The organism is Alishewanella tabrizica, assembly GCF_014652375.1.
Classification (GTDB): Bacteria; Pseudomonadota; Gammaproteobacteria; order Enterobacterales; family Alteromonadaceae; genus Alishewanella; species Alishewanella tabrizica.
This window is the reverse complement of the sequence record NZ_BMYR01000003.1, coordinates 1-57,671: the sequence shown is the minus strand read 5'-3', so window position 1 is coordinate 57,671 and position 57,671 is coordinate 1. Positions and strand designations below refer to the sequence as shown.

Sequence of the window (57,671 nt, the reverse complement as noted above, 5' to 3'; positions counted from 1 at the left end):
GGCATAAAATTTTTGTAAATCTAACCAATTAATTCGAGCGGTTTCTGCAATAATTTTGGCGCGAATCAGCTCGGGGCTTTCTGCCTCTTCAGCAAAATGCGCATCAGCTGGCGTAATGCTACTCATCTTATCCTCATTACCTTACACACTAGGTTATTCAAGTTCATCACTTTGTTCTGCAACCTGTGCTGCACTTAGCTCATGTTTCTTCAAGAGCTTATAAAAATCAGTTCTATTGCGGCCCGCTAACTCGGCTGCGCGCGTCACATTGCCTTCTGTCATTTGCAATACCCGAATTAAATACTGCCGCTCAAATTGATCGCGCGCTTCGGTTAAGGTGGGCCAATAGCTACTATTTTGCGACAAGGCCTGCTCAACTAAGGATGCAGAAATAATTGGGCTCTGCGTTAAAGCGACACATTGCTCAACCACATTAACTAATTGCCGCACATTGCCTGGCCATTTAGCCGTTGCCAACATTTGTAGTGCATCATCAGAAAATCGCGTTACTTTCACATGATGCCGATCAGCACTTTGCTGCAGCACATGCCGTGCTAGCAGAGGAATATCTTCTGCGCGCTGTTCTAAACCGGGTAATTGTAAATTGACCACATTGAGTCGATAGTAAAGATCCTCGCGAAAGGTACCTTCGCTCATGGCAAGTTGTAAATCACGGTGTGTTGCTGACAACACCCTTACATTTATAGGAATACTTTTCGCACTGCCTACCGGGCGAATTTGTCGCTCTTGCAGAGCACGTAATAATTTTACTTGGAGTGCAATTGGCATATCGCCAATTTCGTCTAAGAAAAGTGTGCCGCCATCCGCTTCGCGAAATAACCCGCCATGTTCCGTTACCGCGCCAGTAAAAGCACCTTTACTGTGACCAAATAATTCTGACTCTAATAAATGCTCAGGCAAGGCGCCACAGTTTATCGCCACAAAGGGTTTACCGCCGCGCGGGCTCGCTTTATGGATCGCATTGGCTAACAGCTCTTTACCTGTACCACTCGCTCCTGTTATTAGGACACTGACGTCACGCTGTGCCACCCGATAAGCTTGTTCAAGCAAATCTAACATCAATTTACTGCGGGTAATGATAGCTTCGCGCCATTCGGCTTGTTCCGGCAATGATTGATTAAGCGCCCGTTGTAGCACCTCACGTAGCTCGGCTGGATTTAGCGGTTTCGTTAAAAACCCAAAGACGCCGCGCTGTGTGGCAGCAACTGCCTCGGGGATAGAACCGTGTGCGGTCATTAATACCACTGGTAGTCCTTTGTAGCGCTTGGCGATTTCATCAAATAAGCTCATGCCATCTAAACCTGGCATGCGTAAATCGCTTAGTACCACATCTACACTGTGCTTAGTTAATAAGGCCAGCGCGGTCTCTGCACTGTCGGCATTAATAACCTGATAACCCTCACCTTCTAAACGCAATGTTAATAAGCGTAATAAACTCGGATCATCATCTACCAAGAGTAAACGTGGATTATCTCTGGCCATTGTTTACTCCAGTATTATTTTCCGTTGCTGCAGGCGTGTTTAGCTCGGCTTCAATTTGAGTAAGTGCATCAATCTTTTTCTGTAGATCACGATTGGTTTTTTGCATTCGCTCCAGCGCATCTTGCTGTTGCGCATTTAATCGGGTTACCGCAGTAACGGCTGATTCAGCTTCGAGCAGTTTCTGATTGTAGGTTAACGCCCAACTAAACATGGACGCTAGGCGCGGTGGAAAACCTGAAACCATTTCAGCGAATTGAGTTTGGATCCGAAACCGTGTGACATAAGGCATATCGGGGTGCAAACTTAATAACGCTAACTGTAATTGTGCGACTTCATCAAAGACGGTTAAGGCCCTTAACCGAGCGCGCTCTGGATCAGGATCAACTAGAATTTGCTGTTGATAATCAAGCCAAGCCGCTAAGGTATCAACCTCTTCATTAATAGCTAACAGCACTATGGGCTCGGGATCAACGTTGTCAACCACCAGAGGTGGTTCGATAACCGGTTCAACAATTGACTCTGTTACCGGCGGTAGGGGCACTGGCGCCATTTGACAGCCCCATAACAAGGCCAGCGCAGCCACTAACACAACATTTTTCATACCGGTTTTTCTCCTAATAATGGCAATCGAACCCGAATACAAACATCCGCATAAACAACATCGACGATATCTGCATGCCCACCCAGTAAGCGAGCACAGTCGGCGACAATGGATAGTCCTAAGCCAGAACCTTGCACAGAGTCAAAGCGTGGTGTGGTGCCTCGCTGAAACGGTTCAAACAGTTTTTCCCTTAATGATACCGGGATGGGTGTACCGTTATTGGCAACATCTAGCATAATAGCATCCTCTTGCCGATAGAGTTTTACCCATACCGGACTTCCTTCAGCACCATACGCCTGCGCATTATTGATTAAATTGTCTAAAATACGCCTAAATAAGGTAGCATCGGTATATAAAGCATTTAACTGGCAATCAAGTTTTACTTGTTGTTGCCGCTGTTGTAACGACAACGCATGATCACTAAAGCACTCTTGCATCAATTGCTGTGGTATTTGCTGACTCCACTCGGGCTGAGCTTGCTGTAATAAACGGTTATAATCTAAAAGTTGCTCGGTCAACACACTTAATCGATCAGCGCTACCATTTAACAAGGTTACCACTTCAAGCTGTTGCGGTGTTAAAGGCCCAACCAGTTGTTCAGTTAACAACGCGCACCCTTCACGAATACTCGATAACGGTGTTTTTAATTCATGCGAAGCATGCCGAAGTAAAATCAAGCGTAAGGCTTCTAGCTGTTGCAAACGTGAACTAAGCCAGCGTAATTGCTCGCCCAACTCAGTAAGTTCACGCGGACCTTGAAGCTTTTCATCTGGAAATTGATGTTTCGGCTGGGCAATGGCACGGATCATTCTATCCAATTTTTGCACTGGCGCTGTGATACGGTTCGATGCCCATAACACCAATAATAAGGTCAACAAGACCAGACCAAAGGTTTGCCAAGCAAGTTGCTGCTTAGTAGTAGCAACTTGTTGTTGTTGGTTTTGTAATTGTTGCTCTAATAAATCCCATATTTGTTGGGTAATTTGCTGCTGTTGTGTACGAATTTGCTGTAATAACAGCTCCGGAGTTTCCAATACAGGTTCATTAAAGCGTTGCTTTAAGGCTTCGAGCGCTGCGCGTTGTTCATCACACAACGTTAATTGCGGCAATTCAATACACACTTGATTTAATAAGTTGAGCTGATTATCTAAATGGGTTCGGGCAACCCGTTGCAAGGCATCTGTACGTACTACAACGTATTGCCGCACCGCACGCTCGATATCAATGACGATACTTTGCATACTCTCTGATTGTCTCACCGATGATACGGCTTGCTCTGCCGAGGTAATCGCATAGGAGCTTACCCCACTTAACGATTTATTGCTTTGCCATAACAGCACAGCAACGGGGATCAATGCTAAAAAGAAGCTAAGTAATACTAATTGACGCAACGAAGCGGTTTGAATTGAGAAACGCATAGCTCACAGTGTATTGAAGTAAAATACTAGCTTATCAGTTTACGAAAAAAAACGCTGTTTGTATTGAGACAAAATTACGGCTTACGACAGGGGGTACACGACATGACAACGTTAAGAGTAACCGCTAGCAATAAAAAAGGCCAGACTAAGCTGGCCAAGGCAGATTCAGTACAGGAGAACGTGCGTGACTGTACTGACTTAAAAAGTTACTGAGCTAGTTCAGTATTTAAGCCTGGAACATAAGCAGGTTGCGCCACGGTGATTTCAGTTGCTGCTTGTGCTTGTTCCCACGCTTGCACGCTAGCATTGTTTAAGTCGATACGACGTAACAGCGTGAATACGATAGCCATGTTGGCAACCAGAAACAGGGTAACTAAGCTTAAAAACATATCCATGGTACTTCTCCGGTTAAAGCTCCTGAAAATGGAGCGGTCCGTGCTGTCTCAGGAGAATGTCGTAAAAGTAAGATTCGTACTTTTGCGATATTCCCCTGCAGCCGTACCATAAATAATGCATGCTCTGTGCCAACTTTTAAAATCACCTTAATTTCAATAATTTAGGATTAATCTGGACGTTTATCTATAGGAGATGAAGCTGGAAGTGTTGCAAATTAGAGACACATAAAAGCGTGTAAATAAAATATCATTAAAAATCAAAAACTTAGCCTGTATGCCTTTTGCGACACACAGCCTAAATGATTGTTTTAATTAGATAAAACCATAGCGCTGCGCTACCCGATCAAAATATTCCAGACATTGCTTAGCATATTGACGCTTTTCCACATAGCTACCCGGGAAAAAGCTTTTCTTAAAACCGTAAGCCACCATATCTTTTAGACGTTTTAAGGGCACGTCAAAGTTATCCAGTGCCAGCTGGTATTCTTTACTCACGGTGGTATTAGATACCAAACGATTGTCGGTACAAATTACTGTCGCAATACGGTGCTCCAGCATGGCTTTAAATTTATGTTGGCGAATATCGGTAATGGCCGGATTAGTTTGCAGATTACTGGTTAAACAGACTTCAATAGCAATACGCTTATCAGCAATATAGGATGCCAAGTTACTGATATATTTACTTTTATCGACGATAGCCGGATCTTTAATCATCTCTGGCATAAACATCGAGTAGCCGTGACCAATACGATCAGCATAACACTCGGTAATCGCTTCAAATACACTCTCGGCACCGTAGGCTTCACCAGCATGCAAGGTCTTCAGTAAAAAGTGTTGATGGGCATATTCATACACTTCTTTAAATTTGCCCGCCGGGTAACCGGCTTCCTGCCCGGCTAAATCTAAGCCCACGATAGGTATGCCTTCTTCATCCCGCAGCCTTACACTGGCCCGCACCAACTCCATCGCCGCCAGTTTAATCACGTCCATCGGTGCAAAGTCACGCATCAACTGAAATAAATTCGTGTAATAGGGCGAGAAGCCTTTATTGCCAAACATGCGCATCGCACAATTGATAATGCCGTAATAAAACGGCGGCTTTTGGCCGCTTAATACGGCTTCGGTAGCATTATACTGCTGCATGGCACGCTTTAAGCCCTTATTTACCGCATGCATTATTTGGTCAAAATCAATGCCGCGACCTAAATCAATTAGCAGCTGTGGCGCAAAACGCACCTCGATATAATTTACTCCTTCGGCTTGGTTATCGAGCGCCAGCTCATAGGCCGCTTGTTCCAAATTTTCCGGATCGCGCAATACCGCGCAGGTATACTGAAAACAGTGCAGGTATTCACCGAGATTTTGATAACGATCTTTAAATACCAACTCTTTTAAACCGGCAACGCTATCTGATGGCAAGCTAACATTACTGCGCTTGGCCATTTCAATCAAACTGTCGAGCCTGAGGCTACCATCCAGATGCAAGTGCAAATCGGATTTAGGCATATCTTTAATAAATTCGGCTGAATATCTGGGCATAGTCTTTCCTTCTTTTGCTTTATGCAGAATAGCATGAAAGGCGCTTTTCCGAAAAACCTGAGTACAAGGTACTGCGCCAATGCTTAATCTTTGTGGCAGATCAGCTAAAGGTGACTTAAACATTCAACGCCGAAGAATTCTTGCTAAGCTGTTTATATCGAGTCTTTTACCTCTTCTCCATCCTTAGCTATTTTTGAAGCAGCTTCTGGAGGAAATAACTCAACATGGAGCAAAGCAATGCCTATTTGGTTAAAAGCACTACTACCTGTGCTATTGGCGGTGGTAGTTCTGTTACTGCCGGTTCCCGAAGGCTTAGATCCCCATGCTTGGCGTTTCTTTGCTATTTTTATTGCAGTCATTGCAGGGTTAATACTTGAACCGCTGCCGGGTGCAGTTGTGGGTTTATCGGCAGTGGTATTGGTGGCAATTGCTGCCCCGTGGATGTTATTTAGCCCCGCGCAGCTTGCTGCGCCTAATTTTAATAGTGCAGGTACTGCTTTTCGCTGGGCGGTTGCCGGCTTTGGTAATGCTACCGTTTGGCTAATTTTCAGTGCATTTATATTCGCTGCGGGTTATGAGAAAACTCAGTTTGGTAAACGATTAGCCTTATTGTTAGTGAAAAAAATGGGGAAAAATACTCTGGCTCTGGGTTATGCAATCAGCTTTGCTGATTTATTGCTCGCCCCATTTACACCATCGAATACGGCCAGAAGCGGTGGTACTATTTTCCCTATTATTTCTAACCTACCCGCCCTGTATGGTTCTAAACCTAACGATCCTAGCGCCCGACTTATTGGCTCTTATTTGATGTGGGTAGCCATTGCAGCTACCTGTGTCACGAGCTCGATGTTTTTATCAGCATTGGCCCCCAACTTATTGGCCACTGCTCTCGTTAAAAGCCAAATTGATATCAGTATTAGTTGGGGCACTTGGGCTTTGGCTTTTTTGCCGGTAGGGGTAGTGCTGCTGCTACTGACTCCGCTGCTAGCTTATTGGTTTTACCCGCCCACCATCAAGAGCAATGCTGAAGTGCCGCGCTGGGCCGCCGCAGAGCTGAGCAAACTCGGTCCGATGCAACTAAAAGAATGGTTACTGGTGAGCTTTGTTTGCTTGGCACTGGTACTGTGGATCTTTGCCGCTAAATATATCGAACCAGCGCTTGCTGCGCTGTTAGTTATTTGTTTAATGCTGTACACCAAGGTTTTGGATTGGTCAGATATTACTGGCAATAAAGCCGCCTGGAATACACTGGTATGGTTTGCCACCTTGGTAACACTCGCGGGTGGCTTGTCGGATGTCGGCTTTATTCGCTGGCTCGGCATATTAGGTGGCGAATGGTTGGGCGATGTCTCACCAGTGGCCGCAACACTGGTTTTAGTCATTGCTTTTTACCTGCTGCACTATTTATTTGCCAGTAGCACCGCGCACACTACCGCTTTACTGCCGGTAACGCTGGCAATTGGTGCGGCTATCCCCGGCATGAATTTACTGATCTTCAGTTTATTACTGGTCACCTCGCTAGGTTTAATGGGCATACTTACACCATACGGTACTGGACCCAGCCCAATTTACTTTGGCAGCGGTTATTTACCAGCACAGGATTACTGGCGCCTTGGCAGCATGTTTGGGTTATTTTATTTAGCCATCTTGCTCTGTATCGGCTATCCATGGCTACTGCTGCTATTTTAGCAGTAAGCATTTAGTCTAGATGTAAATAAGAGGCTTGCAGCTGGCAAAGTGATGTATCGCCGCTTATGCTAATATAATTATGCGCCTCTATTAGATGTGGTTCTGTCTTAGCCTAAAAGCCAATGTCAAACCTAGATAACAGTGGTCAGGTTTTATATTTTAGTATTCACCGGAGGCACCAGCAACATGCAACTTAATAATATCTCTATAAAAAATAGACTAATATCAATAGCGGCTGTTGCGGTCATCGCACTGAGCTTAATGCTAGTTCTGATGCAATATCAGGCAAAAACGTTGGGCAGTTTGGCCTCTGCCGATAAACTAATCGCTGAACTGAATACCGATATGTTGATGCTGCGACGTCACGAAAAGGACTTTATATTACGCCAGGAATTACGCTATTTACCACGGCACCAGGAAACACAGCAACACCTGGAACAAAAACTTGCTGAACTAAAACAATTATTAACTAAACTGAACTTGCCCGATCCCCACACCACTGAGTTTGCACGCTTGGTAACAAACTACGGTAATGAGTTTGCTGCACTGGTTGCCTTACAACAACAAATAGGTTTAACCGCCACGGATGGATTGCTAGGTGAGCTGCGCAATAGTGCGCATCAGCTGGAGCAGCAACTTAGCAGCTCTTTAGAACAGCAGGTGTCATATTTACAACTGCGCCGCCTAGAAAAAGATTTTTTACTCAGACTAACTCCAGAAGATCTTACTAAACAACTCGCGATTGCTACAAACTTGCAAGCGGAATTGTCAGAATCAGAAGTGCGTATCTTACAAGACTATATGCAAAGTATAAACGCTTTGGGTAAAGCAATGGAGCAGCGAGGCTTAAACCAAAATCAAGGGGTAGAAGGCCGGATGCGCCAACAAATTCAAGCTACCGAAAGCCTGCTGAAACAGATGTCAGAGCAACTTAGCGCCAGTTTTAGCGACGCGGTGCAACAGATCAATCGGTTAAGCCTGGGTATTTTTGCCCTAATCATTATCTTAGTGGTGTTACTGGTCAGCCTGATTGCTCGCAGTATTCAAAAACCCATTCAGCAGGCCTCTGCTGATTTGGCCCGTATTCGAAATGAAAAGGATTTTACCCTAAGGCTTCAGATACTTGGTAAAGATGAAATTGCCTTTTTGGGCGAGAATGTTAATACCCTACTCTCCGATATTCAAACCCTCGTAAAATCGGTTAATCATTCACTAGAAACACTAGACAGCGTCACGGAACAACTGGCCAGCGCCGCAGCAGGCAGCGCCACACTGATGCGTGAGCAACAATCAGAAACTGATATGGTAGCCACCGCAGTTACAGAAATGGGTGCGACTATTCAGGAAATTGCCGCAAACACAGAGATGACCGCGAGCACGGCTAACAGCACCAACTTAAATGCACAACAGGGTCAGCAGCAAGTTAGCGATAGTGTGGACTTTGTGAAAGCACTGGCGACGCGTTTGCAAGATGCCAGTAAGTCCGCCTTAGAACTAGAACAAGACAGTATCAATATCGGCTCTGTACTCGATGTGATACGCGCCATTGCTGAACAAACCAACTTGTTAGCGCTAAATGCGGCAATTGAAGCGGCCAGGGCCGGCGAACAAGGTCGTGGTTTTGCGGTTGTCGCTGATGAAGTTAGAACCTTGGCACAACGCACCCAGCAATCTACACGGCAAATAGAAGCGATTATTCAAACGTTACAACAGCGCACCAAAGGTATTGCTATTACTATGCAAGAATGCCGTGATAACGGCATGCAGAGTGCCGATCAGGCTAGCACCGCAAAAGAGCTGTTGCAGCAAATCACCGCGAATGTCAGCAATATTATGGATATGACCACCCAAATAGCCGCAGCAATAGAAGAACAGAGCCTAGTAGCTGCTGAAGTAAATCGTAATGTGGTCAAAATTAGAGATATGTCAGAAGAAACCGCCGGTACAGCTCGTCAAACTAATCAGTTAAGCGAAATGGTAGCGGGTCAGGCTCGTGAATTGCGAATGGAAGTAGAAAAGTTTCGAGCTTAAAGTATGTAATGACTTTAATAAAAAAGTGGCGCTAAATAGCGCCACTTTTTAACAACGATATGCACAATACGGCTTTAACAGCGCAATGACGTTAAACCTTAAAGCGATTAACCAATTCATTTAACTGAATAGCTAACCGAGATAACTCTGAAGCACTGGCTGATGTTTGGTGCGAACCAGCTGAAGTTTGGTTTGCTAAATCACTAATAGTAATAATATTACGATCTATCTCACGCGCTACCTTAGATTGCTCTTCGGCTGCACTGGCAATAACATGGTTTTGATCGCTAATGCTGGTAATGTTATCGGCGATTCGCGTTAAAGCGCCTGCAGCTTCTTCTGCAACACTTTGCGCATTGTCAGCATTTTGGCTTATTAACTGCATTGCGTTTACTGCTTCTTTTACCGAACCTTGAACCTGACTAATCATTTGTTCAATTTCGCCGGTCGACGTTTGAGTACGGTACGCTAAACTACGAACTTCATCCGCCACCACCGCAAATCCTCGACCTGCATCACCCGCACGTGCGGCCTCAATCGCCGCATTTAAAGCCAGTAAATTGGTTTGCTCGGCCACATTGCGGATCACTTCAAGCACTTGGTTAATCGATGACACCTTGTCAGCCAGTACGTTAATTACATTGGTACTTTGCTGCACGTCGGCGTTCATTTTGCCAATCACTGTGCGAGTTTGTAGCACTTTTTGGCTACCATCTTTCGCTAATGCCGCCGATTGAACAGACGCTTCCGACGTTTGCATCGCCGTTGACGCGACTTCATCTACCGCAGAGCTCATTTCGGTAATTGCTGTTGCCGCTTGCTGCACTTCATCATTTTGTAACTGAATAGCGCGGGCCGATTCATCGGTAACCGCATTCAATTCTTCCGCAGCAGAAGCAAGTTGGCTGGCTGAACTGGCAATATGACTAATGGCATCACGCAACTTCTGTTGCATTTGCAACAAGGCATTGGTGAGCAGTGTCAATTCATCCTGACCGTCACTTTCAATGCGCTGCGTTAAATCACCACTGGCTACGGTTTGCGCCGAACGAACCGCCTGCGCCAAAGGCTGATTAATACTGGCTGAAATAAACAATGCGATTGCAATAGCGATGATTACAGCCAATATAATCAAAATTATCACCAGTAATCGCGCTTTTTCAAACCCTGCTATAGAATCCGCTCGAGCAGTAGCTGCTGCAGCTTCATTTAACTGGGTTAATTTGAGTAAATTAGCTGCCATTGCATCCGTTAAGGGATTAATTTGCTGTAATAAATCCAATGCTAAGCCAGTTTCATCTTGTTTTAAAAACTCAATCGATTGCTCTTGCAAGCGCAGGTATTGCGCTAATTGTGCCTCAAACTCATCATAAATTAGTTTTTCTTCTGCACTATTAATTAATAATTTATAACGTTGCTCAATTTCCAGCGCTTGTTGCCTTAGCTCAGTCACAAGTTGTAAAGTCGGCACTTCGTTATTGATGTCAGTAGTTAACATTAAACGCAGTGTTTGTACTCTTAATCGAGTTACAGTATTGTTCAGCCCAGCGACGTTCGTTAACGAAGGGATCGTATTTGTTTCTAGCAAATTTGCCCGCGCACGAATCTCAGACATCGTCGATAAATTATATAGACCCAAAGCTCCCAGCATAAATGCCAAAAAACCAAACGCAATGAGTAACCGTTTTTGAATACCTATTGTTCTTAACATAACCAGCCTCATCCTTAAATTGCCACCTAATTACGACAGTGTCGCATATCAGGTGCTCGCGTACTTTCATACCAATTAACGCATTCAGGTTACTTTAGCAGTAATCTGGTGTGCTGAAAGGTTACTTTAGCAGTAATCTTAATTGCTGACAGATTTTTGTTACACTTGCAAAATAAAAAAAGATAAATGTTGATCATACGCTTGCACTACCAAGAGTATAAATGTGCAATATGAACTCGGTAGAAAGATTTTACCACTTAAAATTCTATCTTTGCCGAAAAAACCAACGTAGTAAAACCACGTTGGTTTTGTTGGGTGCATTATGTGCATGCCCGCAATAGCATACGGGCAAATTCGACGGGAGCCCGCCGCTACCTTAATACAAGTGGCGGTGAGCATTACATACTGAATCTCACCCCCAAATACGCCGTCCGCTCTGGTGCAGGCTCAATACCGTCCGTTCTCACGCGACTATAATAGTTTTCATCTAACAGATTATTAATACCGGCATACAATGCCCATTGCGCAGATAGCTCATACTCGGTACTTAAATCGACTACCTGATAAGAGGGGATCTTGGCATCAATCATCGCAGCACCTGTGCCACGAGGTAGATTAGAATCTTGCCAGTACTGATCGCCGACCATAGCCAGGCTAAGCGCGGCAGTCAAGCCATTACTTGTATAGTTTAGCCCAGTACGTACTAGGTAATCTGGTGCAAAAGACACAGTGTTGCCCACCAAGCTACTCGTAACACTGCGGGTAATTTCCGCCTCTAACCAAGAGGCGTTTGCAAAGGCAGTTACATTATGACCTGGCGACAATTCAAACGCATATTCTAGGCTTAACTCAACACCTTGATGACGCGAATCGCCGCTATTTACCCGCTCAATATCCGTAATATTCACCTGAATTTGTTCAATTTTGTCTTTGAAATCGATACGGAATACACTGACATCAAAAGCAAACTGCTCTGTTACCTGACTGCGATAACCCAATTCATAGTTCATCGCTTTGGATACTGAGGGATCGTTAGTACCCGCTAACTCTGAGGTGGGGTTAATTAAATCATCAAAGCGTTGTGGGCGATAGGACTCTGACATATTGGCATAAACTTCAGCGGTATCAGATAGCGTATAACCTGCACCCAGACCAAAGAGTAACTCATTGTACGTTCGATCTAAATCAATCGTATCACGGCTCAAACCCGGGCTTTTCACTAACTCCACCATATCGTAATTGATACGCTCATAGCGTACAGCTGGCGCTAAACTTAGGTTGCCAAAACGGAACAGATTTTCCGCAAATAGCGCAGTATAGGTGGTGACGCGGTCTTGCTCAAAACGTAAATTCGCAGCATTTTGAGCGTCAGACGTCAGATCGCTATTACGGTGTTGAGTACGCGGGCTGTCACCATGGTAACCAGAACTTCCTGTAGTAAGGATATGGTTATCCCCCCAAGCTAGGCTATAACGCAGATCATAACCTAGGTTACGAAATTGCTGCTCATCAATGGTTGTCGACGTAGGCGCTGCCGCAGGCGCTACAAAAGCGCCAGAACGACGGCTAAAACGATCCATGCCCAGATACCAGATTTTGCCATTTAGACTCGATGCGGCATCGAGCTGCTGCTCATAGGTTAAACTCGCTAGCGTTTGATCAATCTTGACACGGTTAAACGGCGTTTTCACTAAATCACGATTGTTGGCAAACTCGGCCGAGGTTAAGCGACCCGCTTCACCCGAGTCTGAGCTATACACATCCAGATTGGCGCCGATTTTGATGTCTTTAAAGCCTTCGTAACTCAGCCCTAAATAGCCAGAACTAACATCAAAATCTTCGTTGTTACGTGGGCCATCGGCACGACGATGATCAAAAGAGGCCATAAAACCCGTATTGCCTTGTGACCAACTCGCTTCATTATAGGTACTGTACAGTGAGTTACTCCCCACAGCATGCTCAGTGACGATACGAGTTTCAGCTTGGGCAGAAGGACCACGGGTAACAAAATTGACCACAGGACCGATTTGCGGGCCGTAAAGCAACCCTGAGCCACCACGAATAAACTCAACACGTTCGATGCGCTGACCACCCGGCATATAGTACATAGTGGCATAACCAAACATGTTAGCACCCAGCGGTACATTATCTTGATAAAAGGCGACAAATTCAGATTCATGCGGATCGCCTAAGCCACGATAATTCACATTGAAAATACTAGGAATTTTCTGTTCAGACACTAATAAGCCCGGTAAGGAAGCAAACATTTTACGTAAATCGGGTTCAATCAACGTTGGCTGTTCGCTTAAATCGACTATTGATGTTTTTTTCCCGGCAAGCAACATGCCTTTTTGAACATCAGACAGGGCGGAGACCGATTTTTCTACCGTACCGCGTACTTTTAACACTTCGACATTGTCGTTGTCTTGCATGGAAGGTAACGAGGATGAGAGCACAGCCGTGTGCGCTTGTGCCACAACAGAAAACAGCACTAAAGAGACCGCCGTAGCAACATATTTTTTTTGCATAATAGAACCACCGACCAAGTTAATGTTTATGAGAATAATTCATATTAACATTTAACTTTAGAGATAGAATGCTCATTCGCGGTTTTTAATGGTTCTTTAATCTAATGTTCATAATAAAGCGCGCCACCCTTTGCAAAACGGCTAGCACCTTAGAAAAGGATGGTTTCGCAATATGCAGTGCCGTTAATATCCGGTCATTTCCAAATACCCTTTGCCCGAGTGACTTCCTGTAAAGCGAATAGGCCCTTCCCAGTAAGCAATGCCCGTCCCCATCCAGGCATTGGGATTAAGCGCCTGCGCTTGAATGGCAATACCGAGATCCGCTACCGTTAACTGCCATGCTACGGGGACGCGCTTCCCCGCGACACTATGCTGTTGTATTGGCTGCATAGTAATTTGCTGTGATTGTAATGGCTGAGTGCGGCCATCAGCCGCAATATAAGTACCTGAAAAATAGTGTTCAGCATCTGCGTGGCGCAACCGAAATAACATCAATTTATCGCCATTCGCTAGATGCAGGGAAAACCAATCCCATCCCAGCTGATTGGCCGCTAACGGCTGGCTACTCCATTCCCGATCCAGCCAGGCGTCACCTGTAACGGCTAACTGCTCATCTCCTATTTTTATCTCTCCCGACACCGCTAGAAAAGGCAAACTTAGGTAATAAGAGGCTTGGCCTGCAGACGATTTTACGCTGACACCCTGCTCACCATGCAAAATAGCGGGTCCCTGCTTTTTTAACGTTAATGCATAGCTAAAGTCGGCAGTGTCGGCATGCAAGGTAAAATGGGTTGCATCCGTGTCGCTAGCAACAAAAGACCAATTATCGATCCAAGCTTTAAATGGCTCTGGGCTGACCCCCGCTTGGTTAATGCCGCCGCGCGCATAGGTATCCGCAAAAAAATGTTGATTGGCACGGGTTAGCCCTACATGCCCAAGCCAGCGCTGTTGACTTGCCCACCCTTCGCGCTGCGGTGCCGGCGCATCCGCATACCGAAACAGCGTCCACTGAATTCCCAGCTGTTCGCCAAACTCTGTCTCCAGATTAGCCGTCACATACCACCATTCAATACGATACTCAGGGTGCTGATCCAGCGCCGCGGGATACTCGATGACATTGCCTGGCACAACCTGAGCGAATTCATCGGCTGTCGCGCCCAGCCCCGCGAAACCTTCACTGGGCGGCACCGGCTTACAACCAAGCAGCGCAAGCTGCACAAGCAAAACCAGAAGTAAGACAACTTTATTGCTCATCACGAAACCCTTTTAACAGCGAGCTAGGCGAAGTGAACTGCAGTGTTAACACCGGAATAATGGCCGCTAAGAAAGCACTTACCAGCGCAGCCATGGTTAACAGCAACCATTGCGACGGAAAAAACTGCCAAGGCAGCGCCCAACCAAAAGAACGCACATTAATCACCGCCACTAAGCAGTAACTGATCAGTAATCCCAGAGGTATGGCTAATAGTGCAGTAAGCAAGGCTAACGACAGTAACTTAAGCAACTCGGTGCCCACCAGATAGCGTCTGGACAGGCCACAGGCCCAAACAGGGGCGAGGTGTCGTAAACGCATGGTCGATAATGTGAGTAAACTGCTAAATAGCGCAATCGCGGCAATCAGTAACACCAACACATTCAAAGCGTTTGTCGCAGCAAAGGTGCGCTCAAATAATTGTAGCGAGTAACGTTTAACCGCGTGTTGATCGATAACTTGCGTCTCGTTTAGCGAAAATTGCGCTGTTAACGCCGAGATCAGCTCAGCCACAGCCGTGGGTTCAACCCGCAGTGCCGTGCTGCCACGCTCGGTGTCTGCCCAATTACGCTGTAGCGTCGCCAACGACAGCAACACCTGTCCTTTCGGATTACCATAATCACTGAATATGGCACTGATTTTAAAGTCAGTTTGCTGCATTCCCGACAACGGCAGTGTATCCCCTAACTTCAGGTTAAGTTGCCGAGCCAATTGTTCGTTAATCATCACCGCAGCATTGTCGGCCATCGCTTGCCACGCATCAGGGGTGCTGCTAAGCAGCGGCCAATGCTCACTATAAGTACTGTGCAGTTGTATGCCACGTAATTCGACTGGGATACCCGCTACCTGACTGTCGATACCCGCAGAGGGCAGCAAAGCAGAAACATCAGGGTGTTGTAATAGCCAAGCGTCCACCTGCTGCGCTTGCGCTTCGTCATCAATCCGCAAATACACCTCTGCCGCCAGGCGCTGATCAAGCCAGCCGGTAAAGGTGTTACGAAATCCTTCCACCATACCGCCAACACCAATGCTGGTGGATAATGCCAGCAACAACGCCACTAATGCCACACTGAGGTGAGACACCTGCATACGTGCGTCTGCCCATAGCCATTGCACCACCGCAGAACGTGAACAACGCTGTCCTAGCCGCAAACAGGCGTTTAACGTGGCGGGCATTAACAAGGCCGCACTGATAAACATCAAGGCCAGCAATAAGAAGCCACTGAATAGGGATTCGCCAAACCAGGCAATACCCAGGGCCAGCAAAACGCAGATGCTACCCGCGCCCGTCAACAGCGCAGGATGATCTAAGCCCTGTGCATTGCTACGAGTTTGACTTAGGCTAGTATTCCCACTAATAAGCTTAACCATTGGCACTATGGCCGCCAGCAATACGCCTCCCCAGGCAATCACTAAACCCTGTAGCCACCACTGCCAAGATAGCGTCAACTCGCCCAGCGCACTTGCCCCATACAAGCCGGTTAAACTGGCTGAAAAATCCGGTAACAGCAGCACGGCAATCCAATAGCCTAGCGTTAACCCTGGCAGGGTGATTAGCCCGCTCAGCAATAATAATTCTATTAGCAGCCAAAACGTTAATGCGCGTTGACTTACGCCACAACTGAATAAAATTCGCCGCAACACAGCACGTTGTGCCATGGCCAAATGGATAGCGGAATACACCATCAAGAGCCCAACTAAAAACGCCAACATACTCAGTGCGGTAAGATTTAAATGAAAACTGGCGGTGAGCCGCGAAATGTCATAATCACTCTGCGGGATAACGACGCGCAGATGTGCAGATAACTCTGCCGGTAGTGTTTTGGACGTGTTGGTATCAAGCAGCAACAGCCGGGATAACTGATCGGGTTGTTTTAGCCAATATTGCGCGAGATAAATATCCGTGATGATCTCGTTATCAGCAATGCTGGAACTCACCCTAAGGTTAACCAGGTTGCCGTCTGGATTATACGGAAAACCGGTTTGTACTGCCGCATCAAACCAGGGTTTAATCTGCTCTGCCGTGGCCGGCGATACCCAGATCTCCCAAGGCGGCGTTAAAAAGCGCGTTAACGAAAAGGTACTGGGCAAGCCAGTGTCTGCAGCAGAAGATACCCCGCCATGTTGCAGTGTCATCGGCTCAATACCAATGATATTAAGCGTGTCGCCGGCGCTTATATTGGGTAGCGCACCCTCAACCACCGGGGTTAGCTGCCAGCCTAAGCGCCGCAACATAATATAGTCTGACTCGGTAAGCGGCTGTTGGTTAACCGGCACAATTTGCGCTTGGTTAATGCTGCTAAAGCGGCTAGCTGCTTGATCGTAACTGGCGCGTGCGTGTTGATTTAAAGCTTGCACACCACTCCAAAGCGCAGTGGCGGCCAACAATCCCAACATAAAGGTGCCAAGCTGCACCGGATGCCGCAGCCAATGGCTGAGTAACGCATGCAATACCCACATCGTGGAGTAACGCCTCGGCACTAGCTTAACCGCCCTTGTTTTAAGATCATGGTGCGATCCAGCTGGGTCGAGAGTAAGGCACTGTGCGTGACCATCAGCAAGCTGCTTCCGGTTTCTTTAATCAAGGTTAGCATCAGCGCCATCACCTGCTCAGCATTGGCTTCGTCCAGACTGCCGGTGGGTTCATCCGCCAGTAACAATGGTGTTTTTGCCAGTAAGGCGCGGCCAATGGCCACACGTTGCTGCTGCCCGCCTGACAGCTGTGCAGGATACCGCTGCAACAAGGCCGCCAGCCCCAAGGTTGATACTAGGTGTTGTAGCCAGTCAGCGTCTAGGTTGCCAGCCAGACGGGCTTGAAAGGCTAAGTTATCCTGAATGCTTAAACTGGGGATTAAATTTAATTGCTGAAAAATCACACCAATATAATGACGCCGCAGCTGCGCGCGCTGCCGATCCGGTAATTGCGTCAGATCTTGCTGGTTAATCAGGACTTGGCCATGATCGGCTTGCTCAAGCCCGGCCAAAATATGCAGTAAGGTCGATTTTCCACAGCCCGATTCGCCCATCAAGGCCACACTTTCGCCTGGTTGGATGTCAAAACTGACATCACTAAACAGCGGCAGTGGGCCTTGTGAGGTAAGGTAGGTTTTCGCTAAACCAACAACGTGCAGCATAACTTTCCTAACAGCATTAACAGCAGTCTGTATTCTACGCGCCGGTATGCCGTTTGGGTTTAAGTAATCCGATGCCCAGTGCCGCCATGGCCACCGCAATAACCGCATTTAAATAATTAAAAAAAGCATAAGGCGCAAAATCCAGCACATCCACGCCAAGGGTTGCCGTATAAAAAGCGCCAGCCGTCGTCCATGGGATCAGGCCAGTGGTCATGGTTGAACCTTCCTCAACCGAACGCGATAACACAGCAGGATCCAGCTGTTGTTGCTGGTACTTAGGTTTAAACAATTGGCAATTTAAAATAATCGAAATATAGGCCTCGCCCATCGCCACATTGCCTAAAAAGCCTGAGACGATGGTGGTGGCGACCAGTGAGGCCGTACGTTGCACCCGTTTGATAATCCCCGCCAATAAAGCAGTTAAAAATCCCGCGCCATGCAAAATGCCCCCCAGTGCGATTGCCATTAAGGCTAAAAGCAAGGTCCAGCTCATACTACTGATCCCGCCACGCCCTAGGAGTGCATCGAGGCTGGCAATACCGGTATTTTGTGGGCTGTTCTGCCAGAGCGCGTTAAGCACGCCGATGGTGCTGCTATCTTGATAAAAAATGGCAATCAGCACCGCCAACACAATGCTGCATGACATAGTGACTTCAGCAGGGACTTTTTTGATACTCATTACGGCCAATACAACTAGCGGCAGTAAGGTAATAAATGGCGCCAAACTAAAATGACCAGCCAATGCCGCTTGGAGTGCACTCACGTCGGCCAGATTAATATGCTGTTCGCCATAACTAAAACCTATGCCAAGAAAGATCAAAAAGGTCAGGATAAAGGTTGGCAGCGTGGTAAATAGCATAGAATAAATATGCCGGTAAAGATCGGTGCCTGCGCTCATCGCGGCCAGGTTGGTGGTATCAGAAATAGGCGACATTTTATCCCCAAAGGTGGCACCACACACCACCATGCCCGCAATTAAGGGTAAAGGAATATTCATCGTTGCACCAACGCCCATCAGCACCACGCCCAAGGTGCCCACGGTACCCCAGGATGTGCCTGTTGCCACCGACATCAGTGCACACAGCAATAGTCCCACAGCTAAGAAAATACTAGGATTTAACCAACTCAGCCCGTAATAAATTAAAGTGGCAATAGTGCCACTGTGCATAAAGCTGGCGATAACCATCCCAATCAAAATAAAAATATAAATGGCAGGCATCGCGCGGGTTAAAGCGCTAGTCATCAGTTCGCGGATCTGCGCATACCCATACCCCAGGCTAAAGGCATTTAGCGCGACCCAGAGCAGGCATAAAAACATCAGCGTGTGCAAACTGATCCCCAAACCAAACAAACCACCGGCGATCAAAACCACAACAACGCTAAAACAAAGTAGAGACTGCAAAAAACCAGGACTACGCACAGCGGTAGGCGATGTTAAAGACAAGATTGCACCACTAGGTAAAAGGGAAGGTAATCAAGAGTATATCAGCAGAACATGCTGGCGCGTAGATAATTTATACAAGGCAGCGCCTGAAGAAAACGTCTATTACGCCTGACAACATTACAGGAAACTTATCTAAACAGGTAAAGGTACTGACTAAAATAAAACGTCTGATATTGCGTTTACACTGTATTAGTTAACAGCCACAGTGGGCCACATCGATACGATGCAATACCAAGCAGTAAACGCATTTAGCCGCCGCTTGTTGCTGCGATGTTGAGCAACCCCTGCCGCCTTTCCCCCTATGTAGTCATGTCGATGGCTAAGGAACAATGATGCAAAGTAACACAGCGCAACAGATCCGAGCGGCAACCGCATTAAAAACCAGCTTTATTGCGGATGCCTTAGCAATGCCGGTGCATTGGTTTTATCAGCCCATGGAAATAACCCGCGCCTTCGCCGGAGGTATCCAAGGCTTTGCAGCCGCACCAGCTTTTCATCCCTCGTCTATTATGTCTTTACACTCGAAACAGACCGGCGGCAGGCAGTCTGCGGTAAAAAACCCTAAAGGCCAAAACGCGAACGCTGCCACGACACAAATTGTTGGCGACGTTATTTTAAAAGGCAAGGCGCAGTTTTGGGACAAACCGAATGTGCATTATCATCAAGGTATGCAAGCAGGTGAAAACACCCTCAATGCCCATTGTGCGCGTGTACTGATCCGCACCTTGGCTAGCTTAAATGGCCGCTACAATGCAAAAGCCTTTATTACCGCCTATATCGACTTTATGACGATGAGCCCAGCTGCACACCCTGATACCTATGCGGAGTCTTATCATCGGGGCTTTTTTGCCAATTGGGCGCAAGGACGCGATCCTGAAGCCTGCGCCATGCTGACCCATGATACCGCTTCTGTAGGCGCTCTGGTGACCCTAGCCCCCTTAGTGTTTGCAGAACGCCTGAGTGGCGCCAGTGAAGCCGAGATAAAAGCCGCGTGTAGAGCGCATTTGGCCCTAACACACCCGGATGAAGCCTTAATGCGAGTGGCTGATCACTATGTACAACTGTTATGTGCACTCTTAGCTGGGCCAGACAAAACGCAGGTTAAAGCCCTCTTGCTTGGCGCCAGCAAAGCGGTGCCGGGGGTAGATTTAGCGTCCGTACTGCAACGTAACATGCCCGATAATCAGGTGATTGGTCAGGTATTTTCCAGAGCCTGTTATATCAGCGACTCGTGGCCTATCGTGCTGTATTTGGCCTGCAAATATCAAGATGATCCCTGGCAAGCGCTGCTGGTAAATACCAATTTAGGCGGCGATAACGTACATCGCGGTATTATCTTAGGCACCCTGCTGGGCTTACAAAGTGACCTTGTGGCGACCCATTGGTTTGAACAATTGGTCGACCACAAGGCGATTGCACAAGAAATTGCTGCGCTGTTTACTCTGGCAGACGCTCCCAAATAGTCAGCTCAGAGAGCGTATGCTGAAACTTGTGCTGCGTTTCGCGGATCACAAAGGGCACTTTGCGCGGCTCACCGACTAACCTAAAGTGGCGCGATAGATGCGCCTTTAGGCCATCCAAGGTGCTGTAACTTTCGCCATCCTTTTTAAAGCCACCAAGCCATTCATGCTTAGGCGTATGCTCTTCCAGCCAAGTATAGGGAGACGCAATAATGAGCAAGCCGCCCGCATTAATGCGCGGTGCCATCTCAGCCAAAAAGCGGCTCGGCTGGTATAAACGATCAATCAGATTCGCCGCCAGCACAAGATCGTACCCAGTAAATTGCGGTTTTAAATTACAGGCATCACCTTGATAAAAGGCCACACGATCTGCATAGGCATCTAACCCTAAGGCATTTAGGGTGCGGGTATGGTAACTGACCAAATCCCCTTCCTCGACACGGGCATAATGCACTTCGCCTTGCTCTGCCATTCTTGCGGCAAGCCCGATAAAGTTCGCAGAAAAATCCACACCTTCTACAGTGTCGAATTGTCGGGCTAATTCAAAGCTGGCACGACCACAAGCACAGCCTAGATCCAGGGCTTTGCCTGTTACCTTACCCTGCATTGCCTCAATCGCAATATCAGCCAAGGCTTTTGGAAAACTCTCTACGCCATACCAGGTATCGCCAAAATGAAACTCGGCATATTCTGATAATAGCTTATCGCTTTCATAGTATGCGGTTGACGACGATGCCTCGGTATTAGCAGCCACATAACGAAAACCGGCATGCTGAAAAAAGTGGCGACGAAACGCATAGCGCGCACTGAGCCGGGCTTCATTACCGGCAGAGATCCACGAGCCACCCTTGATCAGATTGTGCTCACCATCAAAGGTAGGGGTAGTAAAATCATCATAAAGCGGATGTACTTTGAAATGGTTAAAAGGATAGATCGCGGTTTCAGTCCACTGCCAGACATTGCCAACCACATCGTACCAACGGCCATGCTGAAAGCGCGTTACAGGGCAAGATGAGGCAAAATGATCAAGATGCAGGTTCGCGGCAGCAGGTGCCTCGCCCACTTCATTAACCCCTGCTTCGGCACATAATCGGTACCATTCATCTTCGGTAGGCATACGAATTTTTTGCCCACTCTCGGCCGTTTTCCATGCGCAAAAGGCTTTGGCCTCATGATAATTTACTTCAACAGGCCAATCCCATGGCATAGCAATTTCTTCGGTCATTAAGCGCAAACGCCAACCATTGTGCCAGCGCCAAAACGTCGGATGTTTGGCCTCGGTATACTGACGCCAAGCTAGCCCCTCCTCAGTCCAAACATGATCTTGGGTATAGCCGCCGTCTTCAACAAATTCTAAAAATTCTTGGTTACTCACCAGGTATTGACTGGCTTTAAACTCTGCCACCTCGGCCTGATGTTGGCCATACTCGTTATCCCAACCATAAAAGGCGCTATCAAAAGCTTTGCCAATATTCACCGCACCCGCCGGCACGGTTATCAGCTTGTTTTTAGGCGCCTGACCGGTTTCTTGACAGATTGGCCACTCAGGTAATGACTGCACTTTCGCCAACACCTGCTGTCGGATCAGCACTGTAGAGGTTTCAAGATGAATACGCTCATGCTCAATGCCCATTACAATAGGCCACCAGCTGTTGTCCCAATCAATCGGCAATACCAGCTCGAGCGTGTTGATGAGATCCAATACGGTCGCACGCACCTTGGCACGATACTCACGCACAGCATCCACACTGGGCCAATCGAAATGCGCTTCAGATAAATCATCCCAGCTCATTTCATCCACGCCAACAGCAAAAATAGATTCCATGTGCGGGTTGATGCGCGCGGATATCAGCTTCGCTAAGATGAGTTTGTTGATAAAAAACGTGGCGGTATGACCAAAATAAAAAATCAGCGGATGGCGCAGGGCGATAGGCTTTTGGTAAAACCCAGTATCGTCGCGCAAGCAATCAAACAGTCGGGTGTAGGTGTCAAAGGTATTGGTAAAATAACGGGCAATTTCTGCCCGCTTCTCAGCTATATTACCGTCATTAAGTTGTGGCGTTCTGCGTAATGGCATAACGTTGCTAGAGCTGATAGCGGTATTTGCCATCGCTTCAAGGTGATGTATAGGTAATGTCATTGTCAAACACAATCCTTTTAATAGTTTGTGGCGCAGAAATAGGATAAATCCCCAATAAATGACCAACGTTTAGCGTGAACTCAGCATTTATCAATGTCGGCACTTTTGCTTGTTATCAATTGCTTGTTATCGCGGGGATTGCCCCGCAGCCGGTTTACGGCCTCTTCTAAGTACGCCCGTGCGCAGCCATAGTTCAGACGAAAAAAATCTTTATTACCAAAAGCGCTTCCAGCCGAAGGGCCAACGCCTCGGGCTTCGCACCAGGCTTGGGTATCAGCAACACCTAATTGGCTGGCATCGACCCACAATAAAAAGGTGGCGGCAGGTGAAATTACCTGTAATCCCGCTATCTGGTTAATCTCATCGACTAAAAAATCACGATTCTGTTTTAAATAGGCTAATTGCTGTTGATGCCAGAGATCGCAATGGCTAAACGCTGCCTGCGTTGCCGTTAACCCTGTTATCGTAACCCAAGGTAACACCCCTTGCGCCGCCTGATTAAAGGCCGCGCGTAATATTGGATTGGGAATAATGGCAAAGGCCGTACCCAAACCCGCAACATTAAAGGTTTTACTGGGGGCCATTAATGTCACAGAGGTATCGGCCAATAATGGATGTGCACTGGCAGGAAAATGTGGCACAGCATCTAAAATTAAATCGCAGTGTATTTCATCAGAACACACTAAGACGCCATGCTTATTGCAAATTTGCGCAATGCTGTCGAGCTCCTCTTGCCGTAACACTGAACCTTGCGGATTCATGGGATTACATAGCATAAATACACGCGCTTTGGGATCTGCGGCCGCCTGTTCTAACGCAGCAAAATCCAAAGTCCATCGCCCGTCAACTAACACAGTGTCGATGCAAATGCGCTCCATATTATTGAGCGCAGGTGCGGCTAGCATCGGCGGGTAATTGGGCGTGGGTACTATAATTTTATCGCCTGTTTGGCATACTGCTTTAATAAAGAGGTTAAATGCCGGCACAATGCCAGGCGTCCACACCAGCCAACTGGGATCAATTTGCCAGTTATACTGGCGTTGACACCACGCAACTACGGCGGCAATCGCCTCAATATCATGCTCTGGCAGGGTGTAACCAAAGATACCCTCGTCAATTCGCTGATGTAGCGCCGTTAAGATCGGTTCAGCACAGCGGAACTCGGTATCGGCAATCCACATGGGTAAGATGTCGGTTCCCTTGTAGCGCTCCCATTTATAGGCTTTTGAGCGAGAACGATCGGGTTTTTCATTAAAATCCATTGTTTGCCTTAATCGTCCTTATCGCGTAATTGACGATGGTATGATTAATAGTAAGGTATATACGATTCATTGGACACGCTTATAGTTATATACTTTCTTTACAGTATTCCGAACGAAAGCAAAAAATGGCTTATAAAAATGTTTCTGCTAATCACATTATCAGATTCATCTTATTTAAACAGCGTTTCTACGTTTTGCTTCGAGCAATAACGGGAAATGGCTGTCTTGTTAGTGGCAAGTGGCTCAAGTGCACAAACATTGGAATTTACCCATGCAAGATTTTTTAAATGCACTAGTTGCCGAACTTAAGTTGATAACACAACGAGGTAAGGTTGCCGATTATATTCCTCAACTTGCCAGTGTTGATCCCGCTCAATTTGGTATTGCTGTTTGCACACCATCGGGCGACAGCTTTACCGCAGGAGACGCTACTACGCTTTTTTCTATTCAAAGTATCTCTAAGGTTTTTACCCTGACCATGGCACTGGGTAAGATCGGTGATGGCCTTTGGCAACATGTAGGCAGAGAACCCTCGGGTAATCCTTTTAATTCGATTGTGCAACTTGAACATGAAATGGGAAAACCTCGCAATCCCTTTATTAATGCCGGCGCAATCGCCGTTGTCGATGCCATCATGATGGGGCATGAACCCAAAGAATGCCTAGGCGAGATCCTCAGTTTTGTCCGCTATCTGGCTAAAGATGACAGTATTTGTTTTGACCGCGTCGTTGCTGCGTCTGAAATGCAGCATCGGGATCGCAACGCCTCTCTGGCACATTTTATGAAAGCGTTTGGCCGCTTACGACATGATGTTGATAAAGTATTAGGCACGTATTTTCATCAATGTGCTATCGCCATGAATTGCTTACAACTGGCACAATCTGGATTATTTTTAGCCTCTGACGGTATTGATAAAACCATGGGACAGCGCATTGTCTCTGCACAACGCGCCCGCCGCATTAATTCATTAATGATGATGTGTGGGCACTATGATGGCTCAGGGGAGTTTGCTTTCAGAGTAGGTTTACCCGGTAAAAGTGGCGTGGGGGGTGGTATTCTTGCTATCGCGCCAGGTAAAGCGTCTATTGCCGTCTGGTCGCCTGGTTTAGATCAACAGGGGAACAGTCTTATCGGGACACTCGCGCTGGAGCGCTTGGCACAATTTACCGGCTGGTCAGTGTTTGGACAAAAGTAGCGAGACGTTTCTCTCAGCCAGCGTAAGTCAGATCACCCGCTATCTTAAAGCACACATACCATCGCCAATAACATCACTAGTAATCATCTTAGATAAAGGTGCTTGGCTTGAACCTTTTAACTTTATTTTACGTAATTGATTACGTGTTTATAGGGAATTGCCATGCTTTAGCATGGCTAAATCCGCCGCATCTTGGGTTGTTACGTTGTGCCATAAACACACCGTGCCACAAAATCAAGTGATACCACCAATATGGACAACACAGCAGCATTAATACAAGAGTATTTGACACTTACACGCGAGGTTATGCCCCAATTAGCGCAACAGCTAAATAGAGCACAGGGCCAAAAAAGTGTTAGAAAATGGCCGGTTGAGCACGATCATTGCTTTCAACGGATCGTGCTAGATACTATTTGTGAAGGGGTATGGTACGACTATATCAAGTCACCTGCCTACAAACATTTAAACGCGACGCAAGCAACAGCAGCGGTTCAGTTATGCAGGCGCATTATTAGTGGTCAGGAAGACTTAAAGCAATTAAACGAAAATTCGCTTAAATGGCGGCAAAAACAACACACTTTTTCATTCTAAATACGAAGAATAAACAATGAGTAAACGAACCTCTCCCAAAGATGCCGTAAACGTTATTTTTGCTGACGACATTGATGATATTGTGGTGGACAAGCGTAACCAATGGCGAGCAAACGCAGCAAAAGCTAGGCGCAGACAGCGTCGTTATAAACGTCTAATCACAAAAGAAATTTTTCAAGACGCTCAGCAACAGATCGAAAATGAATAATTTCAGAACAGTTAAAGCGGCAGTAACGACGTTGCTTGCGCTGTGCCAAGTTGCTCTAAGCAAAATGGTGTCAAACACAGATTTTCATCTGTAAAGGCATTATGACTTTCTGTCTTTAGGATCAACTCCCAATATCCTCAGCAATCCACTTCTAGCTGAAAAACGCTAAATACAAAGTGCGGCCACTGAGCAGTAAGGTGGCGGAAAACACAGCAAATCCTAGCAGGTTTTGGCGCCTGCTGTTGTGATAGGCGCCCATTAGCGGTGAATTGACCGCGGCGAGCAAACACAAAGTAATAATGGGCAACAAAATACCGTTTGCTACCTGAGCAAACCAAATAATACTCAGCGGCCGCAGCCCAAGACTCGACACCACGATACCAATCAGCATAATCAGTAACCACGTTAACCGGAACTGCAATGGGCTTAACTGAAGTAAACCACGTAGTGCATAGGCGGCAGCTAACGGTGCGGTAATCGCCGACGACAGCCCAGCCGCCAACAAACCCAGCGCCATTAAATAGGTAGCCGCTGCGCCAAACAGCGGCTGCAACGACAAGGCCAGATCGCCAGCGTTATTCAACACTAACCCTTTGCCAAAATATGCGGTAGCCGCAGTAGACAGCACCGCCAGAGTGATCAAACCACCCAACGGAATCGCGGTGCGTAAATCGGCCGCTGACTCGGCAAGTGCATTAATTTTATCTGGCTGTTGCTGCCATTTGGTAGCCGAGCTAGCTGCGTGCAAGAACAGTGAGTAAGGCACCACCGTTGTACCAATTAGCGCAATCACCGTAAGCGTGGCTCCCGTAGGAATTACCGGTAACAACAAGCCGCCGAGCATGGCGCCAAACGCCGGCTTGGTTAATAACATGGTGCTGATAAACGCTAGGCTCATCAGTAACACCAAGCCAATCAGACAACGTTCAATTAGCCGATAGCGGCCATGCCATAACACCGCTACAGCCACTGCCCCCAACAATAGCGCCCAAGGGTTCAGCCCAATCAATTGTTTTAAACCAACGACAACGCTGTGCTGGCCCCAAATGGCATCAGCCCCCAGACTGGCACCGGTTAAATTGCCGCCCTGATAAGCGCTGTTGCCAATGATCACCGCGGCCACCACCAACGCATACAACAATGCTTTAAGTATGGGCTGGCGCACCATCTTACGTAAATTTTCGCCCAGCCCTTCACCGGTAAAAATACCAAGCCGCGCCGCCATCTCCTGCAAAATCATTGTCGCAACAACCGAAAACAATAACGCCCAAAGCAAAGCATAGCCATAATTCGCGCCAGCTAGAGACGCGGTTACCACCGTGCCTGGGCCAATAAATGCCGCAGTAACCAACGTGGCTGGGCCTAACCGGAACAGCGGACGCTTAGCCGGCAAGGGCAAGGTTACAGCCATAAGTACTCCGTGAAGATGGCGAAATTAACAACTCAGACTATAGTTGATTTCGGATATGGCAGTAAACCATCAATAAGCCTAGCGCTTTAAAAGAAGATCATGACGAAAACCGGAAATATGGCAAAGCGTGGCGAGCAATCTTCATAAAACTGCCATTATTGCTGCTGTTGATTACGCTATGCTGTGATTATTCGAGTATTGCGATTTGAGGTCGTATTGTCTCAGCAGGATATCTTGCCAGAGTTGGCGCAACTGCAGCAATTACTAGCCACGGCACCACCCGAGCTGCATACTGAAGTGCTCTGTACGGTGCCACATGCTTGCGGCCCCTTGCCGGTTTATGCGCTGCGTTTTGGCAATCCGCAACCTACTTTACCGGCTATAGCGCTTATCGGCGGCGTGCATGGGTTGGAACGCATCGGTACTCAGGTGATTTTGGCTTACCTACAAACCTTGTTACAGCGGCTGCCATGGGATCAGTGTTTACAGCATACGCTTGAACATTGCTGTATTTATGTTGTCCCCCTGTTAAACCCTGCAGGTATGGCCAATGGCTGGCGTTCTAATGGTAACCATGTTGATTTGATGCGAAACGCCCCACAAGATTGCACTGAAGGTGCTGCCTGGCTGGTCGGTGGTCATCGACTGGGTACAGTTTTGCCTTGGTATCGAGGTAAACCTGGTGTAATGGAGGCAGAAAGCCAAGCCTTGGTGAGTTTTGTCCGCCGTGAGTTGTTGGCCCGGCCCTGTTCGCTAGTACTGGATTGCCATTCCGGTTTTGGCCGCACCGATCGCTTATGGTTTCCTTATGCGAAAAGCCGCCGTCAGCCGATGGCACATCTGGCAGAAATGTACCGCTTGCGCCAGCTGCTGTTGGATACTTATCCGCATCAGAATTACATCTTTGAACCCCAATCGCAGCATTATTTATGCCATGGCGATTTATGGGATTATTTGTACGATATGGCATTACGCCAAAACAGCCTGCTATTACCCTTAACGTTGGAAATGGGCTCGTGGAACTGGGTCCGCAAAAACCCCTTTCAGTTATTATCGAGCTTAGGCATGTTTCATCCGATTAAGCCGCACAGGGTAAAACGGGTTTTACGTAGCCATCTGATCCTGATTAATTTTTTAATTAATGCTACGTTGTCTTATCAGCAGTGGTTACCAGTCCCTCAACGCGAGCAACTTAAGGCTGAGGCCATCTCGTTATGGTATTAACTAACGAGCAATCTTTGCCAGATCACACGCCGCTGCTTCTGCTACGTGGTTTAACCCGTGAGCAGCGGCATTGGGGGGAATTTGTCCCAATACTCGCGGAGAAACTGCCTAATCCGGTGTTATGCTTTGACTTTGCGGGCGCTGGTGAGCTCTATCAAGAACGCTCACCTACCACGATCAGCGGCCTGCGCCAATCTGTGCGCAACCAATGGCAACAGCATAAATCTGCACAGAAGACCGCACGGGTGCACCTCGTGGCGCTGTCATTAGGCGGGATGCTGGCGATTGACTGGGCCTTAGCTTATCCTGACGAAGTCGCCTCAGTTACCTTAATTAACTCAAGCGCCCGCCCATTAGCACCCTTTTATCAACGGCTGCGTTGGCAAAATTATCCGGCAATCGCCAGCGTGTTCTGGTTATCGGCTGCCAGTCGAGAGCAACGTATTTTGCAACTGACCAGTGCCCGCGCTTACCAAAACCCAGCTATTGTGGCCAACTGGCAGCGCTGGCAACAGCAAAAGCCGGTATCCATGGCAAATGCGCTACGTCAATTATTCGCAGCCAGCCGTTTTACGTTACTGCAGCCGCTACTATGCCCGACGTTGGTGCTCAGCAGTCAGGCTGACAAATTGGTTAATCCACAGTGTTCCGTTGCCTTAGCGAATTTTTTACAGGCGCCACATCAGCAACATCCTTGGGCTGGTCATGATATCGCACTAGACGATCCTAATTGGCTGGCGGCACATATCGCGGCTTTTGTTTCTCAGTCTGCTTAAATACCGCTGGTTTACTGGCATTAAAAGTATACTAGACTTACGCTAATCCAAGGAAGCAAGTATCTCGGCATATGCTATTGATATGTCTATCATTGCTCCAAAACGAGCAAACCCTTTTCAAACAGCTTTTTTAATTGTTTAACCAGTTGTAATTTATGCTTTTTGCTAGCAGTTATTAAAAGTAGCAAATGGACATAGTAAAAATGTATAAACGCTGGTAACACGCTGCGCAGCTTTCCACGCTTAATTTTGGCGTTAGATACCAAAGGAATCATCATGGATAGATTAGAACTAAAAGTCCCACCTATTATTCAAATGGTTATAACCGCAAGCCTCATGTGGATATTGGCAGTTCTATTACCCACTATGAGTATCGCGTTTTTCGCATCGGCGCTCGTTGCACTTGTTTTGGCATCAATTGGTGTAGCTGTCGCGATACTTGGTGTTCAGGCGTTTCTTGCTGCTGACACCACCATCGATCCGAGAATACCGAATCAATCATCTAGCCTCGTTACTAAAGGCGTGTATAGTATAAGCCGAAACCCAATGTACGTTGGCTTCTTGCTCATGCTGGTTGGTTGGGGTGTTTTTCTTTTTAATATCGTGAGTTTTTTGCTACTGCCGCTTTTCGTGATGTATATGAACAGGTTTCAAATCACTCCAGAGGAGCGATACATGCGTAAAAAATTCGGACAGGAGTACAGTCAATACGCAGCAGCGGTACGCCGTTGGGTTTGATGATTTACTAACAACATGCTAAATCAGTTATTGAATAGCAATACTGATACCCCTAGAGTTTCAACGCACGCATAAAGGCTGTTTGCAGAGAAAAGGATTTACCTTTGTATGACAAACACTTCACAAAATAGCCTAAACACGACTTTATGCGTACTTTTAGGCATCAAAATCGCTTATAACCGTTTTTAATTTATCCGAACCTGAATCTTAGAATTCATCTTCATGGCAGTCACTTAATACGTCAAGCAGCCGCATCACACACATCCTGTAAACGAAGCAGTTTCATAGCAACCACTCCTTGGTAAATGAATAGAAACAACCTACCATAATAGAAACTTAGCGCAAGGGTTAAACCCTTAATACACTTAGAGGCAATAATGGCTGCTGAGAGCGGATATCACCTACTCGTACCAACCTATAGCAGTAGCTTTAATACCTGTTTTTACTGTGGTTGTATTGCTGCTGAATTTGATTATGCCCCTCCAGTACAATATCGTGATTTTTATCTTGCGACGAAAGAAGCCTCGGAGTTCCTGAAAATACCAACATGCGGCGAATGTCATGAGCATTTAAAAGCATGCAAAGCTGGTACGCTTGAAGAACGAAGAACGTTTGCTAAAGATAAATTAGCTAAAAAGTACGCAAAAGCTTTAACCATATATGAAATGTGGTCTGAAAATGAATTAAACGATCTCGATTTTAGTCTACGCCACAGCATTGAAGCAGGTTTGACCTTAGGTGAAGAGACAACTGAAAGGCTGCGCTATCCCGGTTTTGATTATGAAGCTGCTGAGCACCAGCAAAGTGTCCCCTACAATACTCCAAAATATTTTGAAGTGTTTGGCGATCAGTTTACTACATTCAGAGAGGCATTAGATTTTGCTAGTAAAGCGTATCGTATTCCCAAAAACACCTTAAAAGAGTATTTTGCTGATAATAACAATAGCTTTGAAGAAGCCATACATGCTATTCACAAGGAGGTTGCTGAAAAGGAATTTACTAAACAGCTTAAAACCTTATGTAACGCTTTTGCCAAAAAACACAAACAACCTATCATATTTGTGCACAAGCAAGTTGAACGTTACTTAAGCGAAAACGAAGAAATGACAATACCTGAAGCACTAGAACATTTGTTTTTAACTCGCGTGATGCCACAACAAAAGATTATAAAAGGCTAAATTTCTCTAAATTTTAGATTGAACGCACTGATTACTCGAAATGAACCTCAGTTACCATACCTAAACGTTAACTCTTCATATCCTTGCTCCAATCACTAGATCACCATTGCATCTTATACACGCAATATCACAGATACAATTGCACACTTGTTTATTTGACCGTCTCATAGTTACTTATTTACCTTTCTGCACGCGGGAGAAGGTAAGATCTCTGCTGGCTCCGGCACAAATACTGTCTTTACCGAATTTTTGAATCTCTGCACAACGTCCAGCCAATAATACTATTACAAAATCTGCTGATTCAATGCATCATAAAATTAAAATCAGTCTATGTAATTGCCTATCACCGTTAAGAAATTCATGATATAAATATAAAAAAATTTTTTAACTTCAAAGGAATTGAAAATGCAGTTTTACACCGCCCTTGATTTATCTGAACCAAATTCCCTAGATTTAGACAAATCCCTCGTTCTTCGCTATGGTCCAAATGGGATTTCTTTTTATAATCGTGAACACGATTTCACTAATTATGTAAACTCTAACGTGCCTAAGATAGCCAATGCATTTTGGCTTGGTGAGCATCAAAGACTACTAGTCCAAAGTGATAATCACGAATTACATTTTCTTGATACCAATGCACACAGCATTTTAAAAACCGAAACAGTATCTGACTCTATCAAAGAGATTGGCATTTCAGATAATTTATTGTTTGCATGCACATTCGAAAAATTAATGGTGATCTCTTTATCAAAAGCCTCTCAACTCTTTTTAACTCAAGCTGCAGTTCGAAGCCTTAAAGATATTATAATCACAAATGACAATAGATACATTGGAATAGTATCAAAGCAGGAGTTTTCTCTTTATAATCTAGATGGAAGTAAAGCAGTTACTTTTAATAGAGATAATTTCATACCCACTGCAGCTCACCGCCTTTCTGATAATAGTTGGCTCACACTAGAACAAAATAATGATATTTTCTGGTGGTTGCATGACGGGACCGAGGCCTCCAAATTACCATGGTCAGTTGATATTCATAATGGTATACGTTTACTCGACAATGGTAACTTGCTATGTACTGATGGCAATTCAGTTATATATGAAATTACCAAGAGCGGTAATTTGGCTGCCGAATACGTACAGTATGGTTGTGAGTGGTCTCAAATTAATAATATCGCTCCAGTTGCTAAGGGACTCCATGAGACAATTAAAGCACTTAATTTGATTGATACTAAATCCAATACAAATCAAAAACTCACTCGGTTTCCACATGCTTACAATCTTATTGGCCACAATACTCCCAATATTGAGGATTCAGAGGGCCAAATTATTGCTGGGGCATCAATTAAACGAAAGGCTATTAGAAACCCTAGAATTTGGAGCTTTTTTTATCGACCAATTGAACGAACTCTGCGAAATCAGCTAGCTGATGAAATGCGCGCAATTTCTATCGTAGATGATCAGATAGCAAATGAAGATAAATCTCTTAGAAAGCTTGAGTCTGAAAAAATTGCATATGGAGCTTCGAGGAATACTATTGGCGTATTTTGGTTATTACTGTTGATAGCAAGCGTAGTGAGCGCAGTATGGAGCGACTGGATTACAAGTATGTCGGATATACCTGAATTTGCTCCTGTAATAGGTATTGGCTTATTTGCGATTCTACTAATCACGTCCTTAACAGCCGCTCGCAAGTCATATAGACATGCGAAAGAAATAGCCAGTGCGCTTAAATTACTAGATACAGTAAAAAACCAAACGATTGAATTCAAGAGCAAAGTAAAAAATTACAGAAGAACACTGCTCAAACAACTTATGCTTGTCAAAGAAAATCGTATTAGTGATTTTGATATGGGCAAACATGTTGAGGAAATACTATCAAAACAAATTCGTCAAAAAGCTTTAGATGAATGTGGTCTAGATGAAAGTGAAATAAACTCATTAGATGCTGATGGTAACGAAATTCGCACTTACATAAACGAACCAGGCTATCTTCAGTTTAGTGATGTTGAAGATATACCACCCTCAATTAATAAAACAAATTTATATTCTTTTTATCTTGATTCAGATAACAAGCCAATTTTTGCGGTACAGTACATTCAATACTTTTTCCTCGGTAAGAATAAAATAGATGCTTTTACTTGCTTCTATGACTTTATTAACGATGAAATATTTTCAAATCAGTCACACACATTTTACTACCGGGATGTAACAAATATTAGCAAGCGGGAGATTGATTTATCTCAGGAGAATGGTCCCTCTAATCTTAACAATGCGAAGCTAGGTATTGAAATGAAACTTGTTGTAGCTAGCGGAGATATGATCAGAATCAACATTGCCACCGATGAAACTTATCGAGAAATGAATAAAGAAGTTGATGCTAACATTCACCAATTAAATACTAGCAAAAATAATATTAAAGATGAAATCCGCCAGATTGAGCAAAATTCAAATTTAAGTATAGAAGAAAAAGAAGAAGAGCTAAATGATTTACGAGAAGCTCTTGAGAAAATAGATATAGATTTTAGTCGAAGGATCTCAGAAACTGTGAGCACTCACACAAAAACTAGTAATCAAATTATTCAGCATGTCCGCGGTCGCTTAAAGGAATTGAAAGAATTATAAAATGGTGCCTAAGAAAATATTCATATCATTTAGCAGCAAGGACATTGACTACGCTAGGGCTTTTAAGCAAGCCTTAGCTCAGCACACTGGAAATGACTGTATTTTTTTCTCACCCGATACAATTGATGCTGGGGATCAGTATTATGATCGTATAATGCAATTCTTAAGAGGGGCAGATGCATTAATTCTTCTCGCTTCAGCTCACTCTGTCGGATGTAATATTTCTAATATAACACGCTCAAAACATGTGATGCGAGAACTCAAAGAGTCCGATGATCTCAACATCCCAATTTACCCTATTGATGTTGACGGTGTTTTGGAGCGAGGAAGTTATGATCAGGGTACCCGTTATATTATAGGTTCTTACCAGTTTATAAATGGCCAAGAAAACCTTTCTACCAACTCATTTTCTAATATAATTGAACAATTATTCCATGTATTGAAAAATAATCATGCTAAGCATGCTATTCCAATCGAGGATCAAATACATGTAGCCCTTCAAGAAAATCGCATTCAAGATGCAGTTTCAATAACTCGAGCTTTAGATATTAGTAAGTTGAATGGAAATGCGTTAGTTCTCTCAATTATTGTATCTCTCTACGAGCAAGGCAATATCAACTCTCTTAAATTAAATGATGCGATAAAAACATGTAAAAATATTCAAATATCACTTGAAAAAGGATGTAGTCCGGATAAGCAGTCGTTAGCTTTGTATGTAGCTGGTGTCTTGTGCAAGGAGTATTTTCATAAGCGTGTAATTCAATGTCCTCTCGGTAATTACTCACATCTTAAAAGAATCGCACAGCAAACGGGAAGGTTAAGTGTCGCTGACAAAAAAATAGTGCGCTCTCTCAGTAGCGATTTCAGAGCATTCGAAGCTGACTGGTTTTTTGGCACTTAACCATACTCTGATAAAAGGCTGAGTGGACTTCCCCTAAAACACTAGACAATCCTTAGGGTAAAATACAACTTTAGGAGGGCATCATGACCAAACAACGTTTTACACCAGATGCAGAAGCACTTCGTAACTTATCATTGTTGATACGCAGTTAAAATTATAAACATCCTTCTTTCCGGTAACCGAACAAGCTACTCCCTAGCCTCTTTAATCAGTCGAGGCAGCACTCGGACAATAGATTCATCCTTAATTTCCTCTTTCTCAGGAAGCTCCTTGTAGGGCACCATTGTTTCGTTAATTTTTAATGCCCTTTCTGTAGTGGGGCCATACACCCAGCCGTCAACCAAACGCTCAGCAACAAAGCGCCGATGTTCCAGCTCTTTCAGTTGCTCCAGATTGTCTGCGATAGCCTCTTCTAGTTCCTCCATATTTTTATCTGCTTCACTAATATACTCATTAAGCTCAAAACCGATATCGCGAATCTTGATCGATAGGTGATCAGCAGCAGAGCAGCTAGACCATATAAATTCAGGGGCAAGATGACTTTGCCACTCATATTGAGATAGCGGATACAATGCAGACGTGACGTTTATAAAGTGATCCCAATTTTGCAAATCAAAATTATTAATTACATTCCAGCTTTGCTCGAGCAGACTTCTTACTAACACATTGAAATTATTAGAGCTAGCACACTTTTTATACAATTTTTCGAGCAGAAGTTCTGCAACAATGACCTTATCTCGTCCATTGAGCCTTGCCAGCTCATATCTTAGTCCGTTGGCTTTATAAGCATTATGAATAATCAGCCCAAGCCTATCCATTTTTTCTCCAGGGTAATTTTCTCCACTTTGTACTAATGACTCTCTGCAATGGAATAAATAGATGTCTTTGTAAACTTCATCGGATTTTGATGTAAAAGCTTGAGCATCTTGAAGCCTGAAAAAATGCGAACCATTCATCATACAGACTATCCGGGATGACAGCCCTAAAGATAGGATTGCTTGCTTAATACGCTGGCTATGAAACAACGCGTTATAATCAGTTTCTGCATGCACATAAACTATATCGAACGAGTTACCGACAAGCTCTACGGCTTTTTTTACCTGCTGTTGCTGTGTTGCAGAAAGGTCAGTTACAAATAGGTTAAGCGTTGCCAACGGCAAAATACCCGGAGACTGCAAATGATCTTTGTCCCCAGAAAATAGTGATGCATGCTGCATCACAAAGCGATGATAAGTATCTACCTCTGCTGTGAACACACTAATATGAAGTTTGTTGGCATGCAGATAGATGCTCGTTTGCAAAATTTGCTTAATCACATACTGTTGAAAGTCATCAAATCCTACTATGGCTACATGCACTGTTTGTTGTGGATTGCTTGGCTTATCCAGAACAGAAAACTGTTGCAGCAAGGCTCTTGCTGCTTTTCTTTGCGCACTAAACCACTGTATTTCGCCACCTTTAGCACGATAATAAGCAAAAGATGGTTCTGACTGAGCCATCTGTAACAGAATATGATCGTCAACATCCACAATCAATTTTGGTATAGACGTTTTGTCACTTGCTTGGCTATTTATATGCTCACAAATCATCAACGCGATATCCAAATCCTTCTGATCATCCCCAGTAAAAATGTAAATATCCTTTGTTTTCATTAATGGTAGTCGACTTAATACCCTGCTGCTTGTTGCGTCAGCCTCAATGAATAATATTGTATGCATACTCATTAATCGCTCAATAATATCGTTTTTTGATGTTAAATCGACGACTAATAATCTACGACTTTTTGGAAGGCTTATTGAAATTGCATGAGCTGTACGACCGATACCGAAAAAAATAGCATCCGGTGAAAAGAAATGGCTCCTCAAGATTAACCATTGTCGCTTGAAATAATTTAAAAGCAGACCTACTACTGCCAACACTGGGAAAAGAGGTAAGCAGAATCTGGCTATTTCTAGCTGCCAGCTCATAGGCAGTGAAATTGCGTCGAAATTAGCATTTAATACCAGTAACTGAATACTTCGATATACGGCTTCAAAGAAGCCAAGATTTTCTAACCAATAACCCCAAACACTAATTGAAAAGCATGTAATAAACAGCGTTGTAATGGCAACGATATTCAAGATATTTCTTTGCATTTCATCTCCATTATGCAGCTACAGGTTAAGAAAATGGTTAATTGCTAATGAAAAATTCACCAAGACTATTTAACTCATTATTTAAATTGGCAGTCCAAGTTACTTGATTATCATTAGCGGAGATTTTTGATATTTTCGCAGAGATCTCGCTAGAACTGGTATCTAGCCATATAACACGTTTACCTATTTTTATTGCGCTCTCTACGATGTCAACCGTGCCGCCTTTTCCTTTTGATTCACCGCCATCCCAAACTGCAACTAACATATCGCAATTATCGAGCAGATACTTTCCTAGCACCTCATGTGATTCGTCAATTGACGTTAAAAGACCCAATGCATCCATTTCAGTAACATTTGATGCATCAGCTAAAAATTGAGTGAATTCGTCGATATCTTTAATACTTGAAAACGTTTTAATAAAATCATTTCTATTGTATGGCAGAAGTAAATGCAATCTCCAACTTAAGTGTTTAGCAGCATGTATTGCGGCTAAATCAGCACCTGCAGCCATGCCTGAAACAAGAGTGAAACCAACTTTTGAGGAGCTGAAATAGATTTCACTGTCCGCAATCGCCATGTACAGTTTTTCAAAAACGTAAATCAATCTGCCTCGGATAGCCAACATATGCTCTGGTGATAGTCTATTAGGACGATGTCCCGTAAAACCTAGTCGTATTTCAGTCATAAAATCCTTTTAAGTCGGATATAAAGTGTATGACACGGAACTGTAATGGTCTCGGCAGAAAAAGCATTAAACACCCGTATCAAATCCCAGCTTACCATCAGCCACTAAGCTGTGATTTTTTCGCATTAAGTTTCTTTATTGGGGAAAAACAGCTTCAATTTCATCAGCATAAAGTGATTCTTTTTGGTACAGCAACTCCGCCAACTGCTGCAGGCGCTGTTGATGCTTGAGCAAAATTTCGCGTGCATATTGCTGCCCCTCACCTAACCAAGCGCGAACACGCTCTTCTGCCAGTTCATGTATTTTGGGAGAGTATGTTAGAGCACTGATTTCTTTTAGGTTAATTTGCCCAAGCTCTGTGTCCAAACCATAAAAGCATACCGCGTGATACGCGAGCTGAGTGGCTCGTTCAATATCACTTACCGCCCCCGCGGACACGTCGTAATCACTTAACTGCAGCCGCTCTGCTTCGCGCCCGGCTAAGCAAACCGCGATTTGCGCTCTGACCTCAGATTCCGTCATTGCTCCCAGATTGTCGTCACGGCTAATGGCAACGAAGCCCAGCGCTTTATTGCGTGGCTCTATGGTGGCGAAATCAATTTTATGATTAGGCAGCAAAATCTTTGACGCTAACAGGTGCCCGGCTTCATGCCAGGCGGTTTGCAATTTACCTTCGTCAGTGAGGTTTTGCTGCTGATTTATGGCGCCATAGCGTGTTTCGGTGATCACGTGACGCATCACTTCATCAGAGATTGTTCTAAATTCAGCGTTTAGGTATTCATCAGAGGAGGCAAGCGTATAAAGATAGGTTCTAAATAACTTATCAATATCTGCACCACTCATCCCCCTGGTTAAATCAACATAGAGTGATAAAGACGTCTCCATTACAGTGAGCTGATACTTTTTCGCGAAGTGCTTAAAGAAGGCTTCACGTGCCGAGCGATCAGGCAAATCGCAATAGACTATCTCGTCTAATCTTCCTGAGCGCACCACTGCGCTGTCTAAGAAATCAATATGGTTAGTTGCAGCTAACACAAAGATTGGCTCTGCCCGCTTTTGAATACCATCCAGATGCATCAACAGCGCATTAACCGCATTGTTTTGACTGCTCTCTTTTTCGCTGCGCTTCATAGCGATGGAGTCAATTTCGTCTATAAACAGGATACAAGGCGCAATATCAGAAGCCTGCTTAAACGCCTCGTCTATTTTAATGGCCGAGCCATTCACATACTGGCTGAGCAGCTCGCTTACAGAAAGGCTGATAAAAGGTAAATCTGCTTCACCTGCCAGAGCTTTTGCCAGCATGGTTTTGCCTGTACCCGGCGGCCCCGTTAGCAGCAATCCTGCAGGGAAGCCGACATTTTGACTGGATAAACGCTCGGGCTCTTTTAACCACTGCAATACCCGGGTCAGCTGTATTTTGGCACGCTGCAAACCTACGACATCGCTAAGTCGTACGTCAGGTCTTTCCAGCATCAGCCCCTGCACTCCCTCCACCGCACGGGCTACCGAGATCTGCGATGTAAATTGCGGCTCAGTGATACTAAAACAGACACGGCTTCCAGCTATTTCCTTAAGCTGCAACTGATAGCTAAAGGCTTGTTGTTTGTTTTTGGCCGCCATTAAGCGCCAGTGCACCCCAAGCAATAACTTAATGTAGTTAATACTTGCCAACAATTGCTCTGGCGTTAATGCCAACCAAATGTCTTCGGCCAGCGCGTTATGCTCTGGCGTGCTATCAATGACGATGAATATACTTTCAGGATAATAACGCTGAATAAGCCGGCGCTGTGTATTTACCGCGGCCTCGTCTAACCCAGCGGTATTTAAGAAAACCGCTTCAACTTTTTTCTTTTGTAATTTGCGCTGCTCTTCATGCAGCGACTCTACTGATTCAACTTGATATTCGTAAAGGCCAGCCTTTAAGCTCAACAGCTCCTGTTGAGCTAAATTAATAGCCAGTAACTGACCACCAACCGGGCGGGCGAAACAGCTGGGCTCTACCTCTAAGCGAAGTTCGCGCAAAGCATCAAGCTCAGAGGAAGTTAGGGATGAAGTAAAAACTTTTTGCTTAGCTTCAGTGAGAAGCTGGGCACATTTCGAACCAATAGCCCGCACGACCGGCGACGGCAGCTGCGTTAATAACAGCATGGCAGCAAAATCATCGCGTAGCTGATAATCAAAAATACCATCATCATCGGCATCAAGCGCAGCCACATGTTGTTTGGCAATGCTCAGCATTGAGTGCGTATTTAAGGGTTTAAAGCGAACCGCTACCCCAGAAGCCAGACGATTTACCAATTCTGGGCTTAGCGCCGAGGTTTCTCTACCTGGCTGCTTGGCTTGGCGTAGTACATCAAAAATATCCAGTGCGCCAATATCTTTAGCTGCTTCAAAAATACTATGGCCAAGGTTAGAGGTAAAAATAACAATACACTGTGAAAAGTCGACCTGTTGCCGGGTCGTTTCATCCATCATCACGCCGGAATCTAACAGCGTTAGCAACAGCTGTATGACATAGGGGTGCGCTTTTTCAATTTCATCAAACAAGATGACACTGCGTGGATGTATACTTACAAAATAGGTTAGCGAACCCGTCGCAGCATCATTAAATTGAATACCAGAGCCAACCAGACTCATTTGCGCACGCTCATCACTGAAATTTTCCATATTAAAGGTGATAAAGCGGTAGCCGGTGCCTTCAATCTCAGATAACGCGTTAACATATTGCTTCGCTAAATGTGTTTTACCTACTCCGCTAGGCCCGAGAAAGGTAAATATCTGACGCAGTCCGCCACGGGTTTTAAAATGAGACCACATATCGGCATTCATTACCTGACGCAATGCTTCCGACTGCCCTTTGACGCGTTCTTTTAGAAAAGCAGCTATGCGTTGATTCTTATTGCTAATTTCAGATAAAACACCAGGTGGGTTGAGCGCTAAAAACTCCTGCAGCAATGGATCATCTTGTGTAGCAAAGAAGCGCCATAAATTTTGCAGCATCTCAGGTGTAGTTGTAACCGAAGTTGAAAATCCAGTATTCCGCAATAATTTTAAAAGCGAGGCCTCGACATCACTTTTAAATTTATTAAGCAACGCAAAATAATGTACTGTGCCACCATAATTTGGGTAGTCAAACGTTCTAACAGGGATGTAATTTGGCAGCTTTTCAATTAGTTGATACACCGCTTGCGGATAAATAAGCGTTGCCGCCGTTCTTTTGGTTAATACGGCAAGTGCTTCGGTAAGCTTGGCATTAAACAATGTAGCCATTACCACATCTTGCCACCGCATCTCTTCAGATTTGGCTTCAAAAAGCTTATCGATTTGGATTTCACCCGCCACGAATAAACGCCCAATTTTCGCGAAGGCAAGGTGGTACAAAAAGGTTTGGAATAGATTATCGTTCGGAAACACTATCACTGGTGGTACTTTATGGACACGTTTATGTTGCACATAAGGTTGTGAAGTCGCTTCCGCCTCTATGTCATCGTCTGTAAAAAGAAAGTCTAGGGACACATCGTCCGAGGACTTTGGTTCAAAAGTCTCTCTCTCCTGCAATTGATATGCATCAATTTCCTCTTCAAGTATTTTACTCCAGGAGGATAAACCTGCACTGTAGCCATTCGGGCTAAAAGGTAGTGACTGATTAATTGATCCTGATATCTGACTGAGACACTGACTAAATTGCTCAGGCTTACTAAGAAATAACACCAAATCATTGCGAATACCGGTAACGCTTAATTGCGGTTCACCGAGTATTTCAAATTCAATTTTGTTATAAGTCGTCTTCCCCCACCCCAGAGCACGATATTTATCACTGCAAAATAATAATAAAAACACTCTTAATGCGCGCAACGCTATATCTAAATCAGGCTCATTTCCGCTAAGCGTTAACTGTCCAAAGAGCGACGTATCACGCTCAAACAGCTCATAACAATATTGTAAAAAGTTATCTTCTAGCTGATTAAGATGAACGCTGCGATAGTTTAAAAACTTTTCAACCTCAGGCTCATCATCAAAATGCAACAGAACCTCACACCCTAGCGCCTCTGCTGGTTTATACGAAAACTCTAATAACATATCCGATGCATCAAACAGCTTTGATTCGAAAAACACTGAGGCAATAATCAGATTATAAATAGGTGAGAATATCGGCTTACTAGCTAAGATATCCTGTGGGATCTTTTTGCCATCAAGCTGAAGCTGGAATCTAGTAAATACCTTTTGGTTCGCTTTTTGATGTAAATCCTGAAAGTAATCTTGAATAGTTTTCAATGCAAACCTCTTGCAACGTAAGGTCTAAAAGAATGCGAAAGTGGATTTAAAAAGCAGCAAGGACAGCTTTGCGTGTATTGCTGATTCACTGAGGAGTAGGAAAAAGAAGAGAGTAAATATCCATATTCGCATCGATTAACACATCGCTCATCCTGAAAGATAAATCTAATGTAATGAGCTAAAGGTAAATTGTCTAGCTTTAATTTAAGCTTGTATATGAGCCATGAAGAGCCGTAACTGAGGAGAGAGTTTGCGCAAAGATTGGCAATTTTATTGGTGGTGATCTGAATTTATCTTTTACCAATGCTAAAGTTTACACTACTTAAAACTTTAATAATGTGTCTTAGCTTCCTGTAAATATCTTTTCAATCACATGGTTCATGGTTTATGAAGTTCAACTGATCGTGAACGACTTTATCGAATTAATCATGTAGCCCCCAATTCTCAGAAAGTAGCATTAAGACTATCAATTTGCAGAAAATCCAACTAAAAAATAACAAAATACCTTTGTGTTAATTTTTCTCCACTTTTCTGAATATTCATGATAAAACTACAAATGGAATAATCGTATTTATTCACAACAGCTTCACAACGTGGCTAATTCCACCGCATCGGCCGCATGTTTTTCAGGTGACATAATAAGGACGTTAAGCGCATGAACACACCCAAATGCCCCGAATGCAGCTCATCTAATACCGTATTCAAACAAAAAGCCCAGCAGTGGGAGTGCGGTGACTGCGAATCTCGCTTTGTTGATACGCAATATGACGCGCGCCCTCGGCGTATTTTCCTAAGCTACCCCCATGCGCCGGATAAACACTCTCAATTAGTTGAAGATGTTGCCAAGGTTATTACTGCTAAAGGTCACCACCCCTGGTTTGATAAGAACAAAATTAAAGAAGGCTATGATTGGCGTGAGAGCATTACCCAAGGCGTACTTGACGCCGACTGGCTGATTATCTTTATGTCTCAAAAATCTCTCGCCGCCGGCGGTGTGTGTTTAGAAGAGGTCGGTATCGCTTTACAAAAATCAGGGCATGAAACACTGCTGACCGTACTACTTGAAGATGAAAAAACCGTCAACCCGCCCATTAGCTTAACCCACGTGCAATGGTTGGATGTTAAAGATTTTGAAGACGCGTACCCAGAAGACAGAAACAATCCGGCCGCAATGCAAAAATGGGCGCAATGGCTTGATGAACGATTCACGCGCTTAATTCGCCACATCGAAAGAAGAGGCGACATCCAAGGTGACATTAGCGCGTTACGCAATCGCCTACAGCCAGCCTCCTTTGTCGGTCAAATCGCTCATAGTATTAAAGGCTTCGTAGGACGGGAGTGGGTCTTTGATGAAATTCAGCACTGGCAACACCATCACCGTGAACGCCGTACATTTGTGATTGAGGGTGCTGCAGGCATTGGTAAAAGTGCAATTGCCGGACAGTTATCTCAACAGCTGCGGGATGTGATAGGTATTTATTTTTGCAAGCATAACGATGCCACCACCCGTGATGCCAATAACTTAGTGCGCACCATGGCGTTTCAGATTGCCTCGCGAGACCAGGCCTACAGAGCTTGGTTGAAAAACAAACTCACTGAGTCGGCATTCGAAGGCGACAGGCTGCTCGCCATGAATGCGCCGGAGCTCTTTCGTGAACTGATTGTCAATGCTCCTCGCATTAATGAGGAAAACAAAGCGCGCCTAATCTTGATGATTGATGGCTTGGATGAAGCCAGAGATGAAACCGGACACAATACAATTTTAGATTTGGTCAGCAGAGAGTTTAAAGCGCTGCCGAAGAATATCGGTGTTGTTATCACCACGCGCCCCGAGCAAGGCATTGTATCTCGGCTCGACTTCCCTTATGTGTTATCCACCGACGATGTTCGCAATATCAAGGATATCGAAAACTACCTCGCCATGCAGTTTGATTTGCTCGAGGTGTTTAAGGCGCAACCCGATGCAAAAATGAAAACGGTAACAAGCGCGGTTGATAAGTCGCGCGGCGTTATGCTGTATGCCTCAGAGCTTGTGCGTAGTATCCGAGATGGACATATTAACCCGCTGACTCCCGAGCATTTCCCTATTGGCTTAAGTGGTATTTATCATGGGTATATGCAGCGTGAATTCGCATCCGCAGAGGTATTTCATCAAACCTCCGCTAAGCTCGCAGAGCTCATTGCCGTAAGCCCTTTACCGCTTACCGAAGCCTTGATGCGGACTATCACTAATCTAACGAAGGTGGAGTTTGCGCGCTACATCAAGCCCCTATCCTCTCTACTGGTAACTGGTGAGCGCAATGACGCAACGACCTACGCCCTCTTTCATAAAAGCTTTGCTGATTGGCTCGTAAAACCAAGCCGTTTGCATGACTATCGACTCGAAGGCGATGGCCTCAAACGCATGGGGGGGTTCCTGTACGACTGCTTTTTAGAGCAGGGCCAAAAGGTTAAATTTGATAGCGCAGAAATTGAATGGGGTACAAGAGAGCTCTTGCCGCTGTGCTTGCCTGATATGGCATTATGGAATGATACTGAGGCGCTTGAAACCTTAGGGATGGCATTTGACGAGCGAGGCTGGTATCGGGCTGCCATTGTGGCACAAACACAGGTACTGTCGGCAGAAAAATCTACCTTGGGTGACGCTCACCCTGACACTCTGACCAGCATGGCCAACCTGGCAAACACGCTTTCTAAACAAGGTGATTTGTCCGGCGCGCGGGCGCTTGAAGAGCAGGCGCTGGCGGCACGAAAAGCCATACTTGGTGACACCCACCCCGCTACCCTGATCAGCATGGCAAACTTGGGAAACACACTTCATAAGCAAGGAGACTTGGTTGGCGCGCGAGCGCTTCAGGAACAGGCGCTGGCGGCAAAAAAAGCAATTCTTGGCGACGAGCACCCAAGCACCCCGTTCAGCATGGCCAACCTAGCAGGAACGCTTTTTGCGCAAGGTGATTCAGCCGGCGCACGGGCGCTGCAGGAGCAGGCGCTGGCGACACGAAAAGCAACCCTCGGCGATAAGCATCCGGATACCCTAAACAGCATAGCCTATCTAGCGCTCTCACTTAAGGCACAAGGCGATTTAGCTGGCGCGCGAGCGCTTCAGGAGCAGGCGCTTTCGGCAAATAAAGCTATGCTCGGTGACGATCATCCGGACGCGCTCACCAGCATGGCCAATCTTGCGAGCACACTTCGTGCGCAAGGCGATTTAGCTGGCGCACGAGCACTTGAAGAGCAGGTACTAGCGACCAAAAAAGCCATTCTTGGTAATGAGCACCCCAGCACCCTAATAAGCATGACCAATCTAGCTGTAACATTAAAGGCGCAAGGCGATGTGGCTGGCGCACGAGCACTTGAAGAGCAGGTTCTGGCCTTACAAAAAGCCACTCTCGGCGACAAGCATCCCCACACCATAACCAGCATAGCCGGCTTGGCAAACACACTTCATGCGCAAGGCGATTTGGCTGGCGCGCGGGCGCTGCAGGAACAAGCACTGGAGGTATTAAAAGCCACTTTCGGCGACAAGCACCCAGACACCATGACCAGCATGAACAATCTTTCAAACATACTTCATGCACAAGGCGACTTGACTGGTTCACGGGCACTTCAGGAGCAGGTACTGGCGGCACAAAAATCCAAACTTGGTGAAGCCCATCCCGACACCTTGCACAGTATGTCCAACTTGGCTGGAACAATTAGGGCGCAAGGCGATATAGATGGAGCACGGGCGCTGCAGGAGAGGGTTTTGGCGGCACGAAAAGCCATGCAGGGTGACGAGCACCCTGACACCCTAAGAGGCATGACGAACCTTGCAAACACACTTTATGCGCAAGGCGATTTGGCTGGCGCGCGGGCGCTTTATGAACAGGCGCTTACGGCACAAAGAGCCAAACTCGGTAACGAGCACCCCAGCACCCTGATCAGTATGAACAATTTAGCGAGCACGCTTTATGCTCAAAATGATGTGACTGGCGCACGAGCGCTTTTTGAGCAAGTGCTGGCGGCACAAAAAGCTATGTTGGGTGATAAGCACCCTCATACCCTGGCCAGCATGACCAACTTGGCAAAGACGCTTTATGCACAAGTTGATTTGGCCGGCGCGCGGGAATTGCAAGAACAGGCGCTGGCAGCACAAAAAGTCATTCTGGGTGATAATCATCCTAACACTTTGACCAACATGGCTAATCTGGCTAACACGCTTTATGCACAAGGTGATTTGGCTGGCGCGCGGGCATTGCAAGAACAGGTGCTAGCAGCACAAAAAGCTCTGCTGGGTGATGAGCACCCTGACACCCTAACAAGTATGGCCAACCTAGCTGAAACACTTAGTGCGCAGGGCGATTTAGCCGGCGCGCGGGCGCTTCAGAACCAGGAGCTGGATGTTCAGAAAGAAACCCTCGACGACTTTCATCCTGACACCCTCACTAGTTTGAAAAATCTTAGTGATATGTTCTATAAACAAGGCGATTTCATCAAAGCTCGCGAACTTCAAGAAAGTATGCTGGAGATTTATAAAACATTAATGCATCCGACTCACCCCAAAGCGATGGTATGCGTTGTAAATATTGGTTATCTAAGCCATCAGATGAACGATCATGCCTATGGCTTAAAGTACATAAACGAGCTAGCGGTACAAATCCAGCCTTTACTTGAGGGTAGCGCCGCAGAAAAACTAAAAGCCTTTAAGGAAGGGCTAACCCAAGCAATAGCTGAGAGCAATGAAAGCATGGAGGAGATGTATCTTGTACTTGTCCAATTTTTGCAGCATATCGTTGAACTCTTACAAGATCAGCACAAGTAAGCTTGGCATCCAGAACTATAGAAAAAAAACCACCGATGAAAAACGAATGAAACAATTAATGAACTTGCTGCAGCTTATGAGACTCTGGGTAAAATTGAGGATGCCGAAGTACTTCGCGCTATTCATTAGCATTTGAGCAATTCAGGAGAATAAATAAAGTATTTCTCTTCGCAAGGCTACCTGACTGATGTAAGACTTCTGATAGAGCAGTTATTAATTGGCGGCACTGCTCATCAGAACTCATCTAATATCATGATACTAATCAGTAACATGCTTCATTTTTGCTAAGACAACTACATCATCATTCACTGTAGAACGAATTGTGATATGCGTATCTTCTGTTAAAAAGCCATGGATGCGGACGTAATGCCCTTGAGGAAAGCTATTTAGAGCAGCAATTAATAACTCGCGTTTAAAACAAACACTTGTCCAAGCGTCTGAACTTCACCAGAGGATATGACCAATTCTCGATCAGCGGCCATTGCTTCAGTGTTAATGAAACCATGTATTTTGTTTTCTGAAATTGTAAATTAGTGCTGGGTCTAAATCTTGTGGTCGGTTCGTGGCAGCAATAATGAATACCGGTGGAGATAAATTAGTATTAAAACCATCAATTTCAGTTAACAGCTGATTGATGATGACATTAATACCTCGGCCCTCGCGGGAGCCTAAGACATCAATTTCATCGATAAACAAAATGGCAGGAGCATACTTCCTAGCTCGGGCAAATAGCGTCCTTTACAAAGTTATGATCGAGCAAGTCCGTGCCACTTACACTGATAAAAGGAAAATCAGCTTCATTGGCAAAGGCTTTTGCCAGCAAAGTTTTTCCCGTGCTTGGTGGGCCATAAAGTAAAAGTCCCCGCGGCAAAGACACTTTATGGTGCTTGATCAGCGTTGGGTTATTTAGCAGTTTGATTGTTTGCTGTAAGCGGTTTTTCACCAGATTGTGACCCACAATATCAGCGAAATTGACTGCGGGAACCTCAATACTTATTGAGCCCAGACCTTGCAAATCAGCCTGAAGAAGCTGACGTTTATAGGAAGTGAAGTGATTCGTGCAAAAAATATCTCCCCTTACTTTGTTTGCTGACCCAAAATCGTTATTATAGTTATGTTACTACTGACCGAGACCGGACAACTGGGGTAGTGATGCCGGAGCTTTTATAGTTACCCTTAGCCTGTGAGCAAGATAAAAAGGCGCCTCGGAAACCAATTACACCTAATAGCATTAGATCTTTAACGATCCTACATAAATCGGATTGCGATTATAAACATTTAAATGTGACGTATCACAGCAAAAGCTTTTTAAGGCAACTGCATGAAAATAAATCATAATTGTTCAGAATTGCAACTCGAGCATGAGCTAAACATCTTCTTCAATAGTGATAAAGCCAAGTTAGATGAATGGTTTGATACGCCAATCACGAGACTTGATGGTCAATGCCCCCGAACTTTTCTTTTCACTGAGGAAAAACGTAGAGAACTGTTAACAGTTCTTGAAGAGATGAAGTTTGGTGAAATGGCCTGATTTGACTGGTATGAGCGAGTTTAGGAAATAATGTGACAAGTAGCTTGAAAAACGCCGGTTAGTCCGAAGATTGTTTGACTCGCAAGTTAGGTGATATTTCAGTCAGATGGTAGAGATTTAATTTTATAGGTATGGCATGACGAAACCTCGTAAATACTTACCAACTCAGGCTTCCAATTCTATTTGGGCAGAACTTAAACTGCCAAATGAAGATCATAAAGTTCGAGCATTGGTAAGATCAGGTTTCAGTGTTGAATTACTGTCCAATTTAGCGAACATAATTGGTTTTAGATTAATTTCAGTAGCACATTCACTTGGTATCACCCGTTCAATGCTAGCACGCCGAAGAAAACATGGTTGCTTCAACCGTGAAGAAAGTGATCGTATCTTTTGTTTGATCAAAGTAATAGAACGAACAAATGATTTTTTTGAAGGTGATCAAAAATCAGTTCGCCAATGGTTGCAAACATCGTTACCAGCACTCGGGCAAAAGCAGCCGATTGAAATGCTTCAAACAACCGCAGACACCATGGCTGTCTTAAATCTAATTACTCGGCTCGAGTTTGGTGTTCATTCCTAACTAAAGCGGTTATTCGTAACCGGTGAAATTTAGAATAAGAATGTCCGTTTTTCTGCTTCTGGCACCAAGCTACCTAAGCTAACCTGTCACCGGTTCTGTTTAAGTGAGGATCTTCTCGGGTTTAGTGTGCATTTTGCTCGAGTGAGGAGTAAAAAGGTGGTTATACTTTCTATACTAACTCACCAAGGTTAATCCATGTGCTTTATGAGAAGCTCGCTATTAATAGTGCATTAATTACGCTCAAATTAAGCTTGGATCAAGTCTTTTGCTCTCAAATTAAGCATGAATTTGAATTTTCCTGCTCAATTTATACATGACATCGGGCTTTTACGCTCACAGACAGCATGAATTTGAAAAACCTGCTCACAGTTATCATAAAACCTGCATTTGATATGTAAAACAAGCTATTTGGAACTCAAAAGCATAGAATACTTGAAACTATAAAAATGGATTTGTTATTACCTATGGATTAAAATTAGCTATGAATCTAAATATTGGAGATAATATCTATGACAGCTTTTGGCTGGTTAATTCTGGGTATTGCAGCTAATTTAGCGATCGTTATTTATATTGCCCTTACAAGTGATATGACTCCCCCAAATTAAGCGTGAGATTAATCACATAATGGCTTACAGTAAAATTATCTTAAGGTTTATTAATCAACTGTTGTTTATACTTACTATACGCACTAAAGATTTTGCTTAATCCTTCTTCCTTCTGCTTCTTGCTAATAGTGTTAAAAGGGGATAATCAGTTAAGTCGTTAAATAAACCTCTTGTTGTTTAATTTGTACTTAACCAATACATATTGAGAACGACCAACAATTTGATCTTTGTGTATCGAAGTAAAGTACCTTGAGTCAACGCTCTGGTTTCTGTAATCCCTCACGACAAAAAACTGTCTTTAGGCACGGTATAGATGAAGCTTAAATTAAGTTTTCAACAATTTCATCATCATCGCCCATCGTTGAATCGAATCAAGCGTGAGCCGTGGTGTAGCTTACGCCATTTGCTCAGATAGGCCGCAGATTTGCATATCTATCCTTACCATTTTCCTTTTACGAGTAATGTCTACTCCGGCAAACAGTAAAAACTGCCAAAGTCCATAAAAAAAAGAAGGAAGAACAAAATGGCAGGATAAGACCGAAAAGGGTGGCCGACTCATGCCGAAATCGCTGGCTGGTTCATCCCGAAATACGCAATATGGATGCGCAGAGCACAAGCGCAACTTTCGCTACCCTTTATAATCTAAGCAAACAAGACTAAGTTCTTTGAGATTAAAAACTTAACCGTTAACAAAACTTACCCCTTGTCATGAAGCTTCAGTAACATGCGTCATTTTTGCTAGGACAACTATATCATCATTCACTGTAGAACGAATTGTGATATGCGTATCTTCTGTTAAAAAGCCATGGATGCGAACGTAATGCCCGCGATGAAAGCTTTTTAAAGCAGCAATTAACAACTCGCGTTTGACATCAAACACTTGCCCAAGTGTCTGAACTTCACCAGAGGATATGACTAATTCTCGATCAGCGGCCATTGCTTCAGTGTTAATGAACCCCTGTATTTTGTTATCTGAAATTGTAAGCTTGACTACATCGTCGACTTTTTTTGAGCTGACGCCTAATCTGTAGAGCATACGAACAAGCTTCTCAGGATCTTCGTAAAGCCAACCGCTTTCAGACTCGTTAATAAACGGTGCTGTAAATGTCTGATCTAGTCCGATGCAGGGCAATTGGGCATTTATGGTATCTTGCGAGAGAATCATTTTGTTCTCTGCCGCATAGAGCGTCACCCCCTTCATTTTGGTTTTTAGCATGGTTTTAAGGACATTCTTCAGGGCCTTAAAACCATCAAAATCCATAACCGTTTTAAACTCGTTATCTAAAGGCTCCTCCGATAATTGAAATTTTCCGTACACTTCTCCGGATTGTAATTCAATAAACACCCCTAACTCGTTATGTAAATATAAAAAAACAGTATTAGCCGGCTGATGATTCGAATATGCTATCTGATTGAGATTAGAAATTACTTCAACATGTTTATACTTTATTTTTAGAGCATGTTCCGGATAACAATCAGGCTCAGCAGTATAATTAGTTAATACCTCAGGTTGGGAACTTTTTGAAAAGTAGTTTGAGTTCTCTTCAATCGGTTTAAGCTCCACATCTTCATCCAGTATACTGTTTTGTATCGCACTAAAAATTCTAATATTCGAGTTTATAACTTCTAAACCGATAAACTCACTCTTTGGCAAATACCGTAAAACGCTACTAACCCCTGAATATGAAATTGTTTGGCAAAAACCCATTTCGCAGACATCAGTCAGCTCGAGAGTAACGGTTGCCTGAACAGGTTTAATATCAAAACGAGTCTGAATTTTCATTACCTTACAACCAGGGTTAATGCTTAACAGTAATTCTGTACAGCTAGATAACCCAACATCGTGATGTGTTGACTCTGAAACAACCCTAATAAAATTTTCAAAAACTTCCCGAAGGATATAATATTTAATTAGCATAGTTACTCCTTGCAATATTCTAGGTAAATCTTGATGAGTGGGATTAACTGGCAAAACAGCATAGTTTTTTTTGATTTGCTTTTTAAAAATGGGATTTCAACCGTAACTTTCTTAGCTTCATGCTCTTGTATTGAATATTTAAAACGGGCCAGTGTATGCAACCACGATTGCGGAATATCTGTTGCTTTAGAGCATTTGATGAGTAATGAATTGTCCTGATATCCGAGCAAGCTCAGAGTGCGCAATACACGCTGTAGCGTTCGAATATCATGAATTATTGGATTGCTGCTAATCCCAGCGGCGGTTAAAACAGCATTTCGATTGAGCTGAATCCACTGGGTCTGATTTACTCGCTCCAATATCCTCAACCATGCCGGCTGATTGCTCACAGTTTCGACGAAGGAGACATCATAATCCCTAAAATTTTGGTAAAAATGTGCCTTCAAATGCTCATTAATGACTGTCGATGGAAGTGTGTGATATTCCACCAATAATCTGACGTATTCTGAAAACTCTAGAACTGATGATTGAGCAACGCTCGTATTATCAGTATCGTCAGACTCACGACAGACAGATTGCACACCAGTCAAACCTCTGCTTACATGAGCAAAAATTCTCGCCTCATCGTATTGGGCATGTTTTGGCCAGACAGCAAATCGATAGTTATTATCAGCTAGTAACTGCAACACTACATTTCTGTCGGGCGTTAATGTACGCAGATGACTCTGCTCAAAACTCAGCAGTGACAGCAGATGCCAGTAGGATGAGGCGGTGATAGCAGGTGATGAATGTCCCAGTTGTGTCGCAACAAACTCCAGAACGGGGATCAATGTTGACACCTCCCTACCCAAGCTCCTGAACAAGAGGTTAACTCGAGTTAAATTTTGCTCGTCAAATAGAGATGCTTGGCAAAAATAGTATCGCTGACGCCAATCAAGCCGCTGACTAACGGCCAGAGAGATTAACCAGAGCATACTATTCGCGGCGCAATGCCGCAGTGAGTGGACTACGAAATCGGGGATACCACACCGATCACGAATGATTTGCAAAGCCTGAATTAAAGAAAAGTCGATTACAGTTTCATCAAATAAATAGTCACACACTACCTTTCTACTATTAACCCAACCCAAAAACTCTGCATAAAGATGCGCCGGCATAAACGCGGTCGAAATACGCCTGATGGCATAGAGAGTTTTTCTGCGCTCTCGGCGAGAAACATAAATCCATTCGGAAGTGACATCGTCAATATGCAGATGAGCCGCTTCGGTATAACGCAGCCCCAGAAAATAGCAAATCTGCATAAACCAATAGGTCTGTACCTTTTCTGGCGCAGGACTATGAGTCAAAAACTCTGCAATTGCTGATTCAAATAGTTGAGGCGGAATATAGTGAACTCGAGTACCACTGGCCCCAGCGCCCAGATAATCCAACAGGTTACTATCGTAAAATTTCAGTTTTGACCGCTGCTCTAAAAACTGACAAAAAATCGAAACGGTATTCTGCCGGTCCGGCGCAGAAATATTTTCAAACGCTTCGATGACTTGCTCTGTAAGACTAAATAGTTTGGCCTCACATGACTGAGCCGCGTTTATTAAATGATTATCCGACCAAGCCTCCTTCGTAAAAACTTTCAATGTTGACGCATAGTTTTTTACGGAAGATGCTGCCAAATTCTCTTTCCAGGCCGACCCTGTCAGAAATAGATTTTTGCAATAAATAACAATCGAATACACAATTAAGCTGCAATTTTTACGGCAATTTGTCTCCAGAACGTCTAAAGAACGCCTTGCTTCTTTGAAAGCTGACGAATTTCTGAGCCCCTTTGGTTCATCGTGCTCAAATTTTGTCAGAATAAAATTCAGTTCGCGTAGTGCATCGATATCGTACTCGCCAGTTCTGAAACCGATTCTGGGCAGGCCCGTGCTCTCATCATCAGCGCTTTGAATGATGTGTTCTGAGCGCGGGCATTTTGATGGCTCAGGCTGTAACGCAATATTAGGGAGAGTTCCCGTTAGTGCTAGCAGTATTAGCGGCGATGGTAACGATTTTGACAGCGGATTGAGTGTCTGACTATAAATCGGAGCATCCAGAAAAACTGCCGCTTTTAACAGAGCTCGCCAGTCCCCCTGATACTCCAATAGCGAAACACTACTAAGCCATTTTTCAAAAAATTTTCCGGGCTGCCTTACAAACTGCTTAATGCAGGAGGAACTCTTTAACTGTCTCAGAAGTAACAACCCCACAGTATCTAAAAAAACCAAATTTAGGTCATTTTGAAAAACTGCTCTTTCGCCATCTTTTAATACTGTTATTGAATCTGATTGCAACAGCACTTTTAGCTCTTTAAATCGACTGACCCCTGTATACCTCGCTAAAAGCAGCAGCATAGACGGCAGCCTGAGGTCTTCGTCGTGATGCGAGATGCCCTGCCGCGCCGCATCAATTACTCGTTCACAGAGTGAGAGCCGCGGATTGTCACTATTCCAAAAGGGCGGGAGCTTCTTAACTGGGAAAAATTGTGGCGGTGGTAAAATGTTGGGTTGTTCTATTGCGTAGTATTCATATAACACCCACAAACCTCGCTGCAACGCGATGAGTTCATTTTCTGTTGACGCTGCCTCATAAATAGTTGACGCATTATTCACCAGCAAGCGCTGCGCCACCCTTCCTGTTCTGAATAGATGATGGCTCTCTAATACATTGATAGCGAATGGAATTTGCTCTCTAACCGCGCGCTCCTCATCAGCAAGCGCCGTTACTAGTAGTTCAGATAACTGCATTTTTACCCCCAGCTAACTGAGTCAGACTTTTATGAATAGCCTCATCAAATTCGGCATACTCATGCTCAACACTATCTAGCAGCTGTTGCTGTAAAAGAATCAGTTGAGCGGGTGATGACTGCGCAAACCGATTAAAAACACTAACGCCTGCCCGGCTGTGATTGAGCAGCATATCCAACAATGACTGTTTAAAATCAGGAGAGCTTTGAAGATACCGCTGTGCCGCAGTATGTCTAAAGCTATGATTTATAATGCTTTCATTAGTTAGTCGGGCTAGTTTGCCATTAACCACGGCCCTGTCGAAATGTACCCATTTTTCATCCCAGTGCATTAATAGATGCGTTGGCACCGGAGCATTATTAGACATCGAGAAAGTTTCAGCACAGCGCCGCCACAAAGTTATCAATTCGACTAATCTGCGAGGCAGAATGATTAGCCTAAGCTCGTTTTTTGAGCGAACGGATTTATCTGCAACAGTGAAACAACCAAATTCCCAATTCATGTTTTCAATTGTTGGAAATGGCATTTTTGTAGGCCTAAGTCCCACAGTGCTAGCAACTCTGATGTATAAATAAAACGCGGTAAGATTAATACAATCTTTAGCAGAACCGATTAATCCATTGATCAAACCATGAAAAATCGCATTTAACACTTCTTGGCGCAAAGTGATTTTTGAGCCAATTTCAGTGTAATGACGATGGCTTACGGCTAATTCCCCAGCCTCATAAATATTTGCGTTCCGCCAGTGGAGCCCTGCTTCAACACAGAATTCGCGCCAGGCAGAGGTAATCGTTTGTGACAAAGTGAATATAGAAACAGAAACATAATGATTCTGGACGCAGAGCTGGCCGGACAAAAATCTGAAATAGGTTTCTGGGACGCTTTCGCGGGCATACTGTTGAAAGGATTTCTCGATAGCCCTTTTTGTTATCCCCTTAATATGTAATCCGGAGCACCTCAGAATTTCATTTAACCAATGTGTATATTTTGAATCTGTGATATGACACAATTCAGATAAAGTATTAAGATGGCGTCGATTTGATGGAATACCACGCAACAATGTATTAAGCAGGAAAGTTGCTGGGTAGGGCAAAACGATAGATAAACTCTCTCCAGCTATATAGTGCACACGTGGATCGTGCGTTTTTGGTTCAGCTGTTTTAAGCAAATTAGCAGGTAATTGTAATGAAGCCCTGACGAAACCAGAATCACTCCGAAATTCATAAACTAAATAGCTTCCTCCCTTCTCCAGCTCAACATCTATTTTAGTTAATTTATTGACTAATATAATGTTTGCTGGATTCGAAACGCCAATTAATGCTAAAAACAAAATGAGCAGGTTGCAAGCCGTATCTGGTTGAATTTTAGACATCTCTCCTGACAGCAGGTATGGCGCCGCGTGTTGTAAAAACATATTAATTTCACTTGGCAACGCAGTATGAATGCCAGCTACAACCGCAGCTTCACATGCATAATAGGCTCGCTGTGCACCATTTAATCGCCGCTGAAACCGTCGTCGTTGCTGCTCTGTCGTGAGAGCAACTTTGCTGTCACATCCGACAGTTTCGTTAATTGTCTCTGCGTTTTCATTAGTTGAATGAGATGCATACAATTCTAAAGATGGTGAGTCATAAATCAGCTGCTTATGCTGGTTATTGGCACGTGCCATTTCGCTCTGATTGCGAAGTTTGACTGGTGCAAAAAATGGAACAAGCAGGCCCGTCTGTGGATAAGAGTTCTCTGATCGCCGCAGCCTCAGCTGAATTTCTAAGGCCGTCAAATCCAGTAAAATTGGAAGCGTAAGCAGCGTAGCTTTTGATTCAATTACACATTTTCTGAAAGCCAGAAATGCGGCGTAATCCTCAGCTCCGCGGCACTCAAACAGGTGCATTAATAGCGCAATCTGTCTGTTGACCTGATCATCAGCATAAGGATTATCGTGCGGCTCACCTATTTGCATCAGTGTCGCTAAAAACGGATGATTTTTGAGATGGTTATGAAGTTCATTTCTGCTACGTGCCTCTTGAGGCGGAGTGCGCATGCTCTCCAATACGTTGTACATATGTTTTAGTTGATCTCGCTCAGCTTCCGAACAAGGCGAGATCTGCATTAGATAAAAAACGGATCTGCGTATTCGCGATACTACTAGCCCGAACGCGAAATCTTCTGGAATGTCAAAAAAGAGAAAAATTTCTGAAATCATGAGAAGCTCCGATTTTTCGGAAGTGGAATTTTTTTCAGGGCCAGGCAAAGGTCCACAGGTGCAGCTATGTGATGAGAATCGGATTTTGTTGATTTTGGGTAAAGGGTTGTGCGATGGACACCTAAATTTTCTGACCACTGTGCTGCATTAAACATCGCAACAGTTTGGTGCTCCCTGCTACAACTGCGTTCAAAGACTGGAATTTTCGTCGGTTTAATAGCACATAGACTATTGATAATCAGTGCATCTACAACACGCTGTTTTAACTCTTTCTCTGTTTTAACAGGGATCTCAAGAACTGAAATTTGTTGTTGAGGGAATTGTGCTGCCAGCACTGATATGAGTAGAAAATTGTCCAATGCATAAAATTCACGTTGAAATTTGATAACGCGACAGCAGTCCAGCTGACGCCATAAAATATCTAATTTCTGGCGTTTCGACAGCGCTGCTACTGCTCGATGTAGATGTAAATGAGTATCAGCAGGCACCTCAATCGGCAAAATGTTTATTTTATGTAACAAAACTTGTGGCATAAGTGCTATCCCAAAAAAATTTAGACAGCACCTATAATATGTCATTTTTTCGGGGCACTTTGATCACAGAGATATCAAAAAAGGGGCCTCTAAGAAAATAAATGGCATTTTTGGCCCCAAAAAATATACAAAATGCTCAATTAAAGCTTTTATGAGTGTTGATTTGGAAATTTCAAAATGAAGCGACTTCTTCAGCAGAAAATCCAACATGAAACAAATTGATAACAAGCGTTCTAATTCAAAGTGAATTTCGTTCTGGTTTTGAGTGAAATCAATTCTGATTTAATATGAACACTGATTTCAGAATCCCCCTCCCTCGTTGATTGTTTTAATTTATAACCTGACAATCTTCACTATGAGCGCAGGCTGTGTAAAAACTCAATATTTCCTGACTTTTGATCAGGTCAATCCAGAGCATCGGTAAAATTTTGCTGTATCAAGCTAACTAAGAGCAATTTTGACTTTTAACGTGTTTGATTTGAGGGGATCGACATAATTAAGTGGTTTTTGTAACTGGCTGGGCGTTAAACGCAATACAACCTGCCTATTGATAAAGCTCCTTGAACTTCATTTGTAACCCCGCAACACCCCAAATCGATATCATCCGTTTCAGGTTGTATGCCAAGATGTGTAAGCTGATTTCAGTACTGACATTTGTAAATCGCCGC

The 57,671-nt window shown here is 44.5% G+C and carries 39 protein-coding genes and 1 pseudogene (1 of these 40 running past the window's edge); 15 read left to right on the top strand and 25 right to left on the bottom strand.

Annotation, left to right across the window (positions count from 1 at the left end):
• From IE070_RS04330 to IE070_RS04305, 6 genes are all read right to left on the bottom strand, one after another.
• A protein-coding gene (locus tag IE070_RS04330; protein WP_189480853.1) for a DUF2288 domain-containing protein crosses the window boundary here: on the bottom strand, window positions 1-126 show its 5' portion. 231 nt of this gene lie to the left of the window's left edge; the window shows 126 of its 357 coding nt (coding positions 1-126); it begins with the start codon at window positions 124-126; its stop codon lies beyond the left edge, outside the window.
• A gap of 27 nt (window positions 127-153) precedes the next feature.
• On the bottom strand, window positions 154-1,503 hold the full coding sequence (locus tag IE070_RS04325) for a sigma 54-interacting transcriptional regulator (protein WP_189480851.1): 1,350 nt from the start codon (window positions 1,501-1,503) through the stop codon (window positions 154-156).
• Window positions 1,490-2,104 (bottom strand): hypothetical protein, encoded by a 615-nt coding sequence (locus IE070_RS04320; protein ID WP_189480849.1) that lies wholly within the window; start codon window positions 2,102-2,104, stop codon window positions 1,490-1,492. Before IE070_RS04320 ends, IE070_RS04325 begins: the two co-directional genes overlap by 14 nt.
• Window positions 2,101-3,522 carry a sensor histidine kinase gene (locus tag IE070_RS04315; protein WP_189480847.1) on the bottom strand — a complete coding sequence of 474 codons (1,422 nt, stop codon included), beginning with the start codon at window positions 3,520-3,522 and terminating at the stop codon, window positions 2,101-2,103. The genes IE070_RS04320 and IE070_RS04315 overlap by 4 nt, the downstream gene beginning before the upstream one ends.
• Before the next feature lie 206 nt (window positions 3,523-3,728).
• Window positions 3,729-3,917 carry a hypothetical protein gene (locus tag IE070_RS04310; protein WP_189480845.1) on the bottom strand — a complete coding sequence of 63 codons (189 nt, stop codon included), beginning with the start codon at window positions 3,915-3,917 and terminating at the stop codon, window positions 3,729-3,731.
• A 312-nt stretch (window positions 3,918-4,229) separates the two neighbouring features.
• Window positions 4,230-5,456 carry an adenosine deaminase family protein gene (locus tag IE070_RS04305; protein ID WP_189480843.1) on the bottom strand — a complete coding sequence of 409 codons (1,227 nt, stop codon included), beginning with the start codon at window positions 5,454-5,456 and terminating at the stop codon, window positions 4,230-4,232.
• Between the two features lie 237 nt (window positions 5,457-5,693).
• On the opposite strand from IE070_RS04305, the gene IE070_RS04300 reads away from it, so the two are divergent.
• Window positions 5,694-7,145, top strand: coding sequence for a DASS family sodium-coupled anion symporter (locus tag IE070_RS04300; protein ID WP_189480841.1), 1,452 nt, complete (start codon window positions 5,694-5,696; stop codon window positions 7,143-7,145).
• 261 nt (window positions 7,146-7,406) lie between these two features.
• Window positions 7,407-9,176 carry a methyl-accepting chemotaxis protein gene (locus IE070_RS04295; protein WP_229796923.1) on the top strand — a complete coding sequence of 590 codons (1,770 nt, stop codon included), beginning with the start codon at window positions 7,407-7,409 and terminating at the stop codon, window positions 9,174-9,176.
• A 91-nt stretch (window positions 9,177-9,267) separates the two neighbouring features.
• On the opposite strand, the gene IE070_RS04290 is transcribed toward IE070_RS04295, so the two are convergent.
• From IE070_RS04290 to nhaC, 6 genes are all read right to left on the bottom strand, one after another.
• Window positions 9,268-10,887 (bottom strand): methyl-accepting chemotaxis protein, encoded by a 1,620-nt coding sequence (locus tag IE070_RS04290; protein ID WP_189480837.1) that lies wholly within the window; start codon window positions 10,885-10,887, stop codon window positions 9,268-9,270.
• 398 nt (window positions 10,888-11,285) lie between these two features.
• Window positions 11,286-13,415, bottom strand: a complete 2,130-nt coding sequence (locus tag IE070_RS04285) for a TonB-dependent receptor family protein (protein ID WP_189480836.1) — start codon at window positions 13,413-13,415, stop codon at window positions 11,286-11,288.
• A gap of 183 nt (window positions 13,416-13,598) precedes the next feature.
• A complete protein-coding gene (locus IE070_RS04280; protein WP_189480834.1) occupies window positions 13,599-14,669 on the bottom strand; it encodes a lipocalin-like domain-containing protein in 1,071 nt (356 codons plus the stop codon).
• Window positions 14,659-17,127 (bottom strand): ABC transporter permease, encoded by a 2,469-nt coding sequence (locus tag IE070_RS04275; RefSeq protein WP_189480832.1) that lies wholly within the window; start codon window positions 17,125-17,127, stop codon window positions 14,659-14,661. Before IE070_RS04275 ends, IE070_RS04280 begins: the two co-directional genes overlap by 11 nt.
• Window positions 17,128-17,147: 20 nt before the next feature.
• Complete coding sequence (locus IE070_RS04270) at window positions 17,148-17,801, bottom strand: ABC transporter ATP-binding protein (protein WP_189480830.1); 654 nt, start codon at window positions 17,799-17,801, stop codon at window positions 17,148-17,150.
• A gap of 34 nt (window positions 17,802-17,835) precedes the next feature.
• Window positions 17,836-19,245 (bottom strand): Na+/H+ antiporter NhaC, encoded by a 1,410-nt coding sequence (nhaC, locus tag IE070_RS04265; RefSeq protein WP_189480828.1) that lies wholly within the window; start codon window positions 19,243-19,245, stop codon window positions 17,836-17,838.
• Window positions 19,246-19,574: 329 nt separating this feature from the next.
• On the opposite strand from nhaC, the gene IE070_RS04260 reads away from it, so the two are divergent.
• A complete protein-coding gene (locus IE070_RS04260) occupies window positions 19,575-20,708 on the top strand; it encodes an ADP-ribosylglycohydrolase family protein (protein WP_229796922.1) in 1,134 nt (377 codons plus the stop codon).
• Here the strand turns inward: IE070_RS04260 and ovoA are convergent.
• Together ovoA and IE070_RS04250 are read right to left on the bottom strand one after the other, a co-directional pair.
• Window positions 20,683-22,782, bottom strand: coding sequence for a 5-histidylcysteine sulfoxide synthase (ovoA, locus tag IE070_RS04255; protein ID WP_373296919.1), 2,100 nt, complete (start codon window positions 22,780-22,782; stop codon window positions 20,683-20,685). The two genes, IE070_RS04260 and ovoA, sit on opposite strands and share 26 nt — an antisense overlap.
• 143 nt (window positions 22,783-22,925) lie before the next feature.
• Window positions 22,926-24,107 (bottom strand): MalY/PatB family protein, encoded by a 1,182-nt coding sequence (locus IE070_RS04250; RefSeq protein ID WP_189480822.1) that lies wholly within the window; start codon window positions 24,105-24,107, stop codon window positions 22,926-22,928.
• A gap of 271 nt (window positions 24,108-24,378) precedes the next feature.
• Between IE070_RS04250 and IE070_RS04245 the strand changes: the two genes are divergently transcribed.
• The 3 genes from IE070_RS04245 to IE070_RS04235 all read left to right on the top strand — a co-directional run bounded on the left by IE070_RS04245 (window position 24,379) and on the right by IE070_RS04235 (window position 26,101).
• Entirely contained in the window at window positions 24,379-25,302 is a 924-nt protein-coding gene (locus IE070_RS04245; protein ID WP_189480820.1) for a glutaminase, read from the top strand.
• A 252-nt stretch (window positions 25,303-25,554) separates the two neighbouring features.
• Window positions 25,555-25,893, top strand: a complete 339-nt coding sequence (locus tag IE070_RS04240; RefSeq protein ID WP_189480818.1) for a hypothetical protein — start codon at window positions 25,555-25,557, stop codon at window positions 25,891-25,893.
• 16 nt (window positions 25,894-25,909) lie between these two features.
• Window positions 25,910-26,101: a hypothetical protein gene (locus tag IE070_RS04235; protein WP_189480816.1), complete on the top strand. Its 192-nt coding sequence runs from the start codon at window positions 25,910-25,912 to the stop codon at window positions 26,099-26,101.
• Between the two features lie 151 nt (window positions 26,102-26,252).
• On the opposite strand, the gene IE070_RS04230 is transcribed toward IE070_RS04235, so the two are convergent.
• Window positions 26,253-27,512, bottom strand: coding sequence for an Nramp family divalent metal transporter (locus IE070_RS04230; RefSeq protein ID WP_189480814.1), 1,260 nt, complete (start codon window positions 27,510-27,512; stop codon window positions 26,253-26,255).
• 216 nt (window positions 27,513-27,728) lie between these two features.
• Here IE070_RS04230 and IE070_RS04225 point away from each other — a divergent pair, with 216 nt between their 5' ends.
• The 6 genes from IE070_RS04225 (at window position 27,729) to IE070_RS04200 (ending at window position 34,951) form a co-directional block, all read left to right on the top strand.
• The gene (locus IE070_RS04225) at window positions 27,729-28,736 is read left to right on the top strand and encodes a M14 family zinc carboxypeptidase (protein ID WP_229796921.1); all 1,008 of its coding nucleotides are present in this window, start codon (window positions 27,729-27,731) and stop codon (window positions 28,734-28,736) included.
• Entirely contained in the window at window positions 28,727-29,512 is a 786-nt protein-coding gene (locus IE070_RS04220) for an alpha/beta fold hydrolase (protein WP_189480812.1), read from the top strand. The genes IE070_RS04225 and IE070_RS04220 overlap by 10 nt, the downstream gene beginning before the upstream one ends.
• Before the next feature lie 276 nt (window positions 29,513-29,788).
• Window positions 29,789-30,250, top strand: a complete 462-nt coding sequence (locus IE070_RS04215) for a methyltransferase family protein (protein ID WP_189480810.1) — start codon at window positions 29,789-29,791, stop codon at window positions 30,248-30,250.
• A 377-nt stretch (window positions 30,251-30,627) separates the two neighbouring features.
• Window positions 30,628-31,428: a hypothetical protein gene (locus IE070_RS04210; protein ID WP_189480808.1), complete on the top strand. Its 801-nt coding sequence runs from the start codon at window positions 30,628-30,630 to the stop codon at window positions 31,426-31,428.
• A gap of 405 nt (window positions 31,429-31,833) precedes the next feature.
• Entirely contained in the window at window positions 31,834-34,050 is a 2,217-nt protein-coding gene (locus tag IE070_RS04205; RefSeq protein ID WP_189480806.1) for a hypothetical protein, read from the top strand.
• Window position 34,051: 1 nt separating this feature from the next.
• A complete protein-coding gene (locus tag IE070_RS04200) occupies window positions 34,052-34,951 on the top strand; it encodes a toll/interleukin-1 receptor domain-containing protein (protein ID WP_189480804.1) in 900 nt (299 codons plus the stop codon).
• Window positions 34,952-35,139: 188 nt separating this feature from the next.
• Here the strand turns inward: IE070_RS04200 and IE070_RS04195 are convergent, their stop codons facing one another.
• From IE070_RS04195 to IE070_RS04185, 3 genes are all read right to left on the bottom strand, one after another.
• Complete coding sequence (locus IE070_RS04195) at window positions 35,140-37,086, bottom strand: hypothetical protein (RefSeq protein ID WP_189480802.1); 1,947 nt, start codon at window positions 37,084-37,086, stop codon at window positions 35,140-35,142.
• A gap of 37 nt (window positions 37,087-37,123) precedes the next feature.
• Window positions 37,124-37,771, bottom strand: a complete 648-nt coding sequence (locus tag IE070_RS04190) for a hypothetical protein (RefSeq protein ID WP_189480800.1) — start codon at window positions 37,769-37,771, stop codon at window positions 37,124-37,126.
• Window positions 37,772-37,906: 135 nt separating this feature from the next.
• Window positions 37,907-42,049, bottom strand: a complete 4,143-nt coding sequence (locus IE070_RS04185) for an AAA family ATPase (protein ID WP_189480798.1) — start codon at window positions 42,047-42,049, stop codon at window positions 37,907-37,909.
• Window positions 42,050-42,704: 655 nt separating this feature from the next.
• Here IE070_RS04185 and IE070_RS04180 point away from each other — a divergent pair.
• The gene (locus IE070_RS04180; protein ID WP_189480796.1) at window positions 42,705-46,853 is read left to right on the top strand and encodes a tetratricopeptide repeat protein; all 4,149 of its coding nucleotides are present in this window, start codon (window positions 42,705-42,707) and stop codon (window positions 46,851-46,853) included.
• 492 nt (window positions 46,854-47,345) lie between these two features.
• Here IE070_RS04180 and IE070_RS16760 read toward each other — a convergent pair.
• A pseudogene (locus IE070_RS16760) lies at window positions 47,346-47,579 on the bottom strand (AAA family ATPase); the annotation flags it as partial.
• Window positions 47,569-47,796 (bottom strand): AAA family ATPase, encoded by a 228-nt coding sequence (locus tag IE070_RS16755; RefSeq protein WP_373296917.1) that lies wholly within the window; start codon window positions 47,794-47,796, stop codon window positions 47,569-47,571. The gene IE070_RS16755 and the pseudogene IE070_RS16760, both read right to left, overlap by 11 nt.
• Before the next feature lie 378 nt (window positions 47,797-48,174).
• Here IE070_RS16755 and IE070_RS04170 point away from each other — a divergent pair, with 378 nt between their 5' ends.
• Window positions 48,175-48,384, top strand: a complete 210-nt coding sequence (locus IE070_RS04170) for an antitoxin Xre/MbcA/ParS toxin-binding domain-containing protein (protein WP_189480794.1) — start codon at window positions 48,175-48,177, stop codon at window positions 48,382-48,384.
• 136 nt (window positions 48,385-48,520) lie between these two features.
• Window positions 48,521-48,964: an Xre family toxin-antitoxin system antitoxin gene (locus IE070_RS04165; RefSeq protein ID WP_189480792.1), complete on the top strand. Its 444-nt coding sequence runs from the start codon at window positions 48,521-48,523 to the stop codon at window positions 48,962-48,964.
• Between the two features lie 762 nt (window positions 48,965-49,726).
• Here the strand turns inward: IE070_RS04165 and IE070_RS16750 are convergent.
• The 5 genes from IE070_RS16750 to IE070_RS04145 form a co-directional block, all read right to left on the bottom strand.
• On the bottom strand, window positions 49,727-49,852 hold the full coding sequence (locus IE070_RS16750; RefSeq protein ID WP_373296908.1) for a S26 family signal peptidase: 126 nt from the start codon (window positions 49,850-49,852) through the stop codon (window positions 49,727-49,729).
• A 423-nt stretch (window positions 49,853-50,275) separates the two neighbouring features.
• Complete coding sequence (locus IE070_RS04160; protein ID WP_189480784.1) at window positions 50,276-51,487, bottom strand: hypothetical protein; 1,212 nt, start codon at window positions 51,485-51,487, stop codon at window positions 50,276-50,278.
• Window positions 51,488-51,489: 2 nt separating this feature from the next.
• Complete coding sequence (locus IE070_RS04155; protein ID WP_189480782.1) at window positions 51,490-54,267, bottom strand: site-specific integrase; 2,778 nt, start codon at window positions 54,265-54,267, stop codon at window positions 51,490-51,492.
• Window positions 54,254-56,470 (bottom strand): site-specific integrase, encoded by a 2,217-nt coding sequence (locus tag IE070_RS04150; RefSeq protein ID WP_189480780.1) that lies wholly within the window; start codon window positions 56,468-56,470, stop codon window positions 54,254-54,256. The genes IE070_RS04155 and IE070_RS04150 overlap by 14 nt, the downstream gene beginning before the upstream one ends.
• Window positions 56,467-57,003 (bottom strand): hypothetical protein, encoded by a 537-nt coding sequence (locus IE070_RS04145; RefSeq protein WP_189480778.1) that lies wholly within the window; start codon window positions 57,001-57,003, stop codon window positions 56,467-56,469. Before IE070_RS04145 ends, IE070_RS04150 begins: the two co-directional genes overlap by 4 nt.
• Window positions 57,004-57,671 lie beyond the last annotated feature (668 nt).

Excerpts from the sequence above, each read along its gene's own strand:
- IE070_RS04325 (WP_189480851.1), bottom strand. The coding sequence starts at position 1,503 with ATGGCCAGAGATAATCCACGTTTACTCTTGGTAGATGATGATCCGAGT.
- IE070_RS04320 (WP_189480849.1), bottom strand. The coding sequence starts at position 2,104 with ATGAAAAATGTTGTGTTAGTGGCTGCGCTGGCCTTGTTATGGGGCTGT.
- IE070_RS04315 (WP_189480847.1), bottom strand. The coding sequence starts at position 3,522 with ATGCGTTTCTCAATTCAAACCGCTTCGTTGCGTCAATTAGTATTACTT.
- IE070_RS04310 (WP_189480845.1), bottom strand. The coding sequence starts at position 3,917 with ATGGATATGTTTTTAAGCTTAGTTACCCTGTTTCTGGTTGCCAACATG.
- IE070_RS04305 (WP_189480843.1), bottom strand. The coding sequence starts at position 5,456 with ATGCCCAGATATTCAGCCGAATTTATTAAAGATATGCCTAAATCCGAT.
- IE070_RS04300 (WP_189480841.1), top strand. The coding sequence starts at position 5,694 with ATGCCTATTTGGTTAAAAGCACTACTACCTGTGCTATTGGCGGTGGTA.
- IE070_RS04295 (WP_229796923.1), top strand. The coding sequence starts at position 7,407 with ATGCTAGTTCTGATGCAATATCAGGCAAAAACGTTGGGCAGTTTGGCC.
- IE070_RS04290 (WP_189480837.1), bottom strand. The coding sequence starts at position 10,887 with ATGTTAAGAACAATAGGTATTCAAAAACGGTTACTCATTGCGTTTGGT.
- IE070_RS04285 (WP_189480836.1), bottom strand. The coding sequence starts at position 13,415 with ATGCAAAAAAAATATGTTGCTACGGCGGTCTCTTTAGTGCTGTTTTCT.
- IE070_RS04280 (WP_189480834.1), bottom strand. The coding sequence starts at position 14,669 with ATGAGCAATAAAGTTGTCTTACTTCTGGTTTTGCTTGTGCAGCTTGCG.
- IE070_RS04275 (WP_189480832.1), bottom strand. The coding sequence starts at position 17,127 with ATGTGGGTATTGCATGCGTTACTCAGCCATTGGCTGCGGCATCCGGTG.
- IE070_RS04270 (WP_189480830.1), bottom strand. The coding sequence starts at position 17,801 with ATGCTGCACGTTGTTGGTTTAGCGAAAACCTACCTTACCTCACAAGGC.
- IE070_RS04260 (WP_229796922.1), top strand. The coding sequence starts at position 19,575 with ATGATGCAAAGTAACACAGCGCAACAGATCCGAGCGGCAACCGCATTA.
- ovoA (WP_373296919.1), bottom strand. The coding sequence starts at position 22,782 with ATGCCATTACGCAGAACGCCACAACTTAATGACGGTAATATAGCTGAG.
- IE070_RS04250 (WP_189480822.1), bottom strand. The coding sequence starts at position 24,107 with ATGGATTTTAATGAAAAACCCGATCGTTCTCGCTCAAAAGCCTATAAA.
- IE070_RS04245 (WP_189480820.1), top strand. The coding sequence starts at position 24,379 with ATGCAAGATTTTTTAAATGCACTAGTTGCCGAACTTAAGTTGATAACA.
- IE070_RS04240 (WP_189480818.1), top strand. The coding sequence starts at position 25,555 with ATGGACAACACAGCAGCATTAATACAAGAGTATTTGACACTTACACGC.
- IE070_RS04235 (WP_189480816.1), top strand. The coding sequence starts at position 25,910 with ATGAGTAAACGAACCTCTCCCAAAGATGCCGTAAACGTTATTTTTGCT.
- IE070_RS04230 (WP_189480814.1), bottom strand. The coding sequence starts at position 27,512 with ATGGCTGTAACCTTGCCCTTGCCGGCTAAGCGTCCGCTGTTCCGGTTA.
- IE070_RS04220 (WP_189480812.1), top strand. The coding sequence starts at position 28,727 with ATGGTATTAACTAACGAGCAATCTTTGCCAGATCACACGCCGCTGCTT.
- IE070_RS04215 (WP_189480810.1), top strand. The coding sequence starts at position 29,789 with ATGGATAGATTAGAACTAAAAGTCCCACCTATTATTCAAATGGTTATA.
- IE070_RS04210 (WP_189480808.1), top strand. The coding sequence starts at position 30,628 with ATGGCTGCTGAGAGCGGATATCACCTACTCGTACCAACCTATAGCAGT.
- IE070_RS04205 (WP_189480806.1), top strand. The coding sequence starts at position 31,834 with ATGCAGTTTTACACCGCCCTTGATTTATCTGAACCAAATTCCCTAGAT.
- IE070_RS04200 (WP_189480804.1), top strand. The coding sequence starts at position 34,052 with ATGGTGCCTAAGAAAATATTCATATCATTTAGCAGCAAGGACATTGAC.
- IE070_RS04195 (WP_189480802.1), bottom strand. The coding sequence starts at position 37,086 with ATGCAAAGAAATATCTTGAATATCGTTGCCATTACAACGCTGTTTATT.
- IE070_RS04190 (WP_189480800.1), bottom strand. The coding sequence starts at position 37,771 with ATGACTGAAATACGACTAGGTTTTACGGGACATCGTCCTAATAGACTA.
- IE070_RS04180 (WP_189480796.1), top strand. The coding sequence starts at position 42,705 with ATGAACACACCCAAATGCCCCGAATGCAGCTCATCTAATACCGTATTC.
- IE070_RS04170 (WP_189480794.1), top strand. The coding sequence starts at position 48,175 with ATGAAAATAAATCATAATTGTTCAGAATTGCAACTCGAGCATGAGCTA.
- IE070_RS04165 (WP_189480792.1), top strand. The coding sequence starts at position 48,521 with ATGACGAAACCTCGTAAATACTTACCAACTCAGGCTTCCAATTCTATT.
- IE070_RS04160 (WP_189480784.1), bottom strand. The coding sequence starts at position 51,487 with ATGCTAATTAAATATTATATCCTTCGGGAAGTTTTTGAAAATTTTATT.
- IE070_RS04155 (WP_189480782.1), bottom strand. The coding sequence starts at position 54,267 with ATGCAGTTATCTGAACTACTAGTAACGGCGCTTGCTGATGAGGAGCGC.
- IE070_RS04150 (WP_189480780.1), bottom strand. The coding sequence starts at position 56,470 with ATGATTTCAGAAATTTTTCTCTTTTTTGACATTCCAGAAGATTTCGCG.
- IE070_RS04145 (WP_189480778.1), bottom strand. The coding sequence starts at position 57,003 with ATGCCACAAGTTTTGTTACATAAAATAAACATTTTGCCGATTGAGGTG.